Origin of the sequence: Enorma phocaeensis (genome assembly GCF_016901575.1) — a bacterium.
GTDB lineage: Bacteria > Actinomycetota > Coriobacteriia > Coriobacteriales > Coriobacteriaceae > Limicola > Limicola phocaeensis_A.
The window spans coordinates 57,672-115,342 of record NZ_JACJKQ010000004.1 but is presented as its reverse complement, the minus strand read 5'-3'; the positions used below and the strand labels follow the sequence as shown (position 1 = coordinate 115,342).

Below are 57,671 nucleotides of genomic sequence, written 5' to 3'. Positions count from 1 at the left end.
AACTGCATCTTCTCGCCCATGTCTGTCGGAGACGCGGCCATGCGGGCGCTTTCCGACCTGTTTCCCGTTTTCGAGTACCACAACCGCTGGAAGAGCCTCACCGTCGACGACTTCGTGGGCCCCGTGCGCGCCACGTGGGCCGATGACCTCAAGGGATTTCGACTTGACCACGCCACCCAGGTGAAGCCGGCAGATGCCACGACCTACATGCAGGAAACTGACGATGTCCAGAGGTTGTCTCGCTTCAACTGGCTGTACCTGCAAGAGATCAAGCGCATGTGCGACGCCGCCGGCGCCCGCCTCGTCTTGGTGAGCACGCCGAGCACGGTGAACTGGAACATGGCGCGTCATCGCGGCATGGCGCAGGCGGCCTCGGAGCTTATGGTCGATTATTACGACCTCAATGTGGGGGACACGAAGGTAGAGATCGACTGGTCGAGCGAGACCTACGACGCCGGAGACCACCTGAACCTCTCCGGGGCGCAGAAGGTGACGAGCGCCGTGGGAAAGATCCTCCGCGGCTCCTACGACATCGCCGATCACCGGCAGGACGCCGCTTACGATGGGTGGAACGACGCCTATGCACGCTACCGGCAGCGCCTGTCCCAGCTGGGGGCGGCGACGTCTTGAGTCGCCCGGGAGGCGGAGATGCACCCCCGCGGCCTCGCACGCCGACGCCTGGAGAGCCCAGGTCCCACAGCCCGATCTTGAGTGGCTATAAAATGACTATTTAGATATAATAGTCATTAATTGAACGGCAACAAAAGAATCGAGGGGCGTTTATGGCAGAGACATCTACGGCGGCGGAGGCGCAGGACCCGGCTCTGGCGCCGAAACGTCGGGGCCGGGGGCTCGTGCTCGCCGTCATCTTGTGCATGACCTTCATGGAGATCCTCGACGGTACCATCGTCAATGTGGCGATGCCGTCCATGCAGGTCGAGCTCGGCGTCGACATGGCGCAGATCCAGTGGGTCGCGAGCATCTACAGCGTGGTCACCTGCGCCGCCCTGCTCGTGTTTGGGCGCTTGGGCGACATGTTTGGCAAGGTGCGCATCTTCCAGATCGGCGTGGCGCTCTTTACGGTGGGCTCTACGCTGTGCGCGCTGTCGGGAACGCTCGAGATGCTCGTGGTGTCGCGCGCCGTCCAGTCGCTCGGCGGGGCGGCGTCGCTTGCCAACAACCAGGGCATCATCACCGAGACCTTTCCCGATAGCCGCGGCCGCGCGCTCGGCCTGGTCGCCACCTTCACGGCCTTGGGCGCCATGTGCGGGCCCACGCTCGGCGGCCTCATCGTCTCGGTGCTCCCGTGGGAGTTCATCTTCATCATCAACATCCCCATCGGCATCGTTTCGCTGCTCGTCGGCATCAAGGTGCTCGAGAATCGCCCGCCCCGGCATCGCCCGGCGTTCGACGCCCTGGGCGCGGTGCTGCTGGTCCCGTCGATCCTTTTGATATTCGCCTCCATCACCTTGCTCGAGAGCGGCGTCGATGCGAGCAAGCTCATCATGCTCGCCGTGGGAGCGGCCCTGCTCGTGGCCTTCGTGGTGGTGGAAAACCATGCCACGTCCCCGCTCGTGACGCTCGGCGTCTTTCGCGACGTGCGCTTCGTGATCGACCTCGTCAACATGTCGCTCGTCTTTTTGGCGATGTCGGCGTTCACGTTCATCTTCCCGTATTACCTGCAAGAGGCGCGCGGCATCAGCGCGGGCGTGTCGGGCCTCATCATGGCGTGCTACCCGCTGGTGAACTCCATCTGCGGCCCCATCTCGGGCGCGGTCTCCGACAAGGTGGGGTGTGAGAGGCCCACGCTCGTGGGGCAGACCATCTACACCTGCGGCCTCACCATCCTGGGCTTTCTTGCGGTCGACACCCCGCTGTTCATGGTGATTCCCTGCATGATGTTCACCTCGCTCGGCAGCTCCATCTTCCAGGCGCCCAACAACTCGCTCATCATGGGGCATGCCCCCGAGGGCTCGCTCGGCTTCGTGGGGTCGCTGGGCAACCTCATGCGCTACCTCGGACAGTCTCTGGGCATCACCATCGGCTCCGCCCTGCTCTACGGCGGCATGTCGAGCTCCATCGGGTATCCCGTGACGAGCTACGTCGAGGGCAGGCCGGACGTCTTCATGGACGGCATGCACGTCGCTTTTCACGTTCTTGCCCTGATCGTGGGCGCAAGCGTCGTGCTCGCGCTGGTACGTGAATGGCTCAACTACCGTGAGCGCAGGCAGTCAGCGGGCGGCGCCCGCTCTGCGCGGGCGCGCTAGGAGCCCCCATGCCGGCCATCTTCTCTCAACAAAGCAAAGACGAGCTCTACCGAGGCATGATCGAGGCTGGCTGGAGGCAGCTGGTCTCGGGTGGCGTGCGGTCGCTGCGCGTCGAGCAGGTCGCCCAGGCGGTGGGCATTGCCAAGGGGACCTTCTATAGCTTCTTTCCCTCGAAGGGCGACTTCATCTACGCCATGCTTATGGAGAACCGCCAGCACGCGGTCGATGAGCTCGAGGACGAACGCGTCGCCGCGGGCGGCAGGCTCGGCCGCGACGGAATGCGCGCCTGGTTTCAGCGCACATGGCGGTCGCAGCGCAACATCTTCCGCATCGCGGACGAGAAGGAGTATGCCTACCTGGTGCGCAGCTTTCCGCAGGAACGCAGCTTCGACCCCGCCACCGACGACCGCCTCGTGCGATGGATCGTGGGCGAGGTGGCCGACGTCTCGCCCAACGTGGACGAGCACGCGGTGGAAAACCTGCAGATGTCGCTCGCCTTCACCTTGCTCTATCGGCGCTTTTTGCATCCCGACGCCCTCGAGCGCACCGTCGACGCGCTCATCGAGGCGACGCTCGATGAGCTGTTCTAGCCCGGCAAGCCCCTGGGCAGACGTCTCTGCTCGATGGCGCGCGAGGCCCCTTCCTGCAGGTTGGTTGTCCAGAGAAAGGGGCCTGTGGCGCGCCGCGGCGGGCGCCCGGCAGGGCGGGCGGCACGCTTCTAGTGGGAGGTCGACGTCACGGCCCCGTGCCGAACCTCCCAGGTGCGCTGCGTGCATGCCGAGAGAAACGCGCGGTCGTGGCTGACGAGCACGAGCGCCCCGGGGTAGCTGGAAAGCGCCCGCTCGAGCGCCTCGACCGAGTGCAGGTCCAAGTGGTTGGTGGGCTCGTCCATCACGATGAGGACCGGCCGCGAGAGCATGCCGACGGCGAGCATGAGCTTGCGCAGCTCTCCGGGGCTGGTGCGCTCTCCCTCGAGGATGCGGTCCGGATTTGAGTTCAGCTGGGCTACCGTCGAGAGCACCTGTCCCCGCTCTGCCGAGGAAAGCGCCTGCACGCTCTTGATGACCTGCCGTCGCCGGTCGGGATCGAGCTCTTGGGGGATGTCGAGTACCGGAAGGTCGGCTGCGATGAGCGTGCGCAGGTGGGCGAGCAGGGTCGACTTGCCCGCCCCGTTGGGGCCGACGACGCCGATATGGTCGGTGTTGCCCACGTAGAGCTCGGGGATGCTCAGCGTGCCCGAGCCGCACGGGATGGTTGCCATGGGTATGTGGAGGACCGTCTTGCGAGGGCTCGGCTCGGCGTCCATCCACAGGTCGCCGTCATACCGCTTGTGCACAAACGCCGCCTCGACGCGGGCCTGGGCTGCCGCGATGTGGGTGTCCATCTGGGCCGAGAGCCTGCCGCGGGCACCGTCTTGGCCGGTGAAGATCGCTAGATCGATTTTTGCGCGCGCGGATTTGTCCTTGGGATCGAGGCGGCGCTTGCTGCGGCGCGCGTCGGCACGTGCCGCCTCGTGCGCCCGTCGGTCCTTTTCGGCGGCGAGCCTTGCCAGCTCGCCCTTTGCCGCCGAGCGCTCGCGCAGGGTGCTTGCGCGCTCGAGCTCTGCCTGGGCGTGTGCCGCCGAATAGCCGCCTGGTCGCACCACGAGTCCCTCCGGCTCAAAGGACACGCAGCGGCCGGCAAGCGCGTCGAGGAGCTCGCGGTCATGGCTTACGAGGATCCCGATGCCGCGAAAGCGGCCGAGCGCCTCCACGAGCTGTCCTCGGGCATCGACGTCAAGGTGGTTGGTGGGCTCGTCGGCCACAAGCACGTCAGGGCGCTGCCACAGGGCGACGGCGATCTGCAGCTTCTTTCGCTCGCCGAAGGACAGCTCGTCAAAGCGCCAGGGCATGTCGTCTTCGATGCGAAAGACGCGCCTCAGCTCCCGGGCGTCGCGTCCATAGTCTGCGGCGAAGTCATAGAGCCCCTCGGGCGGCTCGTCGGCCTCCTGCGCGCACATCACGCAGAAGAGGCCTTGGGTGACGGCCCCGCGGTCGGGCGCGATAAGTCCGCAGGCGATGCGGGCAAGCGTGGTCTTGCCGCAGCCGTTGTCGCCCAAGAGGCCTGTCCAGCCCTGGGGGAAGGTTATGGATACGTTTGACAGAATGGGTTCTGGCGAGGAGGGGTAGGCGTATGTGACGCCGGAAAGTGCGAGCTGCATAAGACATCTCTCCCTTGCTGGCTGCATGCTCGCACAGGCGACGCGCGGGGCGATGCCCCGTCCATGCAGACGATGACGGTACAAACGATGATGTCTAGCGGATGCGCACCTGCTCCCAGCCCTTCATCCGAACCGATGGCGCCGCCACACGCGCTGCCGGACCCCATGTCCGACTCGGTCGGCGCACCCAGTGTAGCGCACGGCGCGCGCTCGGAGCAAGGCCCGCTCGCAGGCGCGGCTCATGCGGCCGGCACGCGGCCGTGCCGGCCGCGGCCCGCCATGGCCCGCCGCCTGGCTAGCGATATCGGCGTGCCACGGCGAGGGTCTCGCCCAGATAGCCCTCTCCAAAGAGCACGCAGTGGAGCAGCAGCGGCGCAAGCTGGTGCACCCCGACGCGCTCGCGCCATCCGTCGGCGAGCGGGGAGGCGCCGTCGTATCCCGCGAGGACGTCTTCCAGGTAGGGGTAGCCAAACAGCTGCAGCATCGCGAGGTCGGTCTCGGCATGGCCCCCGTAGGCCATGGGGTCGATGAGGGCGCCTCCCGTGGGGGCGCCCCGGTCGGCGAGGTAGAGGACGTTTCCCGCCCAGAGGTCGCCGTGCAGGCGGGCGCAGGGAACGTGGGAGGCGGCGACAAGGGCGGGCTGCGGCGCATCGAAGTCGCCGCGTGCCACGCGCGCCGCGACCTGTTCGAGCAGATGCGTCTCATGCGCGCCAAATAGGCCGTCGTCGCGAAGGAACCGGACATAGTACATGATGCGGTGCTCTGCAAAGAAGGCTCCCCAGCTTGAGGCGGCGTGCTCGCGGCGGACGTAGGGCGTCGCCGCCCGCCCGACACCTGTCGCGTCGGGGCAGGCGGGCGGAGGGCATCCAAACCAGTCGGCGCCCGCGGCATGGGTCCGGGCAAGCGAGGCGCCGATGCGCCGTGCGGCGGCACGAGAGGGCGGGCCGGTGGCGATGCGCTCCTCGACGAGCTTGGTGGGGGAGGAGTCGATCACGCCGGCGACGTGCATCCCTCCAGACGGTTCCGCCTCGGCGAGCCAGCGAAGCCCCGCGGCCTCGCACAGCAGCTCGTCGGTTGCGTTCGCTGCGGTCTTTGTCACACAGGTGGGCGCGAAGCTGGGCACGTGTCCTCCTATCATTGAGCCGCCGCGCCGGGGCCGTCGCACTGGGGATCCGGATGCCGGACGCTTTGGTGCAATGCGGGATCTGGCGGGCAGGGATGCCGGCATGTCCATGCTGGCACCGCTTCCTGCAGGCGTCAACCAGGCCCACGCCCATCCGCTCGGCTTGCGCACCGCTGGGCCGACGTTCGAACGGGGAAACTTGGCGGGGGGTCTCCGGCGCGGAGCCGAGACCGCCCGTGCCGGCGCCTCTCATCGCGGCGAGGGGCCGCTCGTGCAAGCAATTAAAAAATCGATTCGCTTTTCCGACATTTTAAAGGCTCCCCTCGAGTAGACCGAAAAACCGCAACGCATCTAGCTGCTGTTTTGTATAGCGAAAAGAGCTGTCTACTCGCTGATGCGGCCCAAAAATGTCGGAAAAGCGAATCGATTTTTTCTAAAGGTGGCATTTGCCGTGTCGAGCGGCTTTCAAACCGGTCTCCGCGGCAATCCTTACCGTTTTGTAATCCCGCTGTAAGGCAAATCGATGGCACGTCGCGTCGGGTCGAACGAGAATGGCGTCAGGAGAGGGGCGATGCCCGGGCGATGCCTGCCGGGCCGCCCATGGTAGGGGGCGGGCGACGACGAGGCGGTCGCCCACACGATCAAGGAGGTGCGGCCATGGAGCTGCTCAAGCGGTTTTTGGGAAGCTATAGCGAGAACTTCGCGGCGGCGCTTGCCCTATGGCCGGTGGCATCGTTCATGCTCACGCTGCCGATTCTCGCCTATCTGTACCACCGCGACGGGCGTCTCAAGTTTGTCTCGGTGGCATCGACCTATCTTGCCGTGCTCTATGTGATGGGCCTGGGGTGCTTCACCCTGTATCCGCTGCCGAGCGGAAGCTCGGGCCTGGGCATCACGCGCGGCATCCCGTGGCAGCTGAACCCGCTTGCCTTTGTGGGAGACATCGCGCGGGAGGGCATCTCGGCGGTGCCGCAGATCGTGTTCAATGTGGTGCTGTTCGTGCCGCTCGGCTTCATCGCGGGAAGGCTTGTGCGCCTGGGCTTTTGGAAGACGGTGGCGTTGGGCTTTGCCGTCTCCTTTCTCATCGAGGCGGCGCAGGGTACGGGCCTGTTCGGCATCTATCCCTTTTCGTATCGCACCGCCGACGTCGACGACCTCATCTACAACACCTTGGGCGCCTGCGTGGGCTGGTGGATGACCTCGATGCTCGCCCGGGTGCTGCCTCCGGGTGCCTTGGCGCAAGAGGGGGAGGTCACGCACGCGCCTGGGTTCATCCGCCGCTGCGTGGCATTTTGGCTGGACATGTTGCTGGTCGGTCTTGTCATCATGGTGCTCAGCACGGCGATATTCTACTTGCTGAGCAACACCCCGGGAGGCGATCGCCTCATGGCGGCCCCCTGGCTCATGGGCATCGCGGTGGTCACGTTCGGCGTCGTTGAGGGCGTCGTCCCATGGTTTCACGGCGGCTCGACCCCGGGCGGCGGGTTTGTCCGCATGTCCTGTGAGACGCGCGAGCGCACGGGCGCTCGCCGCGCGGCATTCTATGCCGCTCGCCTGGCGATCATGGGATGCTCGTGCCTCTTCTTCCCCATGGCATGGCCGCTGCTTGCCCTGTTCTACCTGGTCGCACGCCGCATGCCGTACGACTTCATCTAGGTGGCGCTCGGCCTTGCTGTGCTGCGTCCGGCTTCCCGGGCCCCTCGTGTGCGCCGAGGTCGCGTGGGGAGCCCCTGGCACGCGTCATGTGTTCGCGATGCTTGTCCTGGCGCAGCGCACCTTGCAAACGTGCCCGTGCGAATCTGCCCCACGACCGCTTACCGATAAAAACGACCGCTCGCGTTGGCTTTACTGCTCGCTGTTTGGTTTCGTGGCGGCGGGGCATAACAGCAGTGCACAGAAAAAGTCGCCCAGGACAGAAAGCGACAGGTAGCGAAGGGAGGCGAGTCCAATGGGCACAGAGGATGTAGCAGCTTTTGGGCCCGCTCTCCACGACACCGAGGTCCTTTAGCACGTGGGGGCGAGCGAACTCGCCCAAAGCTTTCCGGAGCTGGTTCGGTAAGAGCCGTTGAGGTGCGCGAGCGGGCCAAAAGCTCGACAATAGAATCGCAGGTCATATACGAGGTAGATGAAAGGGCGATTCCAAAGTACAGAGAGTGGGGCGGAGCGTAAGGCTCCGCCCTTTTTTGCGCCTGCAGGCACAGGCGGGGAGCCGCATGGGCGCTGATACAATGTGCGGTGCCGACATGGCATACTGCTAGACCAAGGTGCCCGCGCGCAGCCCTGCCGGGGTGCCCAGGCCAACCTTATGTCATGGATTGCGGACGCCGTGCGCATATGGCGCGAATCGACGGGAGGAGCGTGCGATGGGGAAGGACGAAGGCGTGTGGCCGATGGCGGCGGTCGTGGCGGACCCTGCTGCCCCGACAGATGTCGCCGGGCGCGCCGAGGCGCTCGCCACCCGTCTGGACGTGCCCCTTGTTGCGGAGGCGCCCGACGGGCAGGTGCTTTCGCTTCGCTGCGACGCGGACGGGGTGACGCTCGTGGGCGGAGGGCTCGAGCTTAGAGCCGACTTCGCCGACATGCTGCCGCGCCTGACGCCCGGGAACCTCTCGCGCGAGCTTCTTGTTCGGGCGGCACGTCTGAAGGGGCTTCCTGCGGGATACGCGCCGCGTGCAGTCGACGCGACCGCTGGCCTGGGGGCGGATTCGCTGCTTTTGGCGGCATCGGGTTTTGAGGTGGAGCTGTTCGAGAGCGACACGGTGATCGCCGCCTTGCTCGAAGACGCGTTGCGAAGGGCGCGGGAGCATCCCAAGCTGGCGGACATCGTATCTCGCATGCATCTGCATCCATGTGACAGCATCGCGGCGCTGCCCCATTTGCCCGCATCTCCCGATGTGGTGTATCTGGACCCCATGTTCCCCGAGCGTCGCAAGAGCGCGGCGGTCAAAAAGAAGTTTCAGCTGCTCCATCGGCTGGAACGGCCCTGCGGAAACCAAGAGGAGCTGTTGCGGGCCGCCCTCGCCGCGCATCCGCGCAAGGTGGTGGTCAAGCGTCCCGTGAAGGGGCCGGACCTTGCGGGCGTGAAGCCGAGCCACACGATGGCAGGCAAGGCGGTTCGCTACGACTGCATCGTGCCGCCGCGCCCCTAGCCCATGATGCCGCGCGCTATCGCGAAGATGACCCAGAGCACGGGCGTCGCCGCGCAAAGCACCAGGCCGGCGATGGAGCTCACGAAGCCGATCGTGCAGGGAAGGTCTTTGCGGTAGTCCCGTTTTCTGGCGCGTCGCGACTGCACGATGCCGACAATGCCCACCACGACGCCCGCCAGCTGCACGGGGACGATGGGGACAAACGAGATGATGATGGCGACGACGCCGAGTGCGATGGACGCGTACTCCATGGGAACCTCCCAAACCATGCTGCCCCGGCGCCCCACGGCGGCGGGCGGATGTTTCTATGATAGCGGTCGACAGGGGCTTCGCCCCCTTCTTGCGCCTTATTGCGGGGAAGGGGTGCGCGAGGTTCCATGGTCCACGTCAAGTGCTGCGGCGTCGCATCCGGCCCGGTGCGCGGGGCGCGTCGGGATGCCCGTGTCCGCAATCGGCTGCCTTCTCGGTGGAATCGGGTGCGCGGGGCGCGTCGGGATGCCTGCCTGCGCGATGCCGTGCCGGCAAGGGCGAAGGTCGCCGCCCCTCAAGGCAGCAAGTTGATGGAGTCTCGTGGCGGGGAGCTCTTCCGCCCCCGCCCGGTACGACTTGCCGCTACAATACCACCGGTCAAATCATGTATCATCGCCGCTCTATCGGTCGTCCCGCGGACGCGCGTCGTCCGGCGACATGGCGGCGGGGGAGGAAATCCATGCCAAGCATTGCCGACGAGATCGCATCGCGCCGCACGTTCGCCATCATCTCGCATCCTGACGCGGGCAAGACCACGCTTACCGAGAAGCTGCTGCTCTATACCGGCAGCATCCAGACGGCCGGCTCGGTCAAGGGCAAAAGCAGCTCCAAGCATGCGGTTTCCGACTGGATGGATATCGAGAAGCAGCGCGGCATCTCGGTGACGTCGTCGGTGCTGCAGTTCACCTATAACGGCTGCTGCATCAACATCTTGGACACCCCTGGCCACCAGGACTTCTCCGAGGACACCTACCGCACGCTCATGGCCGCCGACGCGGCGGTCATGGTGATCGACGGCGCAAAGGGCGTCGAGGCCCAGACCGTGAAGCTCTTTCGCGTGTGCGCCTTGCGCGGCATCCCCATCTTCACCTTTGTGAACAAGCTCGACCACGAGATCCGCGACCCCTTCGACCTCATTGAAGAGATCGAGAACGTGCTGGTCATCTCCACATATCCCATGAACTGGCCCATCGGCTGCGGGCAGAACTTCCGCGGCGTCTTCGACCGCGCGAGCCGCCACGTGCTCGCCTTCGAGGGCGACGGCCGTGCAAACGCCACCAAAAAGGTCGGAGAGATCGAGGCGTCCCTTGGCGACGCCGCGCTCGACGAGCTCATCGGCGAGGAAAACCATCGCGCCCTCATGGACGACATCGAGCTGCTGGACGGCGCCGCCGACGAGTTTGACCTCGATGCCGTGCGCTTGGGCAAGCTCTCGCCGGTGTTCTTCGGCTCGGCGCTCACCAACTTTGGCGTGGAGCCGTTCTTAAAGGACTTCCTCCGCCTGGCGCCTGCGCCCTCCCCGCACATCGACGCGGTCAGCGGCGACGAGGTGGACCCCACGGCAGACGACTTCTCTGGCTTCGTGTTCAAGATCCAGGCCAACATGGACAAGAACCATCGCGACCGCATCGCCTTCCTGCGCATCTGCTCGGGCAAATTCGAGCGCGGCATGGAGGCGTTCCACGTCCAGGGCGACCGTAAGCTCAAGCTTGCCACGGGCACCGCGATGATGGCGGACGATCGCGCGATCGTCGACGAGGCGTACGCGGGCGATATCGTGGGGCTCTTCGATCCGGGCATCTTCTCCATCGGCGACACGCTGTGCACCGGAAAGCGCCATGTGCGGTTTGCCGGCATCCCCACCTTCGCTCCGGAGCACTTCGCGCGCATCAGCCAGGTCGACACCCTCAAGCGCAAGCAGTTCGTGAAGGGCATGGAGGAGCTCGCCCAAGAGGGAGCCGTCCAGATTTTCCGCGAGATCGGCGCCGGAATGGAGAGCGTCATCGTGGGCGTGGTGGGCGTGCTCCAGTTCGAGGTGCTCGAGCAGCGCCTGAAGAGCGAGTACCGCGTCGAGGTGCGCCGCCAGCCGCTCGCGTATTCCGACATCCGCTGGATTGCAAACGATCCCGAAGAGCTCGATGTCCAGAAGCTCAACCTTACGCGTGACACGTTGCGTGTCGAGGACATGCGCGGCAACAAGCTGCTGCTGTTTACAAGCCCGTGGAACATCGACTGGGCGACAGAGCATAACCCGGCGCTGCGCCTCTCGGAGTTCGGCAACGTGACGTTCTAGGCGTTCGTCTGCGGCGCATGGTAGAATCTGGGTCTCGGGAGGGTCGATCGGAGGAGGCCGTGGCGATGACGGAGGGTGCTGGCTCGACGTGGGGCGCAAAGCTTGCATGGGTGTGGGGCGGCGAGCTTGTCTCGGTGCTCACGAGCTCCATTCTGCAGATGGGGTTCATCTGGCACATCACCATGACCACGGGGTCGGCGGGCATGCTTTCCCTGGCGTCGCTCATGGGCTTCTTGCCGCTTGCGCTGCTGGGCCCCTTTGCGGGAACCCTGGTCGATCGGCTCTCGGTAAAGCGGGTGCTCATCGGGGCGGACCTCTTTATCGCTGCGGTGAGCGCTGCGGTTGCGATGGTCTCGCTCGCCGGGGCGCTTCCGGCAGAGGTGGTCATCGTGGCGCTGTTTTTCCGTGCGATCGGCAGCGCCCTGCACACTCCCGCCTTCCAGACCCTGACCCCGCTCGTGGCGCCTCCGGAGCATCTGACGCGGCTTGCGGGGATCTCGCAGGCGGTGCAGTCGGGCGGCTACATTTTGGGAACGGCGGTCGCGGCGGTGATCTACCCGCTGTGGGGCCTCACGACGATGATCGCGCTCGACGTGGCCGGAGCGCTGGCGGCAACCGTTGCCATTCTGGCGGCTCGGCTCGACCTGTCCCGTCTCAGCGCACCGGCGGGCGGCTCGACCGCGCCGCACGGGTCGGGAGAGGCCGCTTCAGCATCTGGGTCGGGAGAGGCCATGTCTGCGCCTGAACAGGTCGCCGCCTCTGTTGCATCCGGGCCGGCTGCCGTCCCTTCTGCGCCCGAGCGAGCCGCCTCTCCTTCGGTGCCCGAGCGAGCCGCCGCCACTTCTGTGTCTGAGCCGTCCGCCGCCGTAGACGAGGGCTCCTTGTTCCGCGGCGCGTTCGTCCAGGTCCGCGCCATCATGGCGGAGACCCTCGACGGCTATCGAGTGCTGCGCGGCTATCGCGGCCTCTTCGCCCTGCTCTGGTGCGGATTTGCCTTCACACTCGTCTTCTCGCCCATCTCGGCACTGTTTCCGCTCATGAGCCTCGATCATTTTGACGGCACCACCTCCGATGCCGCCTTGGCAGAGATTGTCTTTTCCGTTGGCATGATCGCCGGCAGCGCGCTACTTGCCACGACGGGCGGATTTAAGAATCGCGCGCTCACGGTGGTGGCGGCGACAGCGCTCTACGGCGTCGCGACCTTTATCGCCGGGACGCTCGCGCCCGACGGCTTCCCCCTGTTTCTGGCGATGAGCTTTCTGATGGGCGTGAGCTCTCCCTTCTATTCGGGTCCGCAGACCGCCCTCATGCAGGAGAAGGTGCCGCCCGAGTATCTCGGCCGCGTGTTTGGCCTGTATGGAAGTATCATGTCGTGGGCCATGCCGGCGGGCCTTGCCGTCTCATCGGTCTTTGCCGATGTGGTCGGAGCGCCCGTGTGGTTTGCCGGCGCCGGCGCCGCGATGGCGGTGCTTGCGGTGGTGACCTGGCTTATCCCCAGCATCCGACATATCGAGGACTAGGCTCGGGGCTGCTTGGGGACGGGAGCTGGCGCCGACGGGCTGCACGACTGGCGATCGATGCGTTCAACAGCCGGTGACCCCAGCGGTCGATGCGTGACCCAGTTGTCAGCGCGCCGCACAGCGTCCGGTACGCGACCAACAATCGATGCGCAGCTCAACAGCCGGCATGTCGCCCAACGGTCCGGCGCGCGCCCAGCAAGCGACTGCCGCCCGGCAGCCCGCGCGCTGGCTGTTCTTTTATCAGCCGGGCGGTCCTTGCCCTCGTATGGGATCAAAACATGCAATTATTTACGTTTTAAGCCGAAAAACGTAAAAACTTGCATGTTATTCTTGGCTCCGGCCGCGTTCTGCTGGCTGGCGCTGCGGCGAGCCCCTCCGCAGCTGTTTGCTTGGACGTGCCGGGCCTCCGACGGTAGCAAGGCGCATCTCGGCCGGCCGGGCCCAGCCGGGCAGTCCCGCCCGTCGCGGACTGAACTTCTGCTGCATTTCGGACGCCTTGAAGACACTTCTTTTGCAGAATGGGCGGCAAGGGGTCTCAAGGAGGGGCTTAGCGTCCGTTCTGCAGCACAAGTTCCTCGCGAGCGTCCATTCTGCAACACAAGTTTGCCTGGAGCGCGGAGCCCTAAGCCCAAGGCCCGGAGTCCAAGGCCCAAAGCCCGGAGCCCGGAGCGCAAAGTCCGGAGCCCGGAGCCCGGGGCTTGGGGTTCGCCGGATAACGGGGCGGGGCCCGTCGGGCACCGGCGAGTGGAATGCTGGGGCGGTGGCATGAGACTCGCCAGGCGGCGCGAGGCCCGTAGAGCGGCGGCGCGAGACACGACGAGCGGCGGTTCGGGGCCGGCGGGGTGACGGCATGAGGAGTCAAGAGTGGCCGCAGCCCTGTATTGTGACTTGACCGGTTGCATCGTGCCGGCGGCTTGGGTGGGGCGCCGGCTTTGCCTTGTGGTCCGATGTGCCGGCAAACCTTACAAAACCGTTCGGCTATGCCGGCGAATCGTAAGCCGCCGGTAAGATGCCGCAGGTCGGAACCTGCGAAGATTATCTCGGGCGGCATGACGGGCCGCTCTGCATTAATGGAAGTCCACAGTGCTTGAGGGCACAGGCTGCTCGTCGGTCAGTCGGCGGCCTGGGCAGGGGAGGCATGCCGGCAGCCTGTGCAAGGGAGGGCCGCCGCGCCTGAGGGCAACGGACTCGAAGTGGAATCGCTTTCTTGGGGGTATGAGATGCTCTTCAAGCTTGCGCTGGGCAACGTTCGCCGCAGCGCCCATGACTTCTCGGTGTATTTTCTGACGCTTGTTCTCGCGGTATGCCTGCTGTATTCCTTCCTCGCATCGAACGGCTATCTGCTGGCGCTCGACCTCACCTCCGAGCAGCGCGCCAATTTTGCCCAGGCGGGCGGGGTGCTTGAGGCCTTTGCCGTGTTTGTGGCGGTGATCTTTGCGTTTCTCATCGGATATGCCAACGTGTTTCTGCTGCGCCGGCGCCGCAGGGAATTTGGCCTGTATGAGCTCTTGGGCATGGGGCAGGCGCGCGTCTCGGCGGTGCTCGCGCTTGAGAGCGGCATGGTGGGCCTTGCCTCGCTGATTGCAGGCGTCGGCATGGGTGGCCTGCTGTCTCCGGCGTTCGGTCTGGTGGCCGCCTTCGTGTTTGGCGTCGCGTGGCATCCGGTGATGACCTTCTCGCCCGATGCCGCCGCGCAGACGCTGGCCGCCTTCGCCGCGATTATGGTGGTCGCTGCGGTGCGAGCGGTGCGGAGCGTACGCAAGCGGACCCTGGTCGAGCTCATGCGCAGCGACCATGCCCCCGAACGTCGCCGCCTCGTCGAGACGCGTCCGGTGCGCCTCCAGCAGGCGGCGGCTGCGGTGCTGCTCGCCGTGGTCTGGGGCACCTGCCTGTTCAACCCGGGATACTTCGTGGTCTTTATCATTCCCATGGGCTTCATCGCCCTGGGTGGCACCTACTTTTTGTTTCGGGTGTTGGGAGCCCGTGTGCCCGAGCGCCTGCGACGGCATCCCGAGGGCTACTGGTGCGGCCTTCGACTCTTTACGGTGCGGCAGGTCGAGGCACGTATCGAAAGCGGTTGCGCCGCACTTGCCGCGGTCTGCGTGCTCATGGCCGCAGGCATGTGCATGGTCGTGGCGGGTCTCACCTTTAGCGTGGGGCTGCGCGAGAGGGCGCTGTTCGGGTCGGTCCAGACCGGGCTCGAGCCCATCGCCTTTGCCTGCATCTTCTATGGGGCGGCGTTTTTGGTGTGCGCGGCGGCGGTGCTGGCGCTGCAGCAGCTCTCGCAGGCTTCCGATTCGGTCGCGGCATACGGCGCGCTCGACCGTTTGGGAGCAGAGCGCTCCATGGTGCGCGCATCGATACGCTTTCAGGTGGCGATCAGCTTTGCGGTGCCGGGCGTCATGGCATGCGTCCATTGCGTCTTCGGCTTTGTGCTGATCGGGGTGCTGACCGTCCTGAGCGGCTCGGTCGGCTACCTCTCGTTTGTAGCTGGCACGGTCTTTCTTACGGCGACGACCTTTGCGGTCTACGGTGCGGTGACGAGCCGCGCCTGTTCGCGAACGCTCCTGCCGCAGCGGCGATAGCCCTCCTCGATCCATGGCGGGACTTATGGCATTTTTCTGCCCGCAGCGTCTGGTGGAGCTACCACAGAGGTCTTGCAACGCGCTGCGGAAGGCATAAGTCCAGTTGCCTTCCGCAGCGCGTCGTCGTACATCTGGGGGCTGGGCGAACAGGAGGTTCGCGCATATGCCAACCAATCGCGCGCAGCGTGTCGTGTTTTCTTTGCTCATGGCGTTTGCCATGGTGTACGGCATGGAGCTCTACAACCAGGCGCTCATGGCGGGAGGACTTGCCACCGAGCTGTTTTGGACGCCCTTTGCCGACATCGTCCCGCTCATGGCAGCGGTGATCGTGCTCGAGAGCCTTGTCGGCGGCAGGATCGCCCATCGGCTCACCTTTAGGCTGCTCGACCCCGCCAAGCGCCCCGCGCCGCCGTACGAAGGTGGCCGCCTTCGCGGCGCGTGGATGGATGGGTGGATGAATGGGGACGGGTCCGTTTCATCCGCCGTGGGATGGATGGGGACGGGTCCGTTTCATCTGCGGGCCCCGTGCGGGCGGACATCCGGCCCCGTACGTCCCCGCATGAAGGTGGCCGCCTCTTCTGGGCAACGCGTGTCCCGTTGTGGTTTCATAGGTGCTGCAGGGTTCGGCGATGCGAGGAGGCGCTGCCCATGAAGACGGGGCGCGAGCTGCTGCGGCAGCTGGAATCAATCGACAGGCGGGGCTACCCCGCCTACAAGGCGCTTCGCGGCGTGTGGCGGCTTGACGGCTTCGACCTCTCGATCGACCACGTGCAGGGCGACCCGTTTGCCGCGCCCTCGAAGCTCAGCGTTTGGGTTCCGGCAGAGCGCGCCGCGTTCCCGCCAGAGCTCTTCGACGAGCCGCACCGCCGCATCGCGCTCGAGGACCTGCTGGTCCGTCGCTTTTCCGAGGCGGTCTCGCGCGCAAGCTATGCTGTGGGAGGGTCGGGCAAGAGCGGCCTTCTATCGACGAGCCGGCCGGGGCCCGAGGTCTTGCCGCGCTCTGCGTGCGAAGTCGCTCCCGACGGCGTGATACTGCGCTTCGAGGCGGGGTTTCCCGCCCATGGGCGCACCACCGACGCACGGGCGCTCGCCCACATGCTGCTCGACATCGTGCCCGCATGCGTGGAGCGCGCCCTGGTCTGCGACCGCGAGGCGCTCGTCGCGGCGAGGAGTGCCGTCGAGCTTGCCGACGACCAGCGCGAGGTGCGCCGCCAGCTGCGCGAGCGCGACCTTGTGGCATTTGTGGCGGACGGCGCCGTCCTTCCTCGAGCGAGCGGCGTGTCGGCGCGTCCGCTTGCGGACGCCCGCCCCTTCTTCTCGCCGGAGTCGCTGCGCGTGGTGCTCGATCTTCCGCATCGGGGGCCGACGCCGGGCATGGGCGTGCCCCGTGGCATAACGCTCATCGTGGGCGGCGGATATCACGGCAAGTCGACGCTGCTCAAGGCGCTGCAAGAAGGCGTCTACGATCATGTGGCGGGCGATGGGCGCGAGCTTGTCATCACCGACGCGACCGCGATGAAGCTGCGTGCCGAGGACGGGCGCGTCGTGCGCGCGGTCGACATCTCCCCGTTTATCGACAACCTCCCCGACGGGCGCGACACGCATGCGTTTTCAACCGCCGATGCCAGCGGCAGCACCTCTCAGGCAGCCTCCACGATGGAGGCGCTCGAGGCGGGCGCCCGCGTGCTGCTCATCGACGAGGATACCTCCGCCACCAACTTCATGGTGCGCGACCGCCTGATGGAGGCGGTGGTCGCGGCGGACCACGAGCCCATCACGCCGTTCGTCGAGCGCGTGGGGGCGCTCTGGAAACGCGAGGGCGTCAGCTGCGTGCTCGTGGTGGGCAGCTCGGGGGCGTTCTTTCCCGTCGCGGACGTGGTGATCCAGATGGACTGCTACGAGGCGCGCGACATAACGGGGCGCGTGCGCGAGGTATGTCGGGAGATGCTTGGCGAAGATGCCGCCGGCGCGGCGGTGGCGCAGGAGCGCTCGGCCGCTGACCCGTTTGAGGCAATCGCCCCTCGAGGGCTGAAGCTTTCGGCGGGCGAGCCGCGCGCCGCGTCGCGCCCCGGCAGGGGAGGGCGCGGGCAAGCGCGAGGGGCATCGGGCGACGCACGCATCAAGATCCGCACGCGCGGCCTTGACGGCTTTGATGTCGGGCGCGCGACCGTAGACCTCCGCCAGGTGGAGCAGTTGGTGGACGTCGAGCAGGTTGCCGCGCTCGCGCAGATGGCGCGGGTGCTGCTGCAGGCTCGCCGCGGCGGGGGCTCCGCGGTGGGAGATGCCGTTGACGACATGTTCGATCTTATGGACGTCCGCGGGTGGGAGGCGCTCTGTGAGCGCGGCGAGATCGCTTGCGGCCTTGCGCTGCCGCGTCCGCAAGAGCTTTTCTGCGCCCTCAACCGGTGGCGCGTCGAGCGATAGGGGGACGAGACATGAGGCAGGCGGTGGTGGGCATGCTCGCCCACGTCGACGCTGGCAAGACGACCCTCGCGGAGGCGATGCTCTTCGCCGCGGGCGCCATCCGCAGGCGCGGGCGCGTGGACCACGGCGACGCGCACCTTGACACGGACGCCATGGAGCGCGAGCGCGGCATCACCATCTTCTCGAAGCAGACGTCGCTCGACTACAACGACGTCCACCTCATGCTGCTCGATGCCCCGGGGCACGTCGACTTTTCTGCCGAGGCGGAGCGTACGCTCATGGCGCTCGACTATGCCGTGCTCGTGATCGGCGCGAACGACGGCGTCCAGGGCCACACCGAGACGCTTTGGGAGCTGCTGGGGCGCTACGGGATCCCCGCGCTCATCTTCATCAACAAGCTCGACCTGGCGGGCACGGAGCGCGCCGCGGTGACGGATGAGCTTGCGCGCCGGCTCGATGCCGTCTGCCTTTCTGGCGAGGAGCTCCTGGGTGGGGGAGCGGCGTGCGAAGACGCGGCGGCGACCGACGAGGCGGCGCTCGACGAATACCTCGAAGGCGGGGCGCTCTCGCGCGCGACCCTGCGCAGGCTCGTGCGCGAGCGAAAGGTCTTTCCCTGCTTTGCCGGCTCGGCCCTGCGGGGCGAGGGCGTGGAGGCGTTCATGGACGGGCTCGCCGCCCTCGTCGACGAGCATGCCTGGCCGGAGGAGTTCGCCGCCCGCGTCTACAAGGTGAGCCGGTCGCCTCGAGGCGAGCGCCTGGCGTGGCTCAAGGTGACGGGCGGCGCCCTTCGTGCGAAGACGGTGCTTTCCGGCGTGGACCGCGGTGAGGCCTGGACCGAGAAGGTGGACCAGGTGCGTATCTATGATGCGGATGCCTTCCAAACGGTATCCGAGGTGCCCGCCGGCCGGGTGTGCGCCGTGACGGGGCTGTCGCATGTGGTTCCCGGCAGCGCGCTCGGCTCCGAGCCCGCGGGGGCGGCGCCGGTCCTGGCGCCCGTGCTCTCGTATCAGGTCCTTGCGGACGGCCGCGACGTGGACGCCGTCGTGCGCGCCTTGCGCGAGCTTGCCGACGAAGACCCCATGCTCGGCGTAAGCTGGGAGGAGCAGCTGCAGGAGGTGCATGTGCAGCTCATGGGCGCGGTGCAGCGCGAGGTCGTCCAGCAGCTCCTGCATGACCGCTACGGGCTCGACGTCGCCTTTGGCCCGGGCGGTATTCTCTATAAGGAGACCATTACGGAGGCGGTCGAGGGCGTGGGCCACTTCGAGCCGCTGCGCCACTACGCCGAGGCGCACCTCATGCTGGAGCCCTTGCCGCGAGGGTCGGGTATCCAGGCGGGGACCCGCTGTTCTGAAGACGACCTCGACCGCAACTGGCAGCGCCTGATTCTGACGCATGTGTTTGAGCGCGAGCATCGGGGCGTGCTCACCGGCGCCCCCGTCACGGACGTCCGCATCACCCTGCTGGGCGGGCGTGCCCACGCCAAGCACACCGAGGGCGGCGATTTTCGCCAGGCGACCTACCGTGCGCTCCGCGAGGGGCTCATGATGGCGCGCGAGCGCGGCGCCTGCGAGCTCTTGGAGCCATGGTATCGCTTTCGGTTGGTGGTGCCCCAAGAGAAGGTGGGGCGCTCGCTCGCCGACCTGCAACGTATGGCGGCGGAGTTCGACGCTCCAGAGGTGGACGGCGAGCTTGCGGGCATCGAGGGCGTCGCCCCTGCCTCCGAGATGCGCGAGTATGCCCTGGAAGTGAGTGGTTACTCGGGAGGGCGCGGGCGCCTCATGCTGGAATATGCCGGCTATCGAACATGCCATGACGCGCAGCGTGTTATCGACGAGGCCGCCTACGATCCCGAGGCGGACCTGCCCAACACGCCCGACTCGGTGTTTTGCAGCCATGGGGCGGGCTACACCGTCAAATGGCACGAGGTTCCCGAGCATGCCCATGTGTCAATCGACCCCGCCCGCCTGCGCCTATGGCGCGAGGCGGACGCGGCATTCTTCTCATCCGGCTTCTAGCGAGCAGGCTGCTCGGCTCAAAGCTCTAGCGCATGAGCCACACAAAGTCCCAGGAGGGCATCTCGAAAGTTTTGACGGGGGATGTCTTTCCGGTGACCAGGTTGGTATAGGTGTCTTTTTCTGGCATCCATACCAAGCGGGGGTTGTCGCTGAAGTTGAAGACGGCGTGGAGCTCTTGGTCGCCCTTGCGGCGGATGATCCACAGAATCGAGGGGTCGCTGTAATGCTTGGTTGACACGTCGGCGTCGGCATCGAAGACGGCTTCGTCGCGGCGGATGCCCTCGAGAAGCTCGAGTGCGTCGAACATGCGCTGCTGGACGGTTCCGGGACGCTCGATGTTGTCGGTGAGCTCCCAAGGGAAGGCACCTCGGTGGATGTAGCGAGAGTCTTCCGCGCGTTCGGGATCGTCTTTGTAGGTGTAATCGTTGACCTGGCAAACCTCGTCCCCGCTGTAGATGATCGGCAGGCCTGACTGGGTGAACATATAGGCGTGCAGCATGATGTCCTTGCGAATGGCGACGTCCATGGCGTCGTCGTCTCCCTCAAAGCCGGCGGCCTCGATGCCGCACATGGATGCCGTGGTGGCGCAGAACCGGGCGTCGCCCGTCACGGGGTCGGCGTTGTACAGCTCGCCCCGGCTCACGCTGCCGGGGGTGCGGCCCTGGAAGTATTCGTTGAGGTAGGCCTTGTGCGGCACCTCCTGCATGCCCCACGTCGAGAGCGTGCCGTAGTCCAGGCCCCAGCCGATGTCGTCGTGGCAGCGCAGGTAGTTGAGGAAGGTGTACTCCTTGGGCAGGCCGCACACCACGTCCATCTGCCGGCGCAGCAGGCGCACGTCGCGCGTGGCGACGGTGTTCCAGGTGGTCGCCATGGTGGTCACGTTGTAGAGCATGTGGCATTCCGGCTTCTCGACCGTGCCAAAGTAGGGCGCCACCTTATCGGGCTCCATGACGACCTCGCCCAGAAGCACGATGCCCGGGCATACGACCTCTCCGATCATGCGCATCATGCGGACGATGTTGTGGACCTGCGGGAGGTTGCGGCAGTTTGTGCCGAGCTGCTTCCAGATGTAGGGGACCGCGTCGATGCGGATGATGTCCATGCCCTGGTTTGCCAGGTAGAGGAAGTTGTACATCATCTCGTTGAAGACGCGCGGGTTGCGGTAGTTGAGGTCCCACTGGTAGGGATAGAACTGCGTCATCACCGACTGCCCCAACTCGGGGAGGTAGGTGAAGTGGCCGGGCGCGGTGGTGGGGAAGACCTGCGGGACGTCGCGGGTATAGCGGTCGATGATCTCCTGGTTGTCGCAGAAGAAGTAGCGGCTCATGTACTCGCCCTCGCCGTCGCGGGCGCGCCGTGCCCACTCGTGCTCGTCGGAGGTGTGGTTCATGACGAAGTCCATGCACAGGCTGATGCCGCGCTCGTGGCACTCATGGGCAAGGTGCGCGAGGTCGTCCATTGTGCCGAGCTCGGGCTTCACCCGACGGAAGTCGGAGACCGCGTAGCCTCCGTCGGAACGGCTCTTGTCGGCAGGCGTGTCGAGGAAGGGCATGAGGTGGAGATAGGAGACGTTGCAGCGCTCGATGTAGGGGAGCTTTTGCTCGACGCCCTTGATGGTGCCGGCAAAGTTGTCGATGTACATCTGCATGCCCAGCATGTCGCGGCTTCGGTACCAGGCGCCTTGCGCCTCCCGCTCCACGTCGAGCCGCTTGAGCTCGTCGGAGCGGTCGTCGTAGAAGTCCTGCATCGTTTGGGTGAGCTCGGCGAACATGTCGCCATTATCGTAGAGCTCCATATAGAGCCAACGGAGCTCGTCATGGTGGCGTGCGAGCCGTTGCGCAAAAAGGCTCTTCGCCGCCGCGGGTGCCGGCGACGCCTTGATGTTCGTTGCCATGTCGCGTGTCCTTTCTGGGTCGACTGCCATGCCGGGGCAGGCAAGTTCGAGGCAGAAACCCTCGATGTTCCAGAAAAAATTGTACGGCGAGGCACATGTGCGTCTCTCGGCTCCCGCGAACGCGTCGTCATCTTGCGTGAGCGTCGGTTTTGAGAAAACTTCTCGGTGAACGGCGGGTAATGGAGGGCGAAGGTAAAGGCAGCGTCGGCGGCTTCAGGGGATATGCCGAAAAGGCTCCGCTGCCGCGCGGCATCGGGACGGCGCGCGGCAACGGCGGCGCGGCATGGCGGGCGGGCGCCGCCATATGTCTATCCTTTCGATGGGGTGCCTTGGTGCTCTTTGGCGCAGGCCCCATTATGGGTGAGCGCCGCGCAAGGGGCTACCTACGCTGCGTAGATAGCCCCGGGGGCCGTTTGGCGAGCGGATGCGCTTTCGGGAGAGGTCCGGGCGGTCTTTGATTTCATTTGCTACGCCCGGGCCCGCGGTATACAATTGCCGCGGTGCTCGGGCATGGGCGCGCCGCTGCCCGATGCCGCATTGACAATCTTGCTGGGGGTGCTCTTGCGAGCTGAGAGGGCCGAAGCCCAACCCCTTGAACCTGATCTGGTTTGTACCAGCGGAGGGAAGCAGCCTTGTATGGGGCCGTCTGCAGCGGTTCCCAGGGCTTCGGAGACATCCCGAGGCATTTCGTCCAAACCAAAACCAGGTTCTCCCCCGGCGGCCGGCGTGTACGGCTTGACGCTTCTGGGAGGGAAGCCATGACAGAAAAACCGATGAATGCGGTTTCGAGCGAGGCCGTTGATTCCTGCGGTTGCGGGTGCGGCTGCGGCCGCGAAGACCTGCCGTGGTCGGGGCGAGGGACCGATCTGCCCATCACGGGGTGCAGGTTTTCCCTATATCCCATGACCGATGATTTCGTGTCCATCATCTTGGGCGCGCTCGACAAGACGGACACCAGCCATGTTTGGTGCCAGTCGGACGCGCTGTCCACGGTCTATCGCGGCAAGCGCGAGTATGTGGTCGACGCCGTCGCCGCGCTCTTTGCGAACGCGTGGCGCGAGGGCGTCCACATGGCGCTCGAGGGCCAGGTCTCGCGCGGATGCCCCGGCGACGTCTCGGGCGACTCGGTCCTGTCCTGCGAGGGTGAGGCGCCCAACGCCGCGACCGTAGCATCGGCCACGCAGCCGGCGCTCGCCAAGCTTTCGCTCTATCCGCTTGGCGTCGAGAACTATATCGACGACATCGCCAAGGTCTGGTATCGAGCCGAGGAGCTGGGTCTCAACCCTACGAGCATCCACTACGCGACGCGCGTCGAGGGCAGCATCCGCGACATCTTCACCTATCTTGACGACGTCTGCGCACTCATGGAGCACACCGTCTCCCATTACGTGCTGCACTTCACCATCAACGTAAACAGCCCGACCGACGAGGAGGAGTAACCTATGGCGACGACGAACAGCAACAAGATGGGCTGGGAGCTCAAAGAGATTATTCTGGTTGCCATGTGCTGCATCGTGTTTGGCGTGGTGTATCTGGTGGCGGTGTATCTGTCGTCGTTCATCAACACCGCCTGCACGCCCATGGGCCTGGGCTTTTTGGGCAACGAGCTTCTATTTGGCGTGTGGTTCATGGCGTCGACGTTTGCGGCCTATATCCTGCAGAAGCCGGGCGTGGCGCTCGTGTCCGAGATCATCGCGGCGCTCATCGAGGTGCTGCTGGGCAATATGTATGGCCCCATGGTCATCGTGACGGGCTTCGTGCAGGGCATCGGCTCCGAGCTCGCGTTCGCGGCGTTTCGCTACCGCCGCTTCGATTGGTCGACCATGCTTCTGGCGGCGGCATGTTCCTGCATCATCAGCTTTGTGTGGAGCTTTGTGCGTTCCGGCTATGGCGAGCTCGCCGTGCCGCTGCTGGCGCTGTTCTTCATCATTCGCCTGGCAAGCTCGGTGCTCTTTGCCGGCGTCATCTGCAAGGTCGTTGCGGACAAGCTTGCTCGCACCGGCCTTCTGAAGAGCTATGCGCTCGGTCGCGCGCATGAGTAGCGGCAAGGCACACATCGGGCCGGACGCGCCAAACGCCTCCGCCTTGTCCGTTCGGGGCGCGCGCACCTCGGTTGCAAAGGCGCCGCGCGACATACCCGCCCTCTCGTGCCGGGGTCTCACCTTTCGCTATGCGGAGGGGGAGACCCCCGTTTTCAGCGACATCTCCCTTTCCGTCCAGCCGGGTGAGACGCTGCTCGTGATGGGCCCGTCCGGCTGCGGAAAGTCCACGCTTGCCTACTGCCTGGCCGGCCTCTATCCGGATTATGCGGGGGTGCTCGAAGGCTCGGTCGAGGTCGAGGGCCGGCCCATCGACCGGATGGGGCCGCAGGAGCGCTCTCGGGCGGTGTCGATCCTCTTTCAGAACCCCGACAACCAGTTTTGCATGGACACCGTGCTCCATGAGGTGCTCTTTGCGCTCGAGAACGTCGATTGTCCCGGCGACCTTGACGCTCGCGCCCATGAGCTGCTTGAGCTTGCGGGGCTGGACGGCTATGCCCGCAGCCCCATCCATACGCTCTCGGGCGGCACCAAGCAGAAGCTCGCGCTCGTGACGGCGCTTGCCACCGGGGCTCGCACGCTCGTGCTGGACGAGCCGTTCGCCAACCTCGACCCGCTCTCCTGCAGGCGTCTTGCAGGCGAGCTCGAGCGATTGAAGCGGCGGGGGGTCACGCTTGTCGTCGTGGACCACAAGCCAGGCTGGTGGCTGCCGTTTTGCTCGCGAATTATCTTCATGGAGCGCAAGGGCAACCTGGACGAGCTTGCCTTTTCGCCGGCAGAGGCGCCCGCGCGTCGCGAGGCATTCGCGGCGCGCGGGCTCTTCTTGGGATCCGACTGGCTTCGCGGCGTGCATCCGCCGCATCTTGCCGGCGACGCCTCGGCGGCGCTCGAGGCGCGCGACCTTACGGTGCGCCATGGCAGGACGCCGTTTCTGAGCGGGCTTTCGCTCGCGCTCCCGCGTGGCAGCGTCACGTCGCTCGTCGGGGAGTGCGGATCGGGAAAGTCCACGCTGCTCACGGCGCTCGCGGGGGCCGCCCGCTTCTCCGGTTCGGTCGAGTCGGCGGGCCGCGTGGGGCTGGTCTTCCAAAACCCGCGCTTCCAGTTTCTCGCCCTGACCGTAAGCGACGAGGTGCTCGTAACGCTTCGGGCGTCGAGGCCGGGCGTGCCGGACGAGCAGCTCGCCCCGGTCGCCCATGGCCTGCTCGAAGAATTCGGCCTCGACGCACGCGCGCAGGCATCGCCCTACGAGCTCTCTCAGGGGCAGCAGCGCAGGCTGGCGCTGCTCGCCATGCTTGCGGCGGATTGCGACGTCTTGCTTTTGGACGAGCCCACCTATGCGCAGGACGAGCGCTCGACGCGCTTCATTCTCGAGCTGCTTATGAAGCGGGTCGAGCGAGGGCTCGCCGTGCTCGTCGCCACGCACGATGTCGAGCTGGCGCGCGCCATCTCCAATCAGGTGCTGCTGCTTGAGGACGGGTCGCTGCGCGCGCTCTCGCCCCAAGAGGTCGACCGGTATGTCGAGGAGCGGAAGGAGCCGCCATGCGGAGCATAAATCCGGGCGTCAAGCTGGCGACGCTCATCGTGGCGTCGCTTATGCTGTCGCTTACCTACAACGTTGCGGTGAACGTGGCGGTGTGCCTAGCCTGCCTGGTGGCGACGGTCGCCACGTCCGGTGTGAACCGACGTCGCCTCGCGCTTGCCCTGCTGCCATTTTTCTTGACGGCGCTGGCGTTTTTTACCACAGGGCTCTTCTTTGGAGCGGGCGGCGCGGGCAACGCAGAGGCGGTGGGCGTGTCGACGAGCGTCTTCGGGCAGCGGACCCTGCTTGCCACTGACTGGACCACCGCCATGCAGCTTGCGTCGCGCGTGCTTGCCTACGGAGGCCTCGGGATGCTCTTTGCCTTCACGAGCAACGCGTTCGAGCTTGTGATGAGCCTGATGCAGCAGTTCCGGCTGCCTCCGAAGTTTGCCTACGGGATCCTTGCGGCATATCACTTCTTTCCGGTGGTGCGCGAGGAGTTCGGCACGGTGGGGGCCGCGCTCAAGGTGCGTGGCGTCAAGGCCGGACCCTTCTCTACCCGGCGCCTGCTGCCCATGCTGGCGCACGCGCTCGAACGTTCGGAGAGCCTCGCCATGGCAATGGAGTCGCGTGGATTCGAAAACGATGCCCCGCGCCGCGTCGCCTTCCGCGTGCCGCTGCGCGCCCGCGACGTCGCGTTTGCCTTGGGCGTGCTGGCGGCAATCGCCGCAGGGCTCATGCTGGTCAGATAAGTCGCAGGAAGGGGACGTCGTGAAGCAGATGGCGCATGTTGGGGAGGCTTCTGGAAGAGGCGGGCGCGGGGAGGCGCCTGGGCGCGAGCGGGCGGCGACGGCATCGAGGGCTGCCGACGCACGCGAGGCCCTTAACCGCGACGTGGACCCGCGCTCCTATCCCAAGTATGCCGAATGGCGGCGCCTGTGCGAGGAGAACCCCGGCATGGCGCCTTTCGTGATCATGAAGCTCAGTCTCACGTGTCACGGGGCGATCATCTCGCCACGCGCTATGGAGCGCCTGCAGCAAGATGACTACCGCTTCGGCACCGTTCCCGGCGAGGGCGACGAGGCGAACTCCTTCGAAATCGAGTTCGCCGGCCGCTCTACGAGCCAGGTCATGCCGGGGGCGGTGGTGCTTCGTGACGGCACCTTCGTGTTCGTCAACTACGGCGAGGCGTATGAGGACCCCTACCTCCTGGACCTCGATGTGGAGCTCGGGGCGTTCGTTCTGCGCGAGGCGCGGGAGGGCGACCCGGCGATCGATGTGGTGGACTTCGTGCCGCGCCCTGGGATCTTCGGGCGTCGAACCTCGCGCGGCACCCTCATGGACACCCTTGTCGACGTGCGCCCGCAAAAGCTCATCTTCACCGCATACCGCACGTGTCATTTCTGGGACCGTCGCGAGCAATGCCGGTTCTGCGCCTTTTTCACCAAGGGGCATGAAGATCCCGCGGTCGACCCAGAAGACCTCTACGAGACCGTTCACGCCGCCCTCGAGGAGCCGGGGCGCTTCTCCGAGCTCTACCTGTCGGGAGGCACAGACTATTCGGGCGCCGAGCCGTTCGAGCGCGAAGTCGAGCGCTACATCTGCGACCTCCAGGCTATGGGCCGCGACTTTTCGGGTCGGTTTCCCTGTCAGCTCATGGCGCCGGCCTACCCCAGGCATCTGCTGGAGCGCATCCGGCGTGAGACCGGCATCACATCCTATAGCGCCGACATCGAGGTGTGGGACCGCGAGAGGTTCCGATGGCTCTGCCCGGGCAAGGAGCGCGTGGTGGGGCATGACGAGTGGGTGCGCCGCACCGTCGACGCCGTCGAGGTCTTCGGGCGTGGCAACGTGTATACGCAGGTCGTCGCAGGTGCCGAGCTTGCGGCACCGCATGGTTTCGAGACGACGGGCGAGGCGCTTGCGTCGAACCTTGCGGGCTGCGAATACTTTGCCGAGCGCGGGGTGAACTGTCTTTTTATCGTGTGGCGCCCGCATCGCCGAGCCCGGCTGGGCTGGCAGCCTATGGCGCCTGTCGACTACTACGTGCGCTTGGCGCAGGGGTTTCATGACATTCGTCGGGCGCATGGGCTCATCTGCCTGGACGATGATTACAAGATGTGCGGCAACCATCCCTGTGCAGATTTGGAGAGGATGGATGAGGAATGCTGGCGCTAGACCGCTATTCGCCTGTGCCCGAAGGGGTCGTGGGCGCGTTTGAAACGCCGGCCGACGGGGAGGTCGGCATCGTGCCGGCCGCCATCGAGGTGCCGGGACATGCGGGTGCGTTCTGGTGCCGCGTGGCGCTCGTCGGGGCATCGGATGCCGCGGCGGGGCCGCAGGCGCTTGCGGTCGCCCTCGCAGAGGAGCGCAGCGACTTGGGCGCAGGCCTGGTTGAAGGGCTGTGGTTCGACCGTCCCGCCACGCTTTGGGTTCCCAGGGCATCGTCTGAGGAAGGCATGGACGCCTGGCGGCTTAGGGTGCATGTTTGGCGGTGCCATATCGCAGGCCCCGTCTTTTCAGGCGTTCTCGTCGCGCTTCGCGCGCATGATCCCGAGGCGGACATCGCATCGGTTTGGGAGCTTCGCGTGGGAATGCAGGCTGGCGGGAGCGAGCCGGCAAGGACGGTTTGCGTCGACGGCCGTGCGCGTCTCGTGCCGTCGCAGGTTCGTCCGGTCGCAGTGCCGTGCGCCCTTCCTTGCGCTCGCGAGCCCACCCTCGCCCCTCGCCCCGAGCTTCATCTGGATACGCTCGCCCTCCGGGAGGCATCCATCGCGTCGTAGCGCTGCCACGCCTTTGTTTCTTCTTGGAGTCAGGTTGGTGAACCGCGTGTAGCCCGCTGCTTTCGGAGCGGTTTCAAACCCGTTTCCCATGTTTCGATACGGTTGTGAGGCTGTAAACCGGGCGGGCAGGCCACCTTCATCGCGACGAGCGGCGGTAGCATCGCCCCGTACGAACCCGGCGCTTGCGCCGTACGATGAAGGGGGGACGCATGTACGATTCCGGAACTACGGCATTCATGCTCGTCAGCACCATGCTGGTGCTGCTCATGACGCCAGGACTCGCGTTTTTCTATGGCGGCCTGTCGCGTCGCAAAAACGTCATCAACACCATGCTCATGTCGTTTGGCGTCATCGGCGTGGTGGGCCTCACCTGGGTGCTCGTGGGCTGGTCGTTGGCCTACGGCGGCGACGGAACCAGTCCATTTATCGGCGGATTCGACCAGCTGGGCCTTATGGGCACGGTTGAATCCATGCTGGGCGAGGCCGCAGACGTGCCTGACGGCACGGCCTATCCCTCCCTGGTCGACATCGTCTTTCAGATGGCGTTCGCCCTCATCACGGCCGCCATCATAACGGGGTCGGTCGCCGGTCGCATGCGCTTTGGCGCGGTGATGGCCTTTCTGGCCATCTGGTCCATCGTGGTCTATGCGCCGCTCGCCCATATGGTCTGGGGTGGAGACGGCAGCTTGATCGGCGACATCATCGGTGCGCTCGACTTTGCCGGCGGCGACGTGGTGCACATCAGCTCGGGCGTGACGGGCCTCTTGCTATGCCTGGCGCTCGGCGGGCGCCGGGGCTTTGGAATCGCTTCGTACCGTCCGCACAACGTTCCGTTTGTGGCTCTGGGAGCGGGCCTGCTCTGGTTTGGATGGTTTGGCTTCAACGGCGGGTCTGCCTTTGCGGCGGATGGCGTGGCGGCGCTCGCGGTGCTCAACACCGTTGTCTCGAGTGCGGCGGGCCTGGCGTCCTGGATGGCCATCGAGGCCAAGGCGACCGGCAAGCCCACGCTCGTCGGCGCATGCACCGGCCTGGTCGCCGGGCTCGTCGTGGTAACGCCGAGCGCTGGCTTTGTCGAGCCTTGGGCCGCGGTCATCATGGGGCTTGTGGTCTCGCCGGTGTGCTACTTTGCCATCTCGCACCTGAAGGCGCGCCTGGGCTACGACGACGCGCTCGACGCGTTTGGATGCCACGGCGTGGGCGGCATCCTGGGCGGTTTGCTCACCGGTCTGTTCTGCGTGCCCGAGCTTTCCTGGACCGATGCGGGCGGCTTGCTCTACACGGGCGACCCTTCTTTGCTGATAAGCCAGGTTCTGGGCATCGTGGTGACGCTCGTGCTTGTGGTCGTCGTGGATGCTGTCATCATCCTGGTCGTGCGGGCGCTCTTCGGCGGACGCCTGCGCGCCGACGACCGCGAGGAGGCGCTGGGCATGGATGTCACCTTGCACGGCGAGAGCGCCTATCCGGCGTACACCGGCCTGGATTCGTAGGCATGTATCCGCGCGGCGCTGGGACACGACGGAGCTTTGCGGCCGTCGCCACGCCCCGCCGCGCCTTCTGTTCTGCGCCCGCAATGGCGCGGACGGTGGTTTACACGGCGATAAGAACGGGAGCGAGCTATGAAACGCGTGACGGCCATTGTGCGGCCAGAGATATTGGAGCCCCTGAAGGAGTCCTTGGTGGGCGTCGGGGTCTCCGGCATGACGATTTCCGAGGTGCTGGGCTTTGGACACCAGCATGGATGGAAGGAATACTATCGCGGCACCGAGGTGCTGCTGAACATGGTGCCCAAGATCCAAGTCGCCATCGTGGTGGCAGATGACGCGGTGGAAGACGTGATCGCTGCCGTGGTGTCGGTGGCAAAGACCGGCGAGGTGGGCGACGGCAAGATCTTCGTGCAGCCCGTCGAGGAGGCGGTGCGCATCCGTACCGGCGATCGGGGCGAGGCGGCGCTATAGCGGCGCGGTGCGACGCGACATGCGCTTAAGGATCGATCGCTAGCTAAGAGACATATTCCCAACACGGGGATCTGGTCGTGAACGCCGGAGCCCCGCTTCGGTATGTAGACGGCTCCACGTGCGGGCATCGGGCAGTCTTAGCGCTTTGCGCCGCCGATCGCGGGCAATGGGCGGCCCTGGAGCCCACGGCATGAGGGCCGGCAAAAAATGAACGCGCTTTTCCGACATTTTTGCTCGGCCCTTCGAGTAGACAGCCTATTTGCTACAAGAAAACGCCTGGTAGAGAGTTTGTACTATGTTCGGCTACCGAGCTGGTCACCTCAAAATGTCGGAAAAGCGAATTCGTTTTTCTCAGTATCATTTCAAAAGGGGCTTTGAACGGAAATCGGGGCCTGTCCGAGTCTCGGACAGGCCCCGATTGTGGCAGAGCGATTGATTGTGGCAGAGCGATCGCGATGTGGCTCCACCGTGCGGCTCCACCGCCCGTGCAGCGTATCGCCCGGCGCTCCGATTGGAGCCGGCGCCCGCACAGGCTAGCTCAGCAGCATGCGGTCGTTGGCGAGCTCGCCGCCCGAGACCTCCTCAAACTTCTGCAGCAGGTCTTTTACGGTGAGCGACTTCTTCTCGTCGCCCGCCACGTCATAGATGATCGAACCCTCGTGCATCATGATCAAGCGGTTGCCCATGCGAATGGCGTCGTTCATGTTGTGCGTGACCATGAGGGTGGTGAGCTTATGCTCGGAGACGATCTTCTCGGTAAGGTCGAGCACCTTCGCGGCGGTCTTGGGGTCGAGCGCGGCGGTGTGCTCGTCGAGCAGCAGCAGCTTGGGCTCGGTGAGCGTGGCCATGAGCAGGGTCAACGCCTGGCGCTGGCCGCCGGAGAGCAGGCCCACCTTGGACGTGAGGCGCTTTTCAAGGCCCAGGCCGAGCTCGGCGAGACGCTCGGCGTACTCGTCCTTCTCGGAGTGCGTGACGCCCCAGCGCAGGGTGCGGCGCTGGCCGCGACGGCGGGCCATGGCGAGGTTCTCGATGATCTGCATGTCTGCGGCGGTGCCCATCATGGGGTCCTGGAAAACGCGGCCCAGGTACTTGGCGCGCGAATGCTCGGAGAGGCGCGAGATGTTGACGCCGTCGAGCTCGATGGTGCCCGCATCGATGGGGTAGACGCCCGCGATCATGTTCATGAGCGTGGACTTGCCCGCACCGTTGCCGCCGATGATGGTTACGAAGTCGCCGGCGTCGAGGTGCAGGTCAAGGTTTACGAGCGCACGCTTCTCGTTGATGGTTCCGGCGTTGAAGGTCTTGCAGACGCGCTTTACTGTCAGCATGGCCTAGCGCCCCCCTTCGTCACGCAGCGCGAGCTTGTAGTTGCGGCGCAGCTGGTACTTCTCCCACACCACCGGCACGCACAGGGCGAGCGCCACGATGATGGCGGAGAGCAGCTTCATGTCGTTGGCGTCCATGCCCAGCTGGAGCACGATGGCGCGGATGAGGAAGTACACCACGGAGCCGACGACGGCGGCGGTGAGGCGGCCGCCGAAGGAGTGCAGCTTCGCCCAGGGGAGCACGCGCCACAGCACCTCGCCGATCACGATGGCCGCAAGGCCGATAACGATGGCGCCCGTGCCCATGCCGATGTCGGCATACTTCTGGCTCTCGCAGATGAGGCCGCCGGAGAGGCCCACGAGGCCGTTGGACAGCGTGAGCGCGATGAGCTTCGTGACCTTGGTGTTCACGCCGAGCGCGCGCACCATGGCCTCGTTGTTGCCGGTGGCGCGGCAGGCGGAGCCGATCTCGGTTCCAAAGAACCAGTACAGCAGGGCGATGATGAGCACGGCCACGCCCACGCCGACGATCATGGCGACGGTGTTGCTGCTGAGGCCCGTCAGGTCGCCCACCACGCTGAAGATGGTGTCATTCTTCAGCAGCGGGGTGTTGGACTTGCCCATGATGCGCAGGTTGATGGACCACAGGCCGATTTGGGTGAGAATGCCGGCGAGAATCGCGGGAATCTCGAATACGGTATGCAAAAAGCCAGTGACTGCACCGGCGACCATGCCGGCAAGCATGGCGGCGAGCACCGCCACGACCGGATCGACGCCCCCCACCACGAGAACGGCGCATACGCACCCGCCCAGGGCAAAGCTGCCGTCGACCGTCAGGTCTGCAATGTCGAGCAGCTTGTAGGTGATGAACACGCCGAGCACCATGATGCCCCAGAGAATGCCCTGGGAGACGGCGCTAAGCAGAGCGAGTCCCATCTGCCTCTCCTCTCATACCAAACGAACCCCGACGGAGGAGCCGCCGGGGTACCATGTCTTCGGTGTATGCACGATGCATACGGGATTATTCAGTCTAGCACGCACGTTTTGGCCCAACGCGAGAGCCGCGCTTGTAATGGAGTGGAAACGCGCCCACGCCCGGGACAGAGGGTCGCGCCTGATACGGGCACGGCCCGGACATGGGATGTCCGGGCCGTGCTGGAACGTGCGATTGTGGCGACCGCGCGCCGTGACGATGTGGCCGTGGCTATGCGGCGGAGACGTCCTGTCCGCCCTCGTCGGCCAGCGCCGACACGTCGACGCCAAGCTCGTCAGCGGTCTCCTGGTTATACACCAGGTCGCATTCGTCTACCGACATGGTCTCGATGGCCATGGTCGCGGGGTCGGCGCCCTCGGTGAGGATCTCGACCGCCATCTCGCCGGCGCGGTAGCCCAGCTCCTCGTAGTTGATGGAAACCGAGGCAAGGCCGCCGTTCTCGACCATGCCCACCTCGCCGCAGATGGTGGGGAGGCCGTTCTCGTTGGCCACCATGGCGACGGTGGTCATGCCTGCCGCGATGGTGTTGTCCGTGGGGGTGTAGACGGCGTCGACGTTGCCCACCATGGACTCGACGACCTGCTGGATCTCGTTGGAGCTCGAGACGGTGTAGCGCTCGTGGGCGATGCCCAGCCCGTCGAGCGCCTCCTCGGCCATCTCGATCTGGATTACGGAGTTGGCCTCTGCCGTGCAGTAGAGCAGGCCGACGGTCTGGGCGTCGGGCAGCAGCTGCTGCAGGAGGTCCATCTGGTCCGAGACGGGGTTCATGTCAGAGGTGCCGGTGAGGTTGCCGCCGGGCTCGTCGTTGGAGTCAACCAGGCCGCTCTCGGCGAAGTCGGTGATGGCGGTGCCGATGATGGGGATGTCCGAGGTGACGCCGGCGACCGCCTGGGCGGCAGGGGTGGCGATGGCGAGGATGAGGTCGCAGCCGTCGTTCACGAGGGTCTGCGCGATGGTCTGGCAGGCGGACTGGTCGTTCTGCGCGTTCTGCTGCTCGATCTCATAGTCGATGCCCGAGTCGTCAAGGGCCTTCACGAAGCCCTGGTTGGCGGCGTCGAGCGCGGTGTGCTCGGTGAGCTGCAGCACGCCGATCTTGTAGCTCGCAGAACCTCCCTGGGTGGTGGAGCCGTTGCCGGCCGAGTCGTTGCTGCAGCCGGCAAGGGCTGCCGCGCCCATAAGGCCGAGCATGCCGAGGGCCGCGGAGCGCCTGGTCACAGGGGTGTTGATGTTCATGGGAGCCTCCTTCGTGGCGCGGATGCGCCGAGGTTTCGGGCGCCGGGCGCGGCGCCGTGGGGTCTGTGTCCGGCAGACGTTAGACGATGGTCGCGTCCTCAAGGGCCGAGATGTCGACGCCCAGGGCGTCGGCGGTCTCCTGGTTCACGATGAGCGTGCACTCGTCGCTCGAGAGGTATTCGATAGGCATGGTCGCCGGGTCGCCGCCGTTCTCGAGAATCTCGATGGCCATCTCGCCGGCTTTGTAGCCAAGGTCGTAGTAGTTGATGCTGTACGACGCGAGGCCGCCGTCTTCAACCATGGTGTCGCAGCCCACGATGACGGGCAGCTTGTTCTCGTTGGCGACCATCGCGACGGTCGACATGCCGGCAGCGATGGTGTTGTCCGTGGGGGCGTAGATGGCGTCCACCTTGCCGACCATGGACTCGACGACCTGCTGGATCTCGTTGGAGCTCGAGACGGTGTAGCGCTCGTGGGCGATGCCGGCCTCGTCGAGGGCCTCCTCGGCCATCTCGATCTGGATCTCGGAGTTGGCCTCGGCGCTGCAGTAGAGCAGGCCCACGGTCTGGGCGTCGGGCAGCAGCTGCTGCAAAAGGTCGATCTGGTCGGCGACCGGGGTGAGGTCGGAAGATCCGGTCACGTTGCCGCCGGGCTCGTCGTTCGAGCTGACAAGGCCGCTCTCGGCGTAATCGGTGATGGCGGAGCCCACGATGGGGATGTCGCTCGTCGCGCTTGCAACGGCCTGCGCCGCAGGCGTGCCGATGGCGAAGATGAGGTCATCGCCGTCGTTGACCAGCTTGGAGGCGATGGTCTGGCAGGCAGATTGGTCGTTCTGAGCGTTCTGCTGGTCGGCGGAGTAGGAGATGCCGGCCTCGTCGAGCGCGGCGATAAAGCCCTCGTTGGCCTGGTCGAGCGCGCCGTGCTCGGTGAGCTGGATCACGCCGATCTGATACGTGTCTCCGTCGCCGGCTGTGGAGCCTTGGCCGGCATCCTGCCCGCCGCACGCTGCGAGCGTGACGGCAAGGGCACCCACGGCGAGAGCCGAGGTAAGCGTCTTGAGTCGCTTCATGAGCGGTCCCCTTCTGCGGTCGAATCGTCTTTGGGCGCGTGCCGCCCTTCGACGATCCGGGCCCTCCGCGGGGCGTCGTGGCGACGTCCGGATTGCGAGGGGGTCGCGAAGGGGTGCAGCCTGCCCCTTGCAAGTAGATATATGATATGCGGCCCCCTCGGTCAGGCCCGGGGTGTCACCAACTGTTAACCTTGGCGGCCGCCTGCCGATTGGGGGCTTGCCTTCGGGGCGAAGGGGTGCACATATACCGTGCCGCTCTCGGAAAAAGTCGCAAGGTTGGCGAGCCGGTCAAGCCGTACCATGCGCCAGCTCGTGCTGCCAAGCCGCGGCATGCGCTCCTGGCCCGCCACAAACCAAATTCCCCCGCGCTCGCGCAAGGTGGGCGCCGTCAGTCGCCGCCTTCTGCTGTGCGGAAGCCCTTCGCTGCAAGAGGTGAGCTCAAAGTAGAGGTCGCCCTGCTCTCGCGCGGCGACGCGCGCGATCGCCATCGGAGACGCCAGGCAAAAGCGGAGCGCATGGGTGGCCTCGGCCTCGCCTGCGGCATGGGCCGCGCCGCAGGCGAGCTCGGCGCGGTGGGTCGGCGTGCACAGGGTTTGCAGGTGGCGCGTGAGGTCGAGCCGCTCGCGGGCGTCGAGTTTGGGGTATCGCGAGACGGCGCGAAGGACCTGGTTCATCTCATCGCGGCTGAACTCTCTTCCTACAAGCGCGTAGCCGCTGGAGTTGTTGGAGGCGATGTTGTAGCCAAGCAGGCGCAGCGTGCGAACGGCAAGGTAGATGGTGCCGCGGCTGGCGTGCGTCGCGGGCGTCCCCGGCGAAGAGGGGTGCTCGATCTCTTGAATCAGGGCTCCCGAGTTGATGAAATGCTCCTCGTCGCTCTGGGCCGTGAGGAGCTCGAGCACGCGAAGCGTTCTGAGCACCCCTGCCGAGATGCCGCGGGGCAAGGCGGCGCCAGGCCTCTCGATTGGGGCGTCGTCCGGCTGCGGGGGAGTGCCGCGGTCGGGAATCTGTAGACGGAGTGCCCCTGTATGAGGGCAGAGCGTCCCTGGCATGCGTTTCTGGCTTGCGTTGTGAGATAGGACATCTGCCATGGGATCCCCCTTCGGTCGCTGTCCGGACGACGCCATACCATCAACCTTATCGGCGGGACCTTTCCCAAATCTGACAGATACCTCTCCGATTTCTAAACCGGCCAGCTTGCAGCGGTGGGAAGCAGATGCGCCGGCCTGCCCCGTTCGGTAGACGGCGCCAATCGCCCGCCCAACGGCGACGACAACAAACAAGCCCCGCCGGGCGGCGGGGCTTGTGGAGGCGCTTGGCATAAGGCGTCGAAGCGCTTATGAGGCAGGGGCCAGGGGTGCGCTCGGGTCACTAGAACTCGGCGTTGCCCACGGTGCGCGGGTGCGGCAGCACGTCGCGGATGTTGCCGACGCCGGTGAGATACATCACCAGGCGCTCGAAGCCCAGGCCGAAGCCGGCGTGCTTGCACGTGCCGAAGCGACGGAGGTCGCAATAGTACTTGTATTGCTCGGGATCCATGCCAAGTTCGGAGATGCGGCGCTCGAGAACGTCGAGGCGCTCCTCGCGCTGGCTGCCGCCAACGATCTCGCCGATGCCCGGAACCAGGCAGTCTGCCGCGGCGACGGTCCTGCCGTCATCGTTCAGGCGCATGTAGAACGCCTTGATATCGACAGGGTAGTCGGTCACAAAGGTGGGACGGCGGAAGTGCTCCTCGGTAAGGAAGCGCTCGTGCTCGGTCTGCAGGTCGATGCCCCAGCTCACCGGATAGTCGAAGTGGTGGCCGGCATCGACGGCGTCCTCGAGAATCTTGATCGCGTCGGTGTAGGTGACGCGGGCAAAATCGGAGCTTGCCACGTGCTCGAGGCGCTCGAGAAGGCCCTTGTCTACAAACCGGTTGAGCATGTTGAGCTCGTCGGGGCACTTGTCCATGACGGTGCGGATCACGTATTTGAGCATGTCCTCGGCGAGGTCCATGTCGTCGTCGAGGTCGGCAAAGGCGATCTCGGGCTCGATCATCCAGAACTCGGCGGCGTGGCGCGTGGTGTTGGAGTTCTCTGCGCGGAAGGTGGGGCCAAAGGTATAGACATCGCCAAACGCCATGGCGAAGTTCTCGGCGTTGAGCTGGCCGGACACGGTGAGCGAGGCGGGCTTGCCGAAGAAGTCCTGCGACCAGTCGATGGCGCCGGTGTCGGTGCGCGGCGGGTTCTCCATGTCGAGCGTGGTGACATGGAACATCTCGCCGGCGCCCTCGCAGTCCGAGGTGGTGATGATGGGCGTGTTCACGTAGACGAAGCCGCGATCCTGGAAGAAGGAGTGGATGGCTGCGGCGGCTACGCTGCGCACGCGAAAGACGGCGCGGAAGAGGTTGGTGCGCGGACGCAGGTGCTGCTGGGTGCGCAGGAACTCGACGGTGGCGCGCTTTTTCTGCAGCGGGTAGTCCGGGGCGGAGGGGCCCTCCACCACGATGGACTCGGCGATGAGCTCGAAGGGCTGCTGGGCCTCTGGGGTGAGCTTGACGGTGCCGGTGCACACGAGCGCGGCAGAGACGTTCTGGTGGGAGATCTCGTCGTAGTTCTCGAGCGCGTCGCGATTCATGACCACCTGCAGGTCACGGAAACAGCTTCCGTCGTTTAGGGTGACGAAGCCGAAGTTCTTCATGTCGCGAACGGACTTGACCCAGCCCGCCACGGTGACCTGCGAGCCGCCGAATGCCTCGGCGTCCGCATAGAGCTGCGCAATCTTGGTGCGATTCACAGGTGTACTCCTTATGCTCTGTCCGCGCGCCGCGCTCCTGCTCGCGCCGCGCGCCGGACCTCCTAGATGCCGCACTAATGATACCAATGGTATCGCTGCGCTGCTATGGGCCGGTGGGGGTTATCGAGCGTCATTCAATGTGGCGTTCAATATTGAGAGGAGATAGCTATTGTTGAACCAGAAGCTCTGGCGCGTCATCCATCTGCCATCAGGAAGGCGCGAGCCGTCTCGTTCTATATTGCCGATCGTCGTTCCATCATCCAGCTTATAGGCCGCTCGCTGGGCATGAGGCCTTACATGAACGAGGGCGTTGTCCGAAATGCCGGGAAGGTTATTTCGGAAGATTAGCTTGCCGCCTTTTTGCTTTGATGGAACGAGCTCAACGCCGCTCGAAATAACCTTGCGCGTTTTTTCCCAGCAGCGCTTCGCCTCTCCCTCGATCTCGGCGACGGGCATGTTCCAAAACATGCTTCCTGCCAAGCGATAGGCGCCATCGACCTTTTTGAACACGACAAAGAAGAACCGCGTTTCGTCGAGATACGATCGGAACTCCGAGTCGTCCCATGATTCGGCGAGCAGCTTTTCGAATTCAAAAGGAGCAAATGAGAGGCTCTCTTTGATTCGCCCACTCTCCTCAATTCGAACGACTCGTACGGAGATGCCGGCTTTCATGAACTCCTCAGTACGGTTGCCCTTGATGCCCAGCATGCGATAGACAAGCTTGGTCCACTGCGCTTTATTGCCGGTGTAGGGCTCTTGGAGTTCTTCGGCAATCTGCAGGTCGGTTTTTCCGATATGGAGCGCAATCTGGCTCGTGACGTATTCTTCGAAGGTGACCCCGTCAAGCTCTCCGGGAGCAACGATTCTCTCCGCTGCGTGCCGATCTTGCATAATCACATGATGCAAGATGTAATCCATGTACTGGCGCTTAAACGAGAATGCGCGGCGCTTTGCTTTGCGGTAGACCTTGGTACCGTCTTTCTCGATGTGGGGGTAAAACTGGGTGGTCCACATCGTCGCTTCCGAGGCACCCTTGGTCGCGGCGCCTAAATACGATGTCATGCCCTCGCTTAGCTCGTCGGCTCTTCCGTCGCGAATGTAGGAGACGATTTTCCGGTAGTCGTCTTGGATGATCTTCAGGTCGTCTCTCGATGGGGTGAACAGCGTGACGTATTCGATCGTTTGGTCATATCTGTCTTTCGTCCGATCGCGCAGATAAAAAATGAGGAGCAGCCTTCTGCATTTATTCCACAGGTGCGAGGTAAAGAGGTCCTCCTCGATGGGTTCGTCGAAAGGAATCATGGTGAGAACGAGGCGTTCGCCCGCGGTTGGCTCATGGTCCTTCTTACGAATATCGAAGCACGTCGCCTTGAGTTCGACTCCCGCTTCGGGAAAGTCGGGGCGCTCATCGCTGTTCGAGCGATATCCAAAGTATCTCTCTTCCAGGAGATTGCCCATACCGCCTTTGAAGCGTTTGCTGCCATAGTCCTTAACGTTGATGTTGGGAGGCGCAATTCCTAGGTCTAACACCTCTCGAAAGGTCATCCCTTGCAGGTGCAGGGCAAATCGCTCGATGCTTTCACCGCTGCTAAAGTCAGTTTTTTCGAGAAGCTTCCTAAGCTCGACGCTCTTTTCCATGCGGCGCCTCCAAGGGTTCGTGATTGGCTGCCTTCATTGTAGATTCTGCGATTTGGTATTGAGGCGAACACAAAGCCGAGCGAATCCTAATGTCCGGACGAGCGGATAGCTTTGATCGCGTAGAATAGTCAGCACATAAACGAGAACACAGTAGCGATTGGAGAAACGTGTCCTCAGTAATTAGAGTTGCCGAGCTCTTCGCGGGCGTCGGTGGGTTCAGGCTGGGTCTTGATGGATATCACGACCCGGACCATCCGGAGTTTGAGATGCCCCCAGCGGGTCCATTTAAGACGGTGTGGGCCAACCAGTGGGAGCCGGGAACGGACAGACGCCAGTTTGCAGCCCGATGCTACAAGGCACGCTTTGGTATGGATTCTGTTGTCAACGAGGATATTCATGCCGTTCTTGATGAATACGAGGCAGGGGACATCGATATACCGGATGTTGATATGGTCGTCGGCGGCTTCCCCTGCCAGGACTATTCCGTGGCACGAACGCTTTCTCAGGCAAGTGGTATTGAGGGGAAGAAAGGTGTGCTCTGGTGGGACATCTACCGTTTCCTCCGGCTTAAGCCGGACACTACGTATTGTCTGTTTGAAAACGTTGACCGCTTGCTGAAGAGCCCCGCGTCGCAACGTGGCCGCGATTTCGCAATCATCCTTTCATGTCTTTCGTCTCTGGGATATGCGGTTGAGTGGCGTGTGGTAAACAGTGCAGAATATGGGTTTCCTCAACGTAGGAAGCGCGTTTACATCTATGCCGAGAAAACAGATGAAAGCTGGAGTCATGTCGAAAGGCTGACGCAGGGGATTATGGCGGAGGCATTTCCAATTCAAGAGGTGTTATCTTGCGATGAGTTCGATCTTCTTGGAAGTCCTGCCGACAATTCCGATTCGTTTGGCGTGGGGTGCAAGACGTCGCCTTTCCGCTCTGCGGGAATCATGCAGGGCGGTCACGTCACTACGGCAGAGGTTGTCGAACTGTATCAGGGGAGTCGCGCTACGCTTGGCGACGTGCTCGTTTCAGACGACGAGGTGCCTGAAGAGTATTACGTCTCGGAGGACAAAATCGCAGACTGGAAATATCTCAAAGGCGCCAAGCGAGAGCCTCGGAAAAACAAGAGAACTGGCTTCGAGTACATGTATACAGAGGGCGCCATGGCGTTCCCAGATGCTCTCGATAGGCCCTCACGGACGATTCTGACAGGAGAGGGTGGAGTTTCGCCATCGCGATTCAAGCATGTAATCGAGACCCCTGACGGGCGCCTTCGTCGACTTGTCCCAGACGAACTCGATCAGTTGCAGTGTTTTCCCAAAGGTTGGACCGATACTGGTATGACGGATGGCCAGCGAGCTTTCTGCATGGGAAACGCCTTGGTTACAGGCATCCCACACAGAATCGGGCTTGCCATGGCGAGGCGGCTTGCTGACTAACCTATATCCATGTCTTTAGGCTGGACCCGGCTGAATCGAACGATGCCGTCGGGTCCAGCCTGATATTCGACAAAGGTCATCTATGCGCTCGCTGCCTTTTGGGCGGTCAGGCACGGCGGGCGCAATAAAGTGCCCTCGTCGTGCCTGGCCGCCCAAGCCAGTTAGATAGCACCCAGAAGAGACGTGGTCGGTGTTTTGAGGCGCTTTGGGACTGCGGGGCCTGACCGATGTGGGGCCCGCGTGCCCGGGCGTGTCCGGTGCTCCTCCTCCAAATTCCCTACGACGTAGGAGTTCGAAGATTTCCCCTAGATAATCACTCCGTTGCAGTGGTCAACTTCGTGCTGGATGGCCTGCGCAACGTCTCCGGTGAAGCTTCGCACGTGACGATGGAACTCCTCGTCAAGATACGAGACCTTGATGCGCCGCCAGCGAGCGGCGGGACGTACGCCGTCAAGCGAGAGACAGGCCTCCTGCGCGCGATATTCACCTGTGCCCTTGATGATGTCGGGATTGTACATGAGCCGCGTCTTCGTGCCGTCGCGTACCACGATGATGCGCTTGCGCACGCCGATCATGTTTGCCGCCATGCCGACACATTCATGCGCGTGGGCCTCGAGCGTGTCGATAAGGTCCTGGCCAACCTGCGCGTCGTCGGGGGTCGCCTCCTCAGAGGGCAGGCGGAGCATTATCAAGGAGGTGACGATGGGCTTGATCATGTGCGTTCCCTTCATCGGTTGGCGCCCGTTGGGCTGATTCGGTTTCAAGACGGTAGCACTTGTTTCGGTGCGCTTCGGCTGCATGGCTCGAACTTCAACGTGTCTTAAGTCAATGTTTCAGCGCAGTAAAGAATTGAGGAGACGCCTCACATATTGAATAATGAAACATATGTTCGTATTTTGATGCAAAAGTGATATACTATCGATAAAGAACTTGGCCTCGCGGACGCATCATTCGTGGAGCTGGCAAAAGGGGGAACTCCGGTGATTACCGCTGATGCCAAGCTGTCTGCACGTCTTGTTTCCGTTAATCCGCACTGTGTGAACTTTACGGCCTATGCATTTGGATGTTAGTAGAGGGATTGCGCTGGAACACGGGCGGAAGGGGGTTTCGCTCCCTTTATCTACGCCTATGCAGCTAGCTACGAGCTGGCTACGAGAGACCAATATTTGCCGAAATAAAGCATCCGCAGAGATTCTTCAACAAAGCGGGTGCGGCGGAGGGCGTACCTGCGGTGCTTGTGGTGAGCTATGGCAACCGTGCTGTGGACGACACCTTCCTCGAGATGGCCGACGTGCTGGTAGAAGGCGGTTTCGTGCCCGTTGCGCTGGGCTCCTTCGTGGCACATCATTCGCTTATGACCAATGTGGCGGCGGGCCGTCCGGATGCCGACGACCTCGCGGCGGTGCGCGCGCTTGCCGCGCAGGTCGTCGAGAAACTTGCGCGCGTGGACGGAGCCGAGGCGGCGTGCGTCGCCGCAGCCCCTGGCAACCGGCCGTACCGCGCGTTTGGCGGCGTTGCGTTCAAGCCCGAGGTGGACGCCGGGGCATGTACCGCCTGCGGGCTCTGAGCGCGTGCCTGCCCCACAGGAGCCACCACCATTGCAGACGCCGCCGCGACCGACGCCGGGCTCTACGTCTCGTGCTTCCGCTGCGTCGCGGTGTGTCCCGAGGGCGCACGCTCTATCGGGGGCGGCGCAGAGCTTCAGGCGGCACGCGATGCCTTTGCTCAGAGGTGTGCGGCGCGGCAGGAGTCTTGGTTCTCCCTGTAGGGACGCGCGCTCAGTCGACCCCACACGAACGTTTCGCGTGGGGTTGTGCAGGATCTTGCAGACCGCCCTGTTCATTGCTGCCGGTAGGCGAGGGGCTCGGCCGCGTTTCGTCATGACGCCTCGCCCCGCGCCCGCATGCGTCACCCCTCGTTGATCTCCTCGAAGAAGCCGACGCGATAGTTCTTGAACACGGCCTCGCTCTCCTCCTGCGTGGCGTCCAGGTCGACGTCTGCCATGATGCCGAAGTCGTGGTCGTCGTCGTTGTCGCGGAAGATTTGGTGCACGTGCCACACGTGGCCGCTCTGCTCGTCGCTCTCGTCAATAGAGAGGAACGCCGCCGAGCGCGCATCGCCGTCGGTGAGAATCTCTTCGTGCGCATCGTGGAACGCGTCGAGCGCGCGCGACCAGCGCACCTCGGTCATGCCCCACGTCTCGTCGAGGTCGCCGAGGTCTTCGGTTCGGCCACGTGCCGCCAGCCTTACGCGCAAGAAAAGGGCGTTTCGCACCAACAGGGTCATGCCGCGGCGGTCCGAGACCACCACATCGGCGCCCTGGGGCGGGGCGGCATCGAGGGCGGCGGGGTCTCCTGCCGCCGCCCACTCGTCGACCAGGCTCGAGTCAACGGAGCGCACGACGAAGCCGAGCCACGAGATGATGTCGTTCAGCTGGTCGTTGCGCTTTGATGCGGGCACCGTGCGGTCCAGCGAGCGGAACGCTTCGGCGAGATAGCGCAGCAGGATGCCCTCCGATCGGGCGATCTTGTAGCGCTGTATGTAGCCCTTGAAATCCGATGCGGTTTCCAGCATGTCGCGAAGCACCGATTTCGGAGAGAGCTCGTAGTCGTTTGCCCATGGCACCTTCTCGCAATATTGGGCAAATGCCGCTTCAAGCTCGTCTTCAAGCGGCTTTGGGTAGGTGACGTCGGCGATGCGCTCCAGGCGCTCCTCATAGTCGACCCCGTCGGCCTTCATGGCCGCCATGGCGCGGTCGCGCTCGGCGCGCTCTTGGGCGCGCAGGACTTGTTTGGGGTCTTCCAGCGTCGCTTCGACCATGGAGATGAGGTCCATGGTGTAGGTCTCGCTTTCGGGGTCCAGAAGCTCGAGCGCCGCCAGCAGGAACGGCGAGAGCGGCTGGTCGAGGGCAAAGTCTTCGGGCAGGTCGACGGTGAGCGCGTAGTCCCATTCCTCTTCGGCGTCGTCCGGCGCGTCCGGCGCAGGCGGCACTTGGGTTCGCACCACGACGCCCGAATCTATGAGCGTGGCGAAGATCTCGTCGGCGCGCTCTTCGAGGCGCAGCTTCTCCTCCGGGGTCTGCAGGCTCGCCGCGATGAGCTCGTGGACGTGCTCGCGGGCGTCGCCTCCCTGCTCAACCATGGAGAGCACCATGGAATGGGTGATGCGCAGGCGCGGCTTGAGCGTCTCGGGCGCGGCCTCGATGAGGCGTTCGAAGGTCTGCTTGTTCCAGGTGACAAAGCCCTCGGGCGGCTTCTTCTTTTTGAGTTTGCGCAGCTTCTTGGGGTCATCTCCGGCCTTTGCGACGAGCTTGGCGTTCTCGATTTCGTGCTCGGGGGCCTCGGCGATCACCATGCCCTCGGAATCGAATCCCGCACGCCCCGCGCGACCGGCGATCTGATGGAATTCGCGGGCGCGCAGGCGGCGCATGCGGTGGCCGTCGAACTTGGTGAGCGCGGTAAGCACCACTGTGTGGATGGGAACGTTGATGCCCACGCCCAAGGTGTCGGTGCCGCAGATGACGGGAAGCAGGCCCTGCTGCGCCAGCCGTTCGACAAGCAGGCGGTAGCGAGGCAACATTCCGGCATGGTGCACACCCACGCCGCATCCGATCAGGCGCTTCAAGATCTTGCCGAACGCCGTGGTGAAGCGCGTGCCCTTTGCCGCCTCCTTGATCGCCTCACGCTGCTCTTTGGTGGCGATGCCGAAGTTGGCGAGCGAGCTTGCCGTGGCAAGGGCTGCGTCTTGTGAGAAGTGCACGATGTAAAGCGGCGCCTCGCCGCGACGAAGCGCGAGCTCGACCGTTCCCTCAAGGGCGGTGTCGACGTATTCGTAGGCGAGCGGAACCGGGCGCGGCGCGTCTGTCACCTGGTCGACCTCGTTGCCCGTGCGCTCGCGCAGGGCGTCGGCAATCTGGGTGACGTCGCCGAGCGTCGCGCTCATGAGCATGAACTGGGTGTGCGGCAGCGTGAGCAGCGGGACCTGCCATGCCCAGCCGCGGTCGGGGTCGGCGAAGTAGTGGAACTCATCCATGGCGACGCAGCCCACGTCGGCCTCGTCGCCCTCGCGGAGGGCCTGGTTTGCCAAGATCTCGGCGGTGCAGCAGATGACGGGCGCAGCCGTGTTGATGTGCGTGTCGCCTGTGATCATCCCGACGTTGTCGCGTCCCAGCACATCGACCAGGTCAAAGAACTTCTCGCTCACCAGCGCCTTGATGGGGGCGGTGTAGTAGGCGCGCCTGCCCTGGGCCATGGCCATAAAAAGCATGCCCAGCGCGACGAGGGATTTCCCCGAGCCCGTGGGCGTGCCCAGGATGACGTGGTCGCCGGCGGCGAGGTCCATGAGGGCCTCCTCCTGGTGCTCCCACAGCTCGATGCCGCGGTCCTCGCACCAGGTCAGGAAGCGCTCGAACGCCTCGTCTGCCGTGAGCCACGCCTCTGGCTCGGAGCCGTCCTCGGGCAAAAACCAGCTGGGGGAGAGGGCGCCAAGCGACCCCGCCTCGCCCACGCCGTCGGTTCCAGCGGCAAAAGAGCTGGCGCTCGTGCGGGCGGGCGCCGCAGTCGCGCCGCCGTCGACGCTTCCTCGGGCTATGCGATGCGATTCTGTACTCATCCGGGCTGCTCCCGTCGTGTAGCGTGTGGTGTTCGTTGTGATTGAGTTCATTATGAGCCATGAGACGTCGCGCGTCGCGGTGTATGGTGCGAGTCGTGGCGCTTGCGGCGCCGCGGGGTCGTCAGTGCTTCTGGCGGGCGCCCATCGCCGCCCGGCGACGGCGGTTGATGAAGTTTCTCACGGCGTCTTCCATGCCGAGTGGGACGTAGTCAAGGTTTTCGAGGTCATCCGGCAGGTAGGACATGAGGCTGGGGTCAGCCTCGAGGGCGCTTTCGAGCTGCTCGCGCGAAGGGGCGTCGCCGGGCGTGGCGCAAACGCTCCAGACGCGTGCACCGCGATCGACGAGGCGAGACTCGTATTCCGTAGTGGGGAGCTCGGGATGCTCGGCACGTGTGTCGTCGGAGGTCCAAAGCGTTTTGTATCCAGCCGCTGCGAGCTGGGTGAGGGTCCAGTCTCGCAGGGGCTGGCTGTCGGTACGCAAGGTTATGGTCCCGCCCGGTGCGAGCACGCCCCGATAGGCGTCAAGCCTGGCGGCGGTTGTCAGGCGACGCCGGACGTCGTGTGCGCGCGGAAAGGGCGTCGAGAAGTTGAGCGTGATGCCGCTGAGCTCGCCCTTGGCGAATACGCGCGGCACCGAGTCGGCTCCTCGCGGAATGGCGAGCACGTTGGGCAGCCCGCTCTCGAGAATGTATTGCGCGGCATAGGCGATGCAGAGGGGCTCGGCGTCCATCCCTAGAAACAGGGTGTCGGGACGCTGGCGTGCCGCCTGGATGATGTAGGCGCCCTTGCCGCACCCAAGGTCGAGCTCGACATGGTCAAAACGTCGGTGCCGACAGGGGCTGGCGGAGGAGCCGGGCGCGTCCCCCCGCATCTTCGCCTGTCCATCCCGCCTGCAATCGCACGTACCGCTCCGAAGCGGGTAGCACGCTTCCGCCCACCGCCCCGCAAGCGATTCGGCATGGGTTTCAAAGCCGTCGGCATAGCGTTCGAGCCGCTCTTCGAGCACGAAGTTCTTAGGTGTTCGGATGTGGGTGACTCCCATGGCTTCCTTTCGCGGTGATGTCTGCTTGCGCGGATGGACGCCGATGCGCCGCGAGGGCGCTATGCGCGCCTGAGCATGATATACCGGTTGAGGTCACCCGTCTTGCCGTCGGCTGAGAACCTGCATATCTCCGCAGCGAGTCCTGCGGACAGCTCCGAGATGAGGGCATCGACCTCGGAGTCGGTGAAGCTGTGGCAGTAGCGAAGGCTGCGGGGGCTGTCCTGCCAGCCAAGGAGCCAGTCGCCGTCTTCTAGGGCGCAGGCAGCCTCCTGGGGAAGGAGGCGTTCTCGCATGGCGAGCGCGGTCGTCTCTCGAGCCTTGCGTGCGAGGCGCGGGTCCCTCATGAATTGCCAGTACGAAACCGCTATCAATCCGCCGGGCTTTGTGAGCTCGATGAGGGACCGAAGGATGTGCAGCCGCAGAGTGAAGCCCGGGATATGGTGCATGAAGCCAAAGCAGCAGCTCAAGTCATAGTTCCTGTGCGCCGCGATGCGCTCGAGGCGCTGCTGCGCGCCGTCGAGCGCCGCTTGCAGCGCGTCGAGCTGGATATAGTCGCGCCGCATGTGCCGCGAGGCCTGGGACGCGGTGGCGGGGAAAGCGTCGCAGGAGTCGACGCCGCAGTACACGATGTCCCTATGGGGGAGCGCGCTTTCTAAAAACGATGCCAGGCGTTGGTTGCCGCAGGCCATGTCCAGGATGCGCACGGGATCGCCCGCCGCGCGTCCCTCTAGGCACTCGCGGCAAAAGGTGCGCGCGACTTCTTGCCAGCCTTGCCAGGGCGCGGACCTCGTCTCGGAAAAGGAGGAGGCGTTCTCGCGATAGAACGTATTGTTGAGTTCGATAAGCGCCCTCGCGCCGCGATCGTCCACATCGTCCTCCTGGAGCCTGCGTTTTCCGTAGATGCATATTATCCGAGATTAGGGCGGGTTTTATGCAGGCAAAAATGTGTTGGAAATGTGAATCGTCGCGAGAGCGTCGAAATCTGTGCAAAAAATCGTTTTGTCGGTCGTTCCACGTAAGATTTCATGGCCGACAAATCGACTTTTTGAACAAGAACTCCCTCTCGTGTGCAAAGAATCGATGTATCGGTCGTGCATGCACATCCAATGCGACCGACAAAACGACTTTTTGCACAGATGTACCCTCCTTCGAGATTTTTTGAAGAACGCGCGGGCGCGCATGTGGGTTCACGGCGGAAAGGATGGGGCTCGTCGCTCGCCGGCGCGTCCTGGACGCGACTCTAGCCCGGATCCGTTTAGGCAGGCGAGCCGTCTGCCGCGGCGAAGAGCGGGGGTAAGGCCTCAGATGAGGAGAGGATCCCGCTCAAGGGGGAAGGTCCTCGGGCGGCGCAACAGAATGCGCCAAGCATAGTAGAATCCCAGGTATGGAACACATTATCGAACAGATTCTCGAGATGCTTCGCGCGGGGGATGCGGTTGACGACCGCGTGCTCGTCAAGCTCATCCACGCCGAGGCGAGACGTGCCGGCGGCGACAAACGCGCATTTGCGAAGCGTCGCCTCTTGCCGTTTTACCAACACGTCAAGCGCGACGAGCCCGAGCGATGGAAGGGCTGGGGCATTTCGCCCGAACTGGAGGAACGCCTGCTCAAGGTGCTTCGCATGAAGCCGCGGCGGTCCGCATCGGGGGTTGCCACCATTACGGTGATCACCAAGCCGTGGCCGTGTTCCGGCTCATGCCTGTTCTGCCCCAGCGATATCCGCATGCCGAAGAGCTACCTTGCCGACGAGCCGGCGTGCGCGCGCGCCGAGCAGGCGTGCTTCGACCCCTACCTGCAGGTGTCGGCGCGCCTGACCGCGCTCAGCCAGATGGGTCACGCGACGGACAAGATCGAGCTCATCGTGCTGGGCGGAACATGGAGCGATTACCCGCGCGACTACCAGGTGTGGTTCATGACCGAGCTGTTTCGAGCCCTGAACGACGACGCGGTCGCGGGGGTGGCGGCAAATCCGCTGCTCAGAGGCTTCGCAGAAGATGCGGGGCACGATTCGGTGCGCGCCGACGGGCCGAGTGCCGACGCTTCGGTTCCTCCGGGGGTCGCTCGCAGGCGCGAGCAGCTCTGCCGGTGCGGTCTCATGTCCGCAGCCGACGAGGCACATCCCCGGGCGCTGGTTCCCCCGGCGGCACGTGCCGCCCAGCATGCCATCGACGAGGGGCGCATGTCCTACAACGAGGCCTTTCGACAGGTGTATGGCGCGAACGACGCATGGGGCGATGCCGCCGCGTGGCAGCGTGCGACCTTTGAGCAGCTGGAGCGCGAGCAGCGCCGCAACGAGACGGCGCGCCACCGCGTGGTGGGCCTTGTCATCGAGACGAGGCCGGATGCGATTTCCCCGCAGGCGCTCGCCCTTATCAGGCGCATGGGCGCCACGAAGATCCAGATGGGCGTGCAGAGCGTCGACCAGGAAACGCTTGACGCCAATGGCCGCGGAATACAGGTGGCACAGATCGAGCGGGCGTTCTCGCTCCTGCGCCTCTTTGGGTTCAAGATACACGCGCACTTCATGGTGAACCTGCTGGGCGCCACGCCCGAGGGCGACGTGCTGGATTATCAGCGCTTCGCTACGGCCGACGCGTTTCAGCCCGACGAGGTCAAGCTGTATCCTTGCGCGCTCATCGCGAGCTCGCGTCTGAGCGAGCGCTACGAGGACGGTAGCTGGCAGCCCTATGGCGAGGACGAGCTGGTCGACGTCTTGACGCGCGACGTGCTCGCGACCCCGGCATTTACCCGCGTCTCGCGCATGATCAGGGACTTTTCTTCGAAGGACATCGTTGCGGGCAACAAGAAGCCAAACCTGCGGCAGATGGTGGAAGACAGGCTCCGCGCATCGAACGAGCGGGTTCAGGAGATACGTTTCAGAGAGATCGCGACGAGCGAGGTGTCCCCGGGCGAGCTCCGGCTTCAGGTGGTGCCCTACGAGACGAGCACGACAAGCGAGCGCTTCTTGCAGTGGGTGACGTCCGAGGGCCGCATCGCCGGCTTTCTGCGCCTGTCGCTTCCGCACGACGATGCGGTCCGGGCGCTTGTCGAGGAACTTGCAGGCGCTGCCGGGCAGACGGGCAGGCGGGACAGGGATGCGGGCGCCGGCGGGGACGAAGGCATTTCTGCGTCCTGGTCGAAGCCGATGCCTGTCGTCGCGCCCGGCGAGGCCATGATTCGCGAGGTGCACGTGTACGGCATGGCTGCGCGCGTGGGCGAGGAGGGGTCGGCGGCCCAGCATCATGGGCTCGGGCGCAACCTTGTCGAGCGCGCATGCGAGATGGCGCGCGAGGCGGGCTTTGCGCGCATCAACGTGATCAGCGCCGTGGGCACGCGGGAATACTATCGTCACCTTGGGTTCTATGATCACGGGTTATACCAGCAGAGGAGGCTCTGATGGACGGGGGCGGGGGCGGCAAAGACCGTCTGGCAGATGGCGCGAGGACGGGTTCCGGGCATGGCTCGCGAGAGTCGGGCGCGGCGGGCCGCGAGATAGAGGGCCCTGGCATCGCGGCGGAAGGGGCGTCAGCTAGGGTCGAGGCACGCGAGGCGGCAAAGCCCGAGCCTGCCTGTCGATGCGGCGTCAATCGCGATGGCCTGGAGGAGCTTCAAAAGGTCCCCGGCATGGACCAGGCGATGCGTATCGTAGCCGCGGTCGCCGTGACGCTGGCGGCGGCACTCGCCTTTTATTTGGCACGGCTTCCGGTGCCCGCCATCCTCGTCCTCGTTGCGCTCATCGTCGCGGGCGTCGTCTATCTCAGCCTTGACGTGCATGCGGCGCGCACCGCGCAAGGGCGCGCCCTCATCTACACGCGGCGCGTTGCCGGCACCCCGATGCGCGTCTTGAGGCAGGGCGGGGTGTATCAATCTGCGACGTATCTGGGGCCGCGTCGCTTCGAGCCGGTCTTTGCCTACCATCGTGCCTTCGACGTCATGTTCGATCTGGAGGAGTCGCTGCGCGCTGCGGGCGGCCATGGCATACGGCGGGTGCTTGCGCTCGGCGGAGGGGGATACGCATGGCCAAAACATGCCCTGACCGAGCATCCGGGCCTCGTCATGGATGTTGTCGAGATCGATCCCGCGGTCGAGCAGGTCGCGCGACGTTGGTTCTTTGTCGACGAGCTCAAAGAGCTTGCGGGAGACCGGCTGCGCCTCGTCGTGGCGGACGGCAGGGAATACCTCAAGGGGACCTCTGCCTGCTATGACGCCGTCGTCAACGACACCTTTGTCGGCGCTGTGCCGGCGCGCCGGCTATCCACGGTCGAGGCGGCGCGCGCCGTGCGAAACAGCCTGGTGCCTGATGGGGTCTACCTCACGAACGTGGTAAGCGCGGGCGAGGGGAGCGACCTCACCTTTTTGCGTGACGAGGTGGCGACGCTTGCGACGGTGTTCAAGCGGGTGTTTGTGCTGCCGGCAACCGATGACGAACTGGGTGGAGAAGACAACTATCTGGTGATGGCGACCGATGCTCCCGTCGAAGTTCCCGAAGCCGTTCCGTTTGACGACGGATTTTTAGGGACGGTGCTTCACGATGACGAGGAATAGGGAGCGCTGCCAGCAACAGGTGGCCAGGTCCTGGCATGTGCCAGTCTCGCGCCGCGCCTTCATGGGGGCGCTCGTGGCGGCCGGTGCCGCCGGACTCTGCGGCTGCAGCGTCTCGGGCGGTACGCGCCGCGAGTCGGAACATGCCGGGCGGGACGAGGGACCGCTTCTGCCCACGATCGAGGACCGGTCGGCGAGCGACCGGCTCACGCTTGCCATGGTGGGGGACGTGCTGGTGCACGAGGGCGTTTGGATGAGCGGGGAGACAGATGGGGGCTATACCTTTGACCATCTCTTTTCCCAGGTGAAGCCTTGGATTGGCGGGGCGGACGTCGCCCTGGTCAACCAAGAGACCATATTGGGCGGCACCGCGATGGGCCTTTCGGGCTATCCGCTGTTCAACAGCCCTCAGGAGCTTGCCGACGCCGAGGCGGCTGCGGGTTTCGATGTGGCGCTCTCCGCCACCAACCATGCGCTCGACCAGGGATTCGCGGGCATCCAGGCCACCTGCGCCTGCTGGCGGGACCGTGCCGAGGACGTGCTGTGCTGCGGCATCGCGGCGAACGAGGAGGACGCCCGGTCCATTCCGATGGTGGCGCGCGGCGACGTGCGGCTGGCGGTGCTCAATTACACCGAGAGCACGAACGGCATTGCGCTTCCCGTCGAGGCGCCCTGGTGCGTGCAGCTGCTCGAACGCGATCGCGTGGCGGCAGACGTCGAGCGCGCCCGCGCCGAGGGCGCCGACCTGGTGGTGGTGTGTCCGCACTGGGGGCAGGAATATCAAGCCGAGCCAAACGACCTGCAGCGCACATGGGCCCAATGGCTTTTGGAGTGGGGCGTCGACGCCGTGCTGGGCACGCATCCCCATGTTTTGCAGCCTGCCGAGGTGCTCGTGCGCGAAGACGGCCATCGCATGGCGGTGTATTACTCGCTGGGCAACTTCATCTCGTGGCAGGCGCGCAAGGACACCATGGTGGGAGGCATGGCCGAGCTGGCGTTTGAGCGAGACGCCGGCGGCATGCATCTTGCCCGGGCCTCGCTCATCCCGCTGGTGAGCCATCTTGCCCTCAGCCCCGCTATGACCACCTACCCCGTGGCGGACTATACCGAAGCGCTTGCGGCGGCCAACGCCGTTCGCCGCGAGAGCGGGGCGGCCGACTTCTCGCTCGCTTGGTGCCACGCCCATTGCGGCGAGGTGCTGGGCGCGGGCTACGACGCCGCGTCGGGCGTCTGCACGCTAGCAGCCTAGGGGCGGCGCTGGGGCGCCACGCGTCGCATGAGGGCACAGCGACGCCGCCGCTATAGGCGCGCGTCCGTCCACTCTTGCACGCGGCGGCGCATGCCTTCGATGTCGAGCACGCCTTCGGCAAACCCTTTGCGGACGAGTTCTGCGGGCAGCAGCTCATCGTATTTGTCGAAGTAGGGCACCTCGCCTGGATAGACGAGTTCGATAGGGTCGAAGTCGCGTGCCGCCTCATCCGCAACAACCTGGAAGAACGTCTCTTCGTCTGCCTTCATCTTGAACTGCAGGAAATAGGGGCGTGACGCATCGAGCCCCTTGAGTCCCAGCTCGCCGGCGCACTTGATCTTGAGCAGGCGCTCCAGGGCCAGAAACGCATAGCTGCCAAGCCAGGGGAAAAGCACCCAGGTCTCGCCGCCGAGGTTGATGAGCGGGCGCGCGGCAGCGCCCGATATCTCGGCGGTTCGCCGCGCCTGAGCAAGGCGCGCCCGCGCGTTTGCCAGCAGGTAGGGGTATGTCTCATGCTCGGCGAGCACGCGGCGCATGCGTTCGAGGATGTGCGTGTTGATATCGCCCGGGCAGTCGCCGAAGTATGCCGGCACGCGCCCCTTCACCTGCGTGGCAAACACGAGGTGGCGCTTCCAGTCGACCTCTTCGACAACCCAGCAATGGCCGGCAATGGCGATGCGCTCGCCGGGCGGCGGCGGGTTCACGATGGTGCCCAGCTCGGCGGAGTCGCTGCGCACGGTGAACTCCTCGTTTTCCTGGAACACGGCGTAGAACTTGAACGAGTTGGTGTAGCGCTCGCCGGCAAGCCCTATGATGAGGCCGCCCGCTTCGGTTCGCTCGAGCTGGTCGGTTTCAAGGAGGTGGCGCAGCAGCGCACGGAAGTCGTCCGCCGTGACGCGGTGGAAGTACGAAAGCGTCAGCACGCGCTGGGCGAGCTCTGCCGGCGACAGCTCGCCGGTGCTGGCGAGGACCGCCATGGTCTGATGGTAGAGCAGGCTGTATGGCAGACGGTCGAGCTGCGGCGGCTCGACCCACTTCTCTTCGCGATAGAGCTCAACGAGCGCGATGCCCTGCAGCAGCTTCCAGGGGATGGTTTCGGGCATGGTCGTGCGCGGCTCAGGCTGCTCCTCGCGCATGACGAAGTGCATCTCGGGTGGCAGGTCGCGGCGTCCCGTGCGGCCCATGCGCTGCAAGAAGCTCGACACGGTGAAGGGCGCGTCGATTTGGAAGGCGCGCTCGAGACGGCCGATGTCGATGCCGAGCTCAAGCGTCGCAGTGGTGACGGTGGTGTCCAGCCGCTCGTCATCGCGCATGACGTCCTCGGCTGACTCGCGCAGCGCGGACGAGATGTTGCCGTGATGGATGAGGAAGCGGTCGGGTTCGTGGTTCGCCTCGCAGTAGCTGCGCAGCATCGTGCACACGGCCTCTGCCTCTTCGCGCGAGTTGGAGAAGACGAGGCACTTATGGCCGCGCGTGCGCTCAAATATGTAGCCGATGCCCGGGTCGGCGTCGCGCGGCGCGGCGTCGGTGGGTGCAAGCAGCGACTGCTCGTCGACGGGCGGGATGTCCACCTCGCCCATGGCTGCCTGTGCCTCGCCCTTTCCGGCGGCGTCTGAAGGGCTCGGGGGGACCCGCGTTCCGCCAAAGGCCGTGTCAGAGGCATCGCCCGGCAGCCCAGGCGGGGTGCCTTCGCTGCCGACGCGCTCAACGGCGAGCAGTTCTGCCTCTTGGGTGCCGTCTGAGCGTTCCAGGGCGCGCTCGGTTGCCTGCGGGCCGGTCACATAGAAGTGTTCCATGGACACGCGCCATACGTGCCGCGGCTCCTCGAAGCGCGGGATGATGCAGCCGCGCCCCGTGCCGCTGGAAAGGAAGGCGCCGGTGCGTTCGGGGTCGCCGATGGTGGCCGAGAGCCCGATGCGGCGCGGGTTCACCCCCGCCATGCGGCTGAGGCGCTCGATCAGGCACAGGGTCTGGCCGCCGCGGTCGCCACGCAAGAGCGAGTGGACCTCGTCGATGACCACGAAACGTAGGTCGCAGAAGAGGCGCGGCACGGCCATATGCTTGTGCAGCAGCAGCGCCTCGAGCGACTCGGGCGTGATTTGCAGAATGCCCGATGGGTGCTTCAGCAGGCGTCGCTTGTGCGACGCCGCGACGTCGCCGTGCCAGTGCCACACGGGAATCTCGGCTTCTTCGCAGAGGTCGTTGAGGCGGACGAACTGGTCGTTGATGAGCGCCTTGAGCGGGCCGATGTAGAGGGCGCCGATCGAGGCGGGAGGGTTTTCCCAGAAAAGCGTGAGGATGGGGAAGAACGCGGCCTCCGTCTTGCCCGATGCGGTCGAGGCGGTGAGCAATACGTTCTCGTCGGTGTTGAAGATGGCGTCGCCTGCTGCGACCTGGATCGAGCGCAGGCTTTCCCAGTCGTGTGCATAGATGAAGTCCTGCACAAAGGGCGCATAGCGGTCGAAGATCGACATGGGGGCACCTCCTCAACAAGAAAACGAACAACAGTTCTAGTATACGCCACATCAGGCGCGGCAAGCCGGTGATTTCGGCTTCAAGGCCCGCTCGACGATTCCCGCATGGTTCGAGCGCGCCCGCGTCCGCAGAGTGCGCTGCGCCAGGCGGCCGGACGGTCCGTCTGCGTGACGCATGCTGCCCGGCATCGGAGCAGAATCGTCCCGTCGCGCCCCTTGCGCGCGGCGGTGTCGCGCTTCATCCTGTAGGGGGTGAAACGTCGACGCGGCGCGAGTATAACGACGAGTACTACGAGGAGATGCTCTCCGTGGTGGAGCGTTTCTCGGGGTATTCGGTGCTCGGGCACCTGGACCTCATCAGGCGCTATGACCCCGAGGGGGTCTATCCCTTCGAGAACAACCGCGATGTCATCGCGGCGATTCTGGAGCGAGCCATTTCGGACGGCAAGGGCATCGAGGTCAACACGTCGAGCTTCCGCTACGGCCTTTCCGACCTCCAGCCCTGCACCGAGATCCTTGAGCTCTATCGCGACCTCAGCGGACGCGTCTTGACCATCGGTGCCGATCTGGAACGCTCGCGAGGTTAACGAACGGTACGTTGGGCGATGATTCCCAAGACGATTACAAGATTTTCTTGGGTGTCGTCAGGGCGCGTCTTGCGTTCATAGATGATGTCATATCCGTTGACGGCCACTTTGAGACAAGATGCCCCGAAGGCGCGTTGCAGCATGCGATTGGATATTGACGATCCCACGCCGGGAAACGCTTCGACGAGCTCGAGCTTTTCCCAGACTGCTTCCTCGGTTTGAACGCTCAGTCGAGCGAGGTCTTCTAGAAACGGCCGGGTAAGAATCATCCTAGTCATGCTGGGCTCTCATGGCCGCAACGGCTGCACGTCCCGCATCGAGCCCAATGACGTAATCACCTTGCTGGTATGCGACCCTGCCTTGTGCGATCGCCTCTTTGGCACGCTCTGCGTACAGAGCTTCGTCAACTGCAGCATCAATAGCATGCTGGAACACGTCCTCAGAGCAGAACACATACGCCCCTTGACCGTTTTCCGTGATGCGGACGATGCGTTCCCGGGCAGCTTGCTTCACCTCGCGCGGATGGTCGCGAAGCGCGGTCGCTGAATAGATGGCATCCATAGGGCCTCCTCTAGCTCGGCAATATTGTAGCCAACTATGTCGTTAACTATGTACAGAATCGCGGTACCATCAGGTGGCCACAGGATGCGCGGGCCGAGGGCTATAGTTCGAACTCGGCGAAGGCGGCGGGGTCGCGCAGCGGTGTCGCGGGGGTTGCGAGAGGCGTTGCCGCATCGGTGGCGGGGGCGCCGCCCTGCGCGTCGGCAGGTGCCCCGGCCGCGGGCCCTCCCCACGGCGTCGGCGACCCGGCGCCCGCCTGCATGCTGCCGAAGCCTCCGCCGACCTCTCCGAGCAGCTTGTCGGGAGACATCTCTGGGTGCTGGTAGACGATGTCGAGAAGCTCGATAAAGTCGCGAATCACCTCACGCGGGGTGAGGTGGGTGTCGGCGCCCACGCGGCCGAATTCGATCTGCAAGAACCGCACCAGGTCCCCTTCGCCCAGCTTGGGGGCGTAGCCAAAATAGCCGGCATGGATCTGCTGCAGCTTTTCGGCAAGAACCAGCAGCTCCTCGTAGGTGAGGGGGTGCAGGTGGATGATGGGCGCCAGCATGTCGCGCATGTCGTCGCGTGCAAACCTCCCCTGCGTAAGGCGGCTTCGCAGCGCCTCGTACGAAAACACGCCGCGCCTGCGGTCCTCGATCGACTGGGGGGTGCCTCCCATGATGACGCCCAGATAGTGGGCCTTGCCCTGCAGGGTGTCGTTATACATGGTGAGGATCTTCTCGTAGTTGTACTGGCGCGTCACGGCGTTGGGAATCTTGTAGAGGTTAACAAGCTCGTCGACGAGCACGAGCATGCCGCGGTAGCCGGCGCCCTTGAGGAACCGGGCGAACAGCTTGATATAGTCATACCAGTCGTCGTCGCCGATGATCACGGTTACGCCGAGCTCCTGGCGGGCCTCGGTCTTCGTGCGATACTCGCCGCGGAGCCACTTGACCACGCGGCCCTTGGTCTCGTCGTCTCCCGTGACGCTGGAGTGGAAATACAGGGTGAGCAGGCGCGCGAAGTCGAAGCCGTGGACCATCTCTTCGAGGTTGGCGACCTCGGAGCGGATGCGCGCGTCGACTGCCGCCACAAATGCCGCATCGTCGGCGGCAGGAGCGGCCCCGGCGGCTTCTTGGGCGAGCTCCTGAGCGACCGATGCCTGCAGATTTGAGATCCAGCGGTCGAGGATCAGCGTGAGCGCGCCTCCTTCGGGGCGCGTCTTGGTCGAAAGGTTGCGAATAAGCTCGCGATAGGTGGCAAGGCCCTGGCCCTGCCCGCCCTGCAGGCGCCGCTCGGGCGAGAGGTCGGCGTCGGCGACCACGAAGCCTTCTCCCATGGCGTGCGTGCGGATGGTCTGCAGAAGAAAGCTCTTGCCGCTGCCGTAACGTCCTACCAAGAAGCGGAACGAGGCGCCCCCGTCTGCGATGAGGTCGAGGTCGGTGAGCAGCGCGCGAATCTCCATCTCGCGCCCCACGGTGATGTAGGGTAGCCCGATGCGGGGCACCACGCCGCCTTTGAGCGAGTTGATGATCACGGCGGCGACGCGTTTGGGCACGCGCGGCGCGGCGGGTACGGTATCGGTCATGGGGCGATCAGTCCTCTCACGTCGTCCTCGTAGTCTTCGATGATGCGCGGTCCGTCGGCGCCAAATTCGATCGCGGTGTCGCCGAGCGCGTCATACAGCGCCTCGTTGATGGCGTCCACCAACATGTCCTCGCTGGTGCCGGCAGGTACGGGTGCCGGCGCGCCTTCGAGCAGGGCGGCGAGGTATGCCGCCTGCTCGCCCGTCAGCGGGGAGGTGTCCCCGTCGGCGGGCGGCACCGGTGCTCCCGCGGCCGGCGCGCCGAGGGGCGAGCCGGCCTCTGGGGGCTTCGGCGCATCGGCGACAGGAGCGTCGGGGGCAAGGGCCTTCTCGGGTGAGGATGCGTCGCCGGCCCGGGGCGCGACCGCTGGCGGCTCATCATGGGGCCCGGCTGCCGCGGCGCCCCTGCCGCCGCCGACGTCTGTGGCGAGCGCGCGTCCGGGCACGTCCGCGGAGGTGCTAGACGGCGCCGCAGCGGCGGGCATCGGTGCGGATGCCGGTGTGCCGCCCTCGCGCTCCTCGTCGATGAGCAGCGCCTCGCGGGTCTCTGCGGCGGCGCTGCGAATGCCCGAGAGCTTGGACAGGTCGATGTCGATCACCCGGGGAGCATGGGCGCTCTTCCATGCCAGCCACTCGGTCGCCTCGCGGTCTATGATGCGCTCGAGGTATTTTGGCTCTGGCCGCGCCTTGAGCGCATAGGGGTATCCCATCGCGTCGCGCAGCATGCGGTCGCAGGCGCGCATGATGGATCCCAGGCGGGCGTTTTTCTCGCGCGTGC

At 64.9% G+C, this 57,671-nt stretch carries 45 protein-coding genes and 1 riboswitch (2 of these 46 cut by a window edge); of the genes, 25 read left to right on the top strand and 20 right to left on the bottom strand.

Annotated elements, in window-relative coordinates; all coding sequences use genetic code 11:
- The 3 genes from H6A15_RS04565 to H6A15_RS04555 all read left to right on the top strand — a co-directional run.
- A protein-coding gene (locus tag H6A15_RS04565) for a hypothetical protein (RefSeq protein ID WP_204672577.1) crosses the window boundary here: on the top strand, positions 1-630 show its 3' portion. It extends 357 nt beyond the left edge of the window; 630 of the gene's 987 nt are visible here — the last part of the coding sequence; the start codon falls outside the window, past its left edge; the stop codon is at positions 628-630.
- A 152-nt stretch (positions 631-782) separates the two neighbouring features.
- Positions 783-2,267, top strand: a complete 1,485-nt coding sequence (locus tag H6A15_RS04560; protein ID WP_204672576.1) for an MFS transporter — start codon at positions 783-785, stop codon at positions 2,265-2,267.
- Positions 2,268-2,275: 8 nt separating this feature from the next.
- Complete coding sequence (locus H6A15_RS04555; RefSeq protein WP_204672575.1) at positions 2,276-2,857, top strand: TetR/AcrR family transcriptional regulator; 582 nt, start codon at positions 2,276-2,278, stop codon at positions 2,855-2,857.
- A gap of 128 nt (positions 2,858-2,985) precedes the next feature.
- On the opposite strand, the gene H6A15_RS04550 is transcribed toward H6A15_RS04555, so the two are convergent.
- A complete protein-coding gene (locus H6A15_RS04550; protein ID WP_204672574.1) occupies positions 2,986-4,467 on the bottom strand; it encodes an ATP-binding cassette domain-containing protein in 1,482 nt (493 codons plus the stop codon).
- 295 nt (positions 4,468-4,762) lie between these two features.
- Positions 4,763-5,566 (bottom strand): fructosamine kinase family protein, encoded by an 804-nt coding sequence (locus tag H6A15_RS04545; protein WP_204672573.1) that lies wholly within the window; start codon positions 5,564-5,566, stop codon positions 4,763-4,765.
- A 681-nt stretch (positions 5,567-6,247) separates the two neighbouring features.
- Between H6A15_RS04545 and H6A15_RS04540 the strand changes: the two genes are divergently transcribed.
- Positions 6,248-7,246: a VanZ family protein gene (locus H6A15_RS04540; RefSeq protein ID WP_204672572.1), complete on the top strand. Its 999-nt coding sequence runs from the start codon at positions 6,248-6,250 to the stop codon at positions 7,244-7,246.
- 707 nt (positions 7,247-7,953) lie between these two features.
- Positions 7,954-8,739 carry a class I SAM-dependent methyltransferase gene (locus H6A15_RS04535; RefSeq protein ID WP_239462343.1) on the top strand — a complete coding sequence of 262 codons (786 nt, stop codon included), beginning with the start codon at positions 7,954-7,956 and terminating at the stop codon, positions 8,737-8,739.
- Here H6A15_RS04535 and H6A15_RS04530 read toward each other — a convergent pair.
- A complete protein-coding gene (locus H6A15_RS04530) occupies positions 8,736-8,990 on the bottom strand; it encodes a hypothetical protein (protein WP_204672571.1) in 255 nt (84 codons plus the stop codon). The two genes, H6A15_RS04535 and H6A15_RS04530, sit on opposite strands and share 4 nt — an antisense overlap.
- A gap of 458 nt (positions 8,991-9,448) precedes the next feature.
- Between H6A15_RS04530 and H6A15_RS04525 the strand changes: the two genes are divergently transcribed.
- The 6 genes from H6A15_RS04525 to H6A15_RS04500 all read left to right on the top strand — a co-directional run bounded on the left by H6A15_RS04525 (position 9,449) and on the right by H6A15_RS04500 (position 19,606).
- On the top strand, positions 9,449-11,062 hold the full coding sequence (locus tag H6A15_RS04525; RefSeq protein ID WP_204672570.1) for a peptide chain release factor 3: 1,614 nt from the start codon (positions 9,449-9,451) through the stop codon (positions 11,060-11,062).
- Between the two features lie 65 nt (positions 11,063-11,127).
- On the top strand, positions 11,128-12,582 hold the full coding sequence (locus tag H6A15_RS04520; RefSeq protein ID WP_204672569.1) for an MFS transporter: 1,455 nt from the start codon (positions 11,128-11,130) through the stop codon (positions 12,580-12,582).
- Positions 12,583-13,775: 1,193 nt separating this feature from the next.
- Positions 13,776-15,167, top strand: coding sequence for an FtsX-like permease family protein (locus H6A15_RS04515; protein WP_204672568.1), 1,392 nt, complete (start codon positions 13,776-13,778; stop codon positions 15,165-15,167).
- 163 nt (positions 15,168-15,330) lie between these two features.
- Entirely contained in the window at positions 15,331-15,819 is a 489-nt protein-coding gene (locus H6A15_RS04510) for a hypothetical protein (protein ID WP_204672567.1), read from the top strand.
- Positions 15,816-17,591 (top strand): ABC-ATPase domain-containing protein, encoded by a 1,776-nt coding sequence (locus H6A15_RS04505; protein WP_204672566.1) that lies wholly within the window; start codon positions 15,816-15,818, stop codon positions 17,589-17,591. Before H6A15_RS04510 ends, H6A15_RS04505 begins: the two co-directional genes overlap by 4 nt.
- Positions 17,592-17,602: 11 nt before the next feature.
- Entirely contained in the window at positions 17,603-19,606 is a 2,004-nt protein-coding gene (locus H6A15_RS04500; protein WP_204672565.1) for an elongation factor G, read from the top strand.
- A gap of 25 nt (positions 19,607-19,631) precedes the next feature.
- Here H6A15_RS04500 and H6A15_RS04495 read toward each other — a convergent pair whose 3' ends face one another.
- The gene (locus H6A15_RS04495; RefSeq protein WP_204672564.1) at positions 19,632-21,500 is read right to left on the bottom strand and encodes an alpha-amylase family protein; all 1,869 of its coding nucleotides are present in this window, start codon (positions 21,498-21,500) and stop codon (positions 19,632-19,634) included.
- A 541-nt stretch (positions 21,501-22,041) separates the two neighbouring features.
- Positions 22,042-22,142: riboswitch (TPP riboswitch) on the top strand.
- A 116-nt stretch (positions 22,143-22,258) separates the two neighbouring features.
- Here H6A15_RS04495 and H6A15_RS04490 point away from each other — a divergent pair.
- The 8 genes from H6A15_RS04490 to H6A15_RS04455 all read left to right on the top strand — a co-directional run bounded on the left by H6A15_RS04490 (position 22,259) and on the right by H6A15_RS04455 (position 29,796).
- Positions 22,259-22,939 (top strand): YkoF family thiamine/hydroxymethylpyrimidine-binding protein, encoded by a 681-nt coding sequence (locus H6A15_RS04490; protein ID WP_204672563.1) that lies wholly within the window; start codon positions 22,259-22,261, stop codon positions 22,937-22,939.
- Between the two features lie 3 nt (positions 22,940-22,942).
- On the top strand, positions 22,943-23,542 hold the full coding sequence (locus H6A15_RS04485) for an ECF transporter S component (protein WP_204672562.1): 600 nt from the start codon (positions 22,943-22,945) through the stop codon (positions 23,540-23,542).
- Complete coding sequence (locus H6A15_RS04480) at positions 23,535-25,091, top strand: ABC transporter ATP-binding protein (RefSeq protein WP_204672561.1); 1,557 nt, start codon at positions 23,535-23,537, stop codon at positions 25,089-25,091. Before H6A15_RS04485 ends, H6A15_RS04480 begins: the two co-directional genes overlap by 8 nt.
- Positions 25,079-25,810: an energy-coupling factor transporter transmembrane component T gene (locus H6A15_RS04475; protein WP_204672560.1), complete on the top strand. Its 732-nt coding sequence runs from the start codon at positions 25,079-25,081 to the stop codon at positions 25,808-25,810. Before H6A15_RS04480 ends, H6A15_RS04475 begins: the two co-directional genes overlap by 13 nt.
- Positions 25,811-25,838: 28 nt before the next feature.
- Positions 25,839-27,236 (top strand): radical SAM protein, encoded by a 1,398-nt coding sequence (locus tag H6A15_RS04470; protein WP_342635817.1) that lies wholly within the window; start codon positions 25,839-25,841, stop codon positions 27,234-27,236.
- Positions 27,224-27,841, top strand: a complete 618-nt coding sequence (locus H6A15_RS04465; RefSeq protein WP_204672558.1) for a hypothetical protein — start codon at positions 27,224-27,226, stop codon at positions 27,839-27,841. Before H6A15_RS04470 ends, H6A15_RS04465 begins: the two co-directional genes overlap by 13 nt.
- A 209-nt stretch (positions 27,842-28,050) precedes the next feature.
- The gene (locus H6A15_RS04460) at positions 28,051-29,328 is read left to right on the top strand and encodes an ammonium transporter (RefSeq protein WP_204672557.1); all 1,278 of its coding nucleotides are present in this window, start codon (positions 28,051-28,053) and stop codon (positions 29,326-29,328) included.
- 129 nt (positions 29,329-29,457) lie between these two features.
- Positions 29,458-29,796, top strand: a complete 339-nt coding sequence (locus H6A15_RS04455) for a P-II family nitrogen regulator (RefSeq protein ID WP_204672556.1) — start codon at positions 29,458-29,460, stop codon at positions 29,794-29,796.
- A 533-nt stretch (positions 29,797-30,329) separates the two neighbouring features.
- Here the strand turns inward: H6A15_RS04455 and H6A15_RS04450 are convergent.
- The 7 genes from H6A15_RS04450 to H6A15_RS04420 all read right to left on the bottom strand — a co-directional run bounded on the left by H6A15_RS04450 (position 30,330) and on the right by H6A15_RS04420 (position 38,827).
- A complete protein-coding gene (locus H6A15_RS04450) occupies positions 30,330-31,124 on the bottom strand; it encodes an ABC transporter ATP-binding protein (protein WP_204672555.1) in 795 nt (264 codons plus the stop codon).
- A gap of 3 nt (positions 31,125-31,127) precedes the next feature.
- A complete protein-coding gene (locus tag H6A15_RS04445; RefSeq protein WP_204672554.1) occupies positions 31,128-32,057 on the bottom strand; it encodes an ABC transporter permease in 930 nt (309 codons plus the stop codon).
- A 268-nt stretch (positions 32,058-32,325) separates the two neighbouring features.
- Positions 32,326-33,348: an ABC transporter substrate-binding protein gene (locus H6A15_RS04440; RefSeq protein ID WP_204672553.1), complete on the bottom strand. Its 1,023-nt coding sequence runs from the start codon at positions 33,346-33,348 to the stop codon at positions 32,326-32,328.
- Between the two features lie 79 nt (positions 33,349-33,427).
- Positions 33,428-34,417, bottom strand: coding sequence for an ABC transporter substrate-binding protein (locus H6A15_RS04435; RefSeq protein ID WP_204672552.1), 990 nt, complete (start codon positions 34,415-34,417; stop codon positions 33,428-33,430).
- Between the two features lie 185 nt (positions 34,418-34,602).
- Positions 34,603-35,334 (bottom strand): hypothetical protein, encoded by a 732-nt coding sequence (locus tag H6A15_RS04430; protein WP_204672551.1) that lies wholly within the window; start codon positions 35,332-35,334, stop codon positions 34,603-34,605.
- A gap of 451 nt (positions 35,335-35,785) precedes the next feature.
- Positions 35,786-37,189 (bottom strand): asparagine--tRNA ligase, encoded by a 1,404-nt coding sequence (gene asnS / locus H6A15_RS04425; protein WP_204672550.1) that lies wholly within the window; start codon positions 37,187-37,189, stop codon positions 35,786-35,788.
- Positions 37,190-37,309: 120 nt separating this feature from the next.
- Positions 37,310-38,827 (bottom strand): Sau3AI family type II restriction endonuclease, encoded by a 1,518-nt coding sequence (locus tag H6A15_RS04420; RefSeq protein WP_204672549.1) that lies wholly within the window; start codon positions 38,825-38,827, stop codon positions 37,310-37,312.
- Positions 38,828-38,994: 167 nt separating this feature from the next.
- Between H6A15_RS04420 and dcm the strand changes: the two genes are divergently transcribed.
- Positions 38,995-40,260 (top strand): DNA (cytosine-5-)-methyltransferase, encoded by a 1,266-nt coding sequence (gene dcm, locus H6A15_RS04415; RefSeq protein ID WP_204672548.1) that lies wholly within the window; start codon positions 38,995-38,997, stop codon positions 40,258-40,260.
- 305 nt (positions 40,261-40,565) lie between these two features.
- Here dcm and H6A15_RS04410 read toward each other — a convergent pair whose 3' ends face one another.
- Positions 40,566-40,976: a peptide deformylase gene (locus tag H6A15_RS04410; RefSeq protein ID WP_204672547.1), complete on the bottom strand. Its 411-nt coding sequence runs from the start codon at positions 40,974-40,976 to the stop codon at positions 40,566-40,568.
- Positions 40,977-41,500: 524 nt separating this feature from the next.
- Here H6A15_RS04410 and H6A15_RS04405 point away from each other — a divergent pair.
- On the top strand, positions 41,501-41,827 hold the full coding sequence (locus tag H6A15_RS04405) for a hypothetical protein (protein ID WP_204672546.1): 327 nt from the start codon (positions 41,501-41,503) through the stop codon (positions 41,825-41,827).
- Between the two features lie 341 nt (positions 41,828-42,168).
- Here H6A15_RS04405 and H6A15_RS04400 read toward each other — a convergent pair whose 3' ends face one another.
- The 3 genes from H6A15_RS04400 to H6A15_RS04390 all read right to left on the bottom strand — a co-directional run bounded on the left by H6A15_RS04400 (position 42,169) and on the right by H6A15_RS04390 (position 46,782).
- Complete coding sequence (locus H6A15_RS04400) at positions 42,169-44,871, bottom strand: DEAD/DEAH box helicase (RefSeq protein WP_239462342.1); 2,703 nt, start codon at positions 44,869-44,871, stop codon at positions 42,169-42,171.
- Between the two features lie 121 nt (positions 44,872-44,992).
- Positions 44,993-45,913: a tRNA (guanine(46)-N(7))-methyltransferase TrmB gene (gene trmB, locus H6A15_RS04395; protein WP_204672545.1), complete on the bottom strand. Its 921-nt coding sequence runs from the start codon at positions 45,911-45,913 to the stop codon at positions 44,993-44,995.
- Positions 45,914-45,972: 59 nt separating this feature from the next.
- Positions 45,973-46,782 carry a methyltransferase domain-containing protein gene (locus H6A15_RS04390; protein WP_204672544.1) on the bottom strand — a complete coding sequence of 270 codons (810 nt, stop codon included), beginning with the start codon at positions 46,780-46,782 and terminating at the stop codon, positions 45,973-45,975.
- 515 nt (positions 46,783-47,297) lie between these two features.
- Here H6A15_RS04390 and H6A15_RS04385 point away from each other — a divergent pair.
- Genes H6A15_RS04385 through H6A15_RS04375 form a run of 3 tightly spaced genes read left to right on the top strand, consistent with a single transcriptional unit; the run spans position 47,298 to position 51,704 of the window.
- Positions 47,298-49,310: an elongator complex protein 3 gene (locus tag H6A15_RS04385; RefSeq protein ID WP_204672543.1), complete on the top strand. Its 2,013-nt coding sequence runs from the start codon at positions 47,298-47,300 to the stop codon at positions 49,308-49,310.
- Positions 49,310-50,458, top strand: coding sequence for a spermidine synthase (locus H6A15_RS04380; RefSeq protein ID WP_239462341.1), 1,149 nt, complete (start codon positions 49,310-49,312; stop codon positions 50,456-50,458). Before H6A15_RS04385 ends, H6A15_RS04380 begins: the two co-directional genes overlap by 1 nt.
- A gap of 37 nt (positions 50,459-50,495) precedes the next feature.
- Positions 50,496-51,704 (top strand): CapA family protein, encoded by a 1,209-nt coding sequence (locus tag H6A15_RS04375; protein WP_204672541.1) that lies wholly within the window; start codon positions 50,496-50,498, stop codon positions 51,702-51,704.
- A gap of 50 nt (positions 51,705-51,754) precedes the next feature.
- On the opposite strand, the gene H6A15_RS04370 is transcribed toward H6A15_RS04375, so the two are convergent.
- A complete protein-coding gene (locus H6A15_RS04370; RefSeq protein WP_204672539.1) occupies positions 51,755-54,178 on the bottom strand; it encodes a DEAD/DEAH box helicase in 2,424 nt (807 codons plus the stop codon).
- A 308-nt stretch (positions 54,179-54,486) separates the two neighbouring features.
- Here H6A15_RS04370 and H6A15_RS04365 point away from each other — a divergent pair, with 308 nt between their 5' ends.
- The gene (locus tag H6A15_RS04365) at positions 54,487-54,765 is read left to right on the top strand and encodes a hypothetical protein (protein WP_342635814.1); all 279 of its coding nucleotides are present in this window, start codon (positions 54,487-54,489) and stop codon (positions 54,763-54,765) included.
- On the opposite strand, the gene H6A15_RS04360 is transcribed toward H6A15_RS04365, so the two are convergent.
- From H6A15_RS04360 to H6A15_RS04345, 4 genes are all read right to left on the bottom strand, one after another.
- Entirely contained in the window at positions 54,762-55,043 is a 282-nt protein-coding gene (locus H6A15_RS04360; RefSeq protein WP_204672532.1) for a hypothetical protein, read from the bottom strand. The two genes, H6A15_RS04365 and H6A15_RS04360, sit on opposite strands and share 4 nt — an antisense overlap.
- Positions 55,036-55,326: a hypothetical protein gene (locus H6A15_RS04355; protein ID WP_204672530.1), complete on the bottom strand. Its 291-nt coding sequence runs from the start codon at positions 55,324-55,326 to the stop codon at positions 55,036-55,038. The genes H6A15_RS04360 and H6A15_RS04355 overlap by 8 nt, the downstream gene beginning before the upstream one ends.
- Positions 55,327-55,426: 100 nt before the next feature.
- Positions 55,427-56,896, bottom strand: coding sequence for an ATP-binding protein (locus H6A15_RS04350; protein ID WP_204672528.1), 1,470 nt, complete (start codon positions 56,894-56,896; stop codon positions 55,427-55,429).
- A protein-coding gene (locus H6A15_RS04345; protein WP_204672526.1) for a TerB N-terminal domain-containing protein crosses the window boundary here: on the bottom strand, positions 56,893-57,671 show its 3' portion. Its footprint extends 1,423 nt past the window's final position; the window shows 779 of its 2,202 coding nt (coding positions 1,424-2,202); the start codon falls outside the window, past its right edge; its stop codon occupies positions 56,893-56,895. The genes H6A15_RS04350 and H6A15_RS04345 overlap by 4 nt, the downstream gene beginning before the upstream one ends.

Bases quoted from the DNA above. Each gene is read 5' to 3' on its own strand.
- H6A15_RS04560 (WP_204672576.1), top strand. From the start codon at position 783: ATGGCAGAGACATCTACGGCGGCGGAGGCGCAGGACCCGGCTCTGGCG.
- H6A15_RS04555 (WP_204672575.1), top strand. From the start codon at position 2,276: ATGCCGGCCATCTTCTCTCAACAAAGCAAAGACGAGCTCTACCGAGGC.
- H6A15_RS04550 (WP_204672574.1), bottom strand. From the start codon at position 4,467: ATGCAGCTCGCACTTTCCGGCGTCACATACGCCTACCCCTCCTCGCCA.
- H6A15_RS04540 (WP_204672572.1), top strand. From the start codon at position 6,248: ATGGAGCTGCTCAAGCGGTTTTTGGGAAGCTATAGCGAGAACTTCGCG.
- H6A15_RS04535 (WP_239462343.1), top strand. From the start codon at position 7,954: ATGGGGAAGGACGAAGGCGTGTGGCCGATGGCGGCGGTCGTGGCGGAC.
- H6A15_RS04530 (WP_204672571.1), bottom strand. From the start codon at position 8,990: ATGGAGTACGCGTCCATCGCACTCGGCGTCGTCGCCATCATCATCTCG.
- H6A15_RS04525 (WP_204672570.1), top strand. From the start codon at position 9,449: ATGCCAAGCATTGCCGACGAGATCGCATCGCGCCGCACGTTCGCCATC.
- H6A15_RS04520 (WP_204672569.1), top strand. From the start codon at position 11,128: ATGACGGAGGGTGCTGGCTCGACGTGGGGCGCAAAGCTTGCATGGGTG.
- H6A15_RS04510 (WP_204672567.1), top strand. From the start codon at position 15,331: ATGCCAACCAATCGCGCGCAGCGTGTCGTGTTTTCTTTGCTCATGGCG.
- H6A15_RS04505 (WP_204672566.1), top strand. From the start codon at position 15,816: ATGAAGACGGGGCGCGAGCTGCTGCGGCAGCTGGAATCAATCGACAGG.
- H6A15_RS04500 (WP_204672565.1), top strand. From the start codon at position 17,603: ATGAGGCAGGCGGTGGTGGGCATGCTCGCCCACGTCGACGCTGGCAAG.
- H6A15_RS04495 (WP_204672564.1), bottom strand. From the start codon at position 21,500: ATGGCAACGAACATCAAGGCGTCGCCGGCACCCGCGGCGGCGAAGAGC.
- H6A15_RS04490 (WP_204672563.1), top strand. From the start codon at position 22,259: ATGACAGAAAAACCGATGAATGCGGTTTCGAGCGAGGCCGTTGATTCC.
- H6A15_RS04485 (WP_204672562.1), top strand. From the start codon at position 22,943: ATGGCGACGACGAACAGCAACAAGATGGGCTGGGAGCTCAAAGAGATT.
- H6A15_RS04480 (WP_204672561.1), top strand. From the start codon at position 23,535: ATGAGTAGCGGCAAGGCACACATCGGGCCGGACGCGCCAAACGCCTCC.
- H6A15_RS04475 (WP_204672560.1), top strand. From the start codon at position 25,079: ATGCGGAGCATAAATCCGGGCGTCAAGCTGGCGACGCTCATCGTGGCG.
- H6A15_RS04470 (WP_342635817.1), top strand. From the start codon at position 25,839: ATGGCGCATGTTGGGGAGGCTTCTGGAAGAGGCGGGCGCGGGGAGGCG.
- H6A15_RS04465 (WP_204672558.1), top strand. From the start codon at position 27,224: ATGCTGGCGCTAGACCGCTATTCGCCTGTGCCCGAAGGGGTCGTGGGC.
- H6A15_RS04460 (WP_204672557.1), top strand. From the start codon at position 28,051: ATGTACGATTCCGGAACTACGGCATTCATGCTCGTCAGCACCATGCTG.
- H6A15_RS04455 (WP_204672556.1), top strand. From the start codon at position 29,458: ATGAAACGCGTGACGGCCATTGTGCGGCCAGAGATATTGGAGCCCCTG.
- H6A15_RS04450 (WP_204672555.1), bottom strand. From the start codon at position 31,124: ATGCTGACAGTAAAGCGCGTCTGCAAGACCTTCAACGCCGGAACCATC.
- H6A15_RS04445 (WP_204672554.1), bottom strand. From the start codon at position 32,057: ATGGGACTCGCTCTGCTTAGCGCCGTCTCCCAGGGCATTCTCTGGGGC.
- H6A15_RS04440 (WP_204672553.1), bottom strand. From the start codon at position 33,348: ATGAACATCAACACCCCTGTGACCAGGCGCTCCGCGGCCCTCGGCATG.
- H6A15_RS04435 (WP_204672552.1), bottom strand. From the start codon at position 34,417: ATGAAGCGACTCAAGACGCTTACCTCGGCTCTCGCCGTGGGTGCCCTT.
- H6A15_RS04420 (WP_204672549.1), bottom strand. From the start codon at position 38,827: ATGGAAAAGAGCGTCGAGCTTAGGAAGCTTCTCGAAAAAACTGACTTT.
- H6A15_RS04410 (WP_204672547.1), bottom strand. From the start codon at position 40,976: ATGATCAAGCCCATCGTCACCTCCTTGATAATGCTCCGCCTGCCCTCT.
- H6A15_RS04400 (WP_239462342.1), bottom strand. From the start codon at position 44,871: ATGAGTACAGAATCGCATCGCATAGCCCGAGGAAGCGTCGACGGCGGC.
- trmB (WP_204672545.1), bottom strand. From the start codon at position 45,913: ATGGGAGTCACCCACATCCGAACACCTAAGAACTTCGTGCTCGAAGAG.
- H6A15_RS04385 (WP_204672543.1), top strand. From the start codon at position 47,298: ATGGAACACATTATCGAACAGATTCTCGAGATGCTTCGCGCGGGGGAT.
- H6A15_RS04380 (WP_239462341.1), top strand. From the start codon at position 49,310: ATGGACGGGGGCGGGGGCGGCAAAGACCGTCTGGCAGATGGCGCGAGG.
- H6A15_RS04370 (WP_204672539.1), bottom strand. From the start codon at position 54,178: ATGTCGATCTTCGACCGCTATGCGCCCTTTGTGCAGGACTTCATCTAT.
- H6A15_RS04360 (WP_204672532.1), bottom strand. From the start codon at position 55,043: ATGACTAGGATGATTCTTACCCGGCCGTTTCTAGAAGACCTCGCTCGA.
- H6A15_RS04355 (WP_204672530.1), bottom strand. From the start codon at position 55,326: ATGGATGCCATCTATTCAGCGACCGCGCTTCGCGACCATCCGCGCGAG.
- H6A15_RS04350 (WP_204672528.1), bottom strand. From the start codon at position 56,896: ATGACCGATACCGTACCCGCCGCGCCGCGCGTGCCCAAACGCGTCGCC.